The 54,089-nt window shown below is 73.0% G+C and carries 57 protein-coding genes (1 of these 57 running past the window's edge); 27 read left to right on the top strand and 30 right to left on the bottom strand.

Annotated features, from left to right (window positions below; all coding sequences use genetic code 11):
- The 3 genes from FKN01_RS21170 to FKN01_RS21160 all read left to right on the top strand — a co-directional run.
- Positions 1–162, top strand: the 3' portion of a protein-coding gene (locus tag FKN01_RS21170) for a ScbA/BarX family gamma-butyrolactone biosynthesis protein (protein ID WP_143622944.1). The gene continues 801 nt to the left of window position 1, outside the view; only the last 162 of its 963 coding nucleotides appear in the window; its start codon lies beyond the left edge, outside the window; the stop codon is at positions 160–162.
- Between the two features lie 131 nt (positions 163–293).
- Positions 294–1,610, top strand: a complete 1,317-nt coding sequence (locus tag FKN01_RS21165) for a phage/plasmid primase, P4 family (RefSeq protein WP_143622942.1) — start codon at positions 294–296, stop codon at positions 1,608–1,610.
- 112 nt (positions 1,611–1,722) lie between these two features.
- Positions 1,723–3,177 (top strand): DHA2 family efflux MFS transporter permease subunit, encoded by a 1,455-nt coding sequence (locus FKN01_RS21160; protein ID WP_143622940.1) that lies wholly within the window; start codon positions 1,723–1,725, stop codon positions 3,175–3,177.
- A gap of 66 nt (positions 3,178–3,243) precedes the next feature.
- Here FKN01_RS21160 and FKN01_RS21155 read toward each other — a convergent pair whose 3' ends face one another.
- Together FKN01_RS21155 and FKN01_RS21150 are read right to left on the bottom strand one after the other, a co-directional pair.
- Positions 3,244–3,666: a helix-turn-helix domain-containing protein gene (locus tag FKN01_RS21155; RefSeq protein WP_143623027.1), complete on the bottom strand. Its 423-nt coding sequence runs from the start codon at positions 3,664–3,666 to the stop codon at positions 3,244–3,246.
- Between the two features lie 54 nt (positions 3,667–3,720).
- Positions 3,721–4,665, bottom strand: coding sequence for an AraC family transcriptional regulator (locus tag FKN01_RS21150; RefSeq protein WP_260696965.1), 945 nt, complete (start codon positions 4,663–4,665; stop codon positions 3,721–3,723).
- An 84-nt stretch (positions 4,666–4,749) separates the two neighbouring features.
- Here FKN01_RS21150 and FKN01_RS21145 point away from each other — a divergent pair, with 84 nt between their 5' ends.
- The gene (locus tag FKN01_RS21145) at positions 4,750–5,574 is read left to right on the top strand and encodes an alpha/beta fold hydrolase (RefSeq protein WP_143622938.1); all 825 of its coding nucleotides are present in this window, start codon (positions 4,750–4,752) and stop codon (positions 5,572–5,574) included.
- 89 nt (positions 5,575–5,663) lie between these two features.
- On the opposite strand, the gene FKN01_RS21140 is transcribed toward FKN01_RS21145, so the two are convergent.
- A complete protein-coding gene (locus tag FKN01_RS21140; RefSeq protein WP_143622936.1) occupies positions 5,664–6,059 on the bottom strand; it encodes an SRPBCC domain-containing protein in 396 nt (131 codons plus the stop codon).
- Between the two features lie 3 nt (positions 6,060–6,062).
- Complete coding sequence (locus FKN01_RS21135; protein ID WP_143622934.1) at positions 6,063–6,662, bottom strand: ABATE domain-containing protein; 600 nt, start codon at positions 6,660–6,662, stop codon at positions 6,063–6,065.
- A gap of 112 nt (positions 6,663–6,774) precedes the next feature.
- Between FKN01_RS21135 and FKN01_RS21130 the strand changes: the two genes are divergently transcribed.
- The 3 genes from FKN01_RS21130 to FKN01_RS21120 are packed head-to-tail and all read left to right on the top strand — an operon-like array spanning position 6,775 to position 9,301.
- Positions 6,775–7,992: an NAD(P)/FAD-dependent oxidoreductase gene (locus FKN01_RS21130; RefSeq protein ID WP_143622932.1), complete on the top strand. Its 1,218-nt coding sequence runs from the start codon at positions 6,775–6,777 to the stop codon at positions 7,990–7,992.
- Positions 7,989–8,939 carry an RNA polymerase sigma-70 factor gene (locus tag FKN01_RS21125; protein ID WP_143622929.1) on the top strand — a complete coding sequence of 317 codons (951 nt, stop codon included), beginning with the start codon at positions 7,989–7,991 and terminating at the stop codon, positions 8,937–8,939. Before FKN01_RS21130 ends, FKN01_RS21125 begins: the two co-directional genes overlap by 4 nt.
- 47 nt (positions 8,940–8,986) lie before the next feature.
- On the top strand, positions 8,987–9,301 hold the full coding sequence (locus FKN01_RS21120; protein ID WP_143622927.1) for a beta/gamma crystallin domain-containing protein: 315 nt from the start codon (positions 8,987–8,989) through the stop codon (positions 9,299–9,301).
- Positions 9,302–9,355: 54 nt separating this feature from the next.
- Here the strand turns inward: FKN01_RS21120 and FKN01_RS21115 are convergent, their stop codons facing one another.
- Positions 9,356–9,817 (bottom strand): VOC family protein, encoded by a 462-nt coding sequence (locus FKN01_RS21115; protein ID WP_143622925.1) that lies wholly within the window; start codon positions 9,815–9,817, stop codon positions 9,356–9,358.
- Between the two features lie 81 nt (positions 9,818–9,898).
- On the opposite strand from FKN01_RS21115, the gene FKN01_RS21110 reads away from it, so the two are divergent.
- From FKN01_RS21110 to FKN01_RS21090, 5 genes are all read left to right on the top strand, one after another.
- Complete coding sequence (locus FKN01_RS21110) at positions 9,899–10,375, top strand: nuclear transport factor 2 family protein (protein WP_143622923.1); 477 nt, start codon at positions 9,899–9,901, stop codon at positions 10,373–10,375.
- A 95-nt stretch (positions 10,376–10,470) separates the two neighbouring features.
- Entirely contained in the window at positions 10,471–11,103 is a 633-nt protein-coding gene (locus FKN01_RS21105) for an RNA polymerase sigma factor (RefSeq protein ID WP_143622921.1), read from the top strand.
- A complete protein-coding gene (locus FKN01_RS21100; RefSeq protein WP_143622919.1) occupies positions 11,100–12,164 on the top strand; it encodes a CU044_5270 family protein in 1,065 nt (354 codons plus the stop codon). Before FKN01_RS21105 ends, FKN01_RS21100 begins: the two co-directional genes overlap by 4 nt.
- Positions 12,165–12,185: 21 nt before the next feature.
- Positions 12,186–12,953, top strand: coding sequence for a histidine phosphatase family protein (locus tag FKN01_RS21095; protein WP_143622917.1), 768 nt, complete (start codon positions 12,186–12,188; stop codon positions 12,951–12,953).
- Positions 12,943–13,434, top strand: coding sequence for a nucleotidyltransferase domain-containing protein (locus FKN01_RS21090; protein WP_143622914.1), 492 nt, complete (start codon positions 12,943–12,945; stop codon positions 13,432–13,434). Before FKN01_RS21095 ends, FKN01_RS21090 begins: the two co-directional genes overlap by 11 nt.
- 147 nt (positions 13,435–13,581) lie before the next feature.
- On the opposite strand, the gene FKN01_RS21085 is transcribed toward FKN01_RS21090, so the two are convergent.
- Complete coding sequence (locus FKN01_RS21085; protein ID WP_143622912.1) at positions 13,582–14,778, bottom strand: alpha/beta hydrolase; 1,197 nt, start codon at positions 14,776–14,778, stop codon at positions 13,582–13,584.
- A 420-nt stretch (positions 14,779–15,198) separates the two neighbouring features.
- On the opposite strand from FKN01_RS21085, the gene FKN01_RS21080 reads away from it, so the two are divergent.
- Positions 15,199–16,038 (top strand): class I SAM-dependent methyltransferase, encoded by an 840-nt coding sequence (locus tag FKN01_RS21080; protein WP_143623023.1) that lies wholly within the window; start codon positions 15,199–15,201, stop codon positions 16,036–16,038.
- A gap of 3 nt (positions 16,039–16,041) precedes the next feature.
- Here FKN01_RS21080 and FKN01_RS21075 read toward each other — a convergent pair whose 3' ends face one another.
- Positions 16,042–16,641, bottom strand: coding sequence for a hypothetical protein (locus tag FKN01_RS21075; protein WP_143622910.1), 600 nt, complete (start codon positions 16,639–16,641; stop codon positions 16,042–16,044).
- A 201-nt stretch (positions 16,642–16,842) separates the two neighbouring features.
- On the opposite strand from FKN01_RS21075, the gene FKN01_RS21070 reads away from it, so the two are divergent.
- Entirely contained in the window at positions 16,843–17,886 is a 1,044-nt protein-coding gene (locus FKN01_RS21070; protein ID WP_143622908.1) for an SGNH/GDSL hydrolase family protein, read from the top strand.
- A 175-nt stretch (positions 17,887–18,061) separates the two neighbouring features.
- On the opposite strand, the gene FKN01_RS21065 is transcribed toward FKN01_RS21070, so the two are convergent.
- Positions 18,062–18,994: a LysR family transcriptional regulator gene (locus FKN01_RS21065; RefSeq protein WP_143622906.1), complete on the bottom strand. Its 933-nt coding sequence runs from the start codon at positions 18,992–18,994 to the stop codon at positions 18,062–18,064.
- 122 nt (positions 18,995–19,116) lie between these two features.
- Between FKN01_RS21065 and FKN01_RS21060 the strand changes: the two genes are divergently transcribed.
- Positions 19,117–20,400: an MFS transporter gene (locus FKN01_RS21060; protein WP_260696964.1), complete on the top strand. Its 1,284-nt coding sequence runs from the start codon at positions 19,117–19,119 to the stop codon at positions 20,398–20,400.
- 33 nt (positions 20,401–20,433) lie between these two features.
- Here FKN01_RS21060 and FKN01_RS21055 read toward each other — a convergent pair whose 3' ends face one another.
- From FKN01_RS21055 to FKN01_RS21045, 3 genes are all read right to left on the bottom strand, one after another.
- Entirely contained in the window at positions 20,434–21,219 is a 786-nt protein-coding gene (locus FKN01_RS21055) for a VOC family protein (protein WP_143623021.1), read from the bottom strand.
- A 100-nt stretch (positions 21,220–21,319) separates the two neighbouring features.
- Positions 21,320–22,372 (bottom strand): phosphotransferase, encoded by a 1,053-nt coding sequence (locus FKN01_RS21050; protein WP_143622904.1) that lies wholly within the window; start codon positions 22,370–22,372, stop codon positions 21,320–21,322.
- Positions 22,373–22,393: 21 nt separating this feature from the next.
- Positions 22,394–23,305 (bottom strand): TetR/AcrR family transcriptional regulator C-terminal domain-containing protein, encoded by a 912-nt coding sequence (locus tag FKN01_RS21045; RefSeq protein WP_143622902.1) that lies wholly within the window; start codon positions 23,303–23,305, stop codon positions 22,394–22,396.
- 115 nt (positions 23,306–23,420) lie between these two features.
- On the opposite strand from FKN01_RS21045, the gene FKN01_RS21040 reads away from it, so the two are divergent.
- Positions 23,421–24,968, top strand: a complete 1,548-nt coding sequence (locus FKN01_RS21040; protein ID WP_143622900.1) for an MFS transporter — start codon at positions 23,421–23,423, stop codon at positions 24,966–24,968.
- 190 nt (positions 24,969–25,158) lie between these two features.
- Positions 25,159–25,653: a DUF1772 domain-containing protein gene (locus FKN01_RS21035; protein ID WP_143622898.1), complete on the top strand. Its 495-nt coding sequence runs from the start codon at positions 25,159–25,161 to the stop codon at positions 25,651–25,653.
- Positions 25,654–25,713: 60 nt separating this feature from the next.
- On the opposite strand, the gene FKN01_RS21030 is transcribed toward FKN01_RS21035, so the two are convergent.
- Positions 25,714–26,340, bottom strand: coding sequence for a DUF1772 domain-containing protein (locus FKN01_RS21030; RefSeq protein WP_143622895.1), 627 nt, complete (start codon positions 26,338–26,340; stop codon positions 25,714–25,716).
- 175 nt (positions 26,341–26,515) lie between these two features.
- On the bottom strand, positions 26,516–27,982 hold the full coding sequence (locus tag FKN01_RS21025; protein ID WP_143622893.1) for a multicopper oxidase family protein: 1,467 nt from the start codon (positions 27,980–27,982) through the stop codon (positions 26,516–26,518).
- A 227-nt stretch (positions 27,983–28,209) separates the two neighbouring features.
- Between FKN01_RS21025 and FKN01_RS21020 the strand changes: the two genes are divergently transcribed.
- The 3 genes from FKN01_RS21020 to FKN01_RS21010 are packed head-to-tail and all read left to right on the top strand — an operon-like array spanning position 28,210 to position 30,904.
- Positions 28,210–29,631 carry an aminotransferase class V-fold PLP-dependent enzyme gene (locus FKN01_RS21020; protein ID WP_185992925.1) on the top strand — a complete coding sequence of 474 codons (1,422 nt, stop codon included), beginning with the start codon at positions 28,210–28,212 and terminating at the stop codon, positions 29,629–29,631.
- Entirely contained in the window at positions 29,628–30,272 is a 645-nt protein-coding gene (locus FKN01_RS21015) for a hypothetical protein (RefSeq protein ID WP_143622891.1), read from the top strand. The genes FKN01_RS21020 and FKN01_RS21015 overlap by 4 nt, the downstream gene beginning before the upstream one ends.
- Positions 30,269–30,904, top strand: a complete 636-nt coding sequence (locus tag FKN01_RS21010; RefSeq protein ID WP_143622889.1) for a DUF6875 domain-containing protein — start codon at positions 30,269–30,271, stop codon at positions 30,902–30,904. The genes FKN01_RS21015 and FKN01_RS21010 overlap by 4 nt, the downstream gene beginning before the upstream one ends.
- Positions 30,905–30,962: 58 nt before the next feature.
- On the opposite strand, the gene FKN01_RS21005 is transcribed toward FKN01_RS21010, so the two are convergent.
- Genes FKN01_RS21005 through FKN01_RS20995 form a run of 3 tightly spaced genes read right to left on the bottom strand, consistent with a single transcriptional unit; the run spans position 30,963 to position 33,573 of the window.
- Complete coding sequence (locus tag FKN01_RS21005) at positions 30,963–31,679, bottom strand: indole-3-glycerol-phosphate synthase (protein ID WP_143622887.1); 717 nt, start codon at positions 31,677–31,679, stop codon at positions 30,963–30,965.
- The gene (locus FKN01_RS21000; RefSeq protein WP_143622885.1) at positions 31,676–32,431 is read right to left on the bottom strand and encodes an N-(5'-phosphoribosyl)anthranilate isomerase; all 756 of its coding nucleotides are present in this window, start codon (positions 32,429–32,431) and stop codon (positions 31,676–31,678) included. The genes FKN01_RS21005 and FKN01_RS21000 overlap by 4 nt, the downstream gene beginning before the upstream one ends.
- Positions 32,428–33,573 carry an acyl-CoA dehydrogenase family protein gene (locus tag FKN01_RS20995; RefSeq protein WP_143622883.1) on the bottom strand — a complete coding sequence of 382 codons (1,146 nt, stop codon included), beginning with the start codon at positions 33,571–33,573 and terminating at the stop codon, positions 32,428–32,430. Before FKN01_RS20995 ends, FKN01_RS21000 begins: the two co-directional genes overlap by 4 nt.
- A gap of 281 nt (positions 33,574–33,854) precedes the next feature.
- Here FKN01_RS20995 and FKN01_RS20990 point away from each other — a divergent pair, with 281 nt between their 5' ends.
- Complete coding sequence (locus FKN01_RS20990; protein ID WP_143622881.1) at positions 33,855–34,964, top strand: RNA-guided endonuclease TnpB family protein; 1,110 nt, start codon at positions 33,855–33,857, stop codon at positions 34,962–34,964.
- A 52-nt stretch (positions 34,965–35,016) separates the two neighbouring features.
- Here the strand turns inward: FKN01_RS20990 and FKN01_RS20985 are convergent, their stop codons facing one another.
- From FKN01_RS20985 to FKN01_RS20950, 8 genes are all read right to left on the bottom strand, one after another.
- The gene (locus FKN01_RS20985) at positions 35,017–35,391 is read right to left on the bottom strand and encodes an ectoine synthase (protein WP_143622879.1); all 375 of its coding nucleotides are present in this window, start codon (positions 35,389–35,391) and stop codon (positions 35,017–35,019) included.
- Positions 35,392–35,393: 2 nt separating this feature from the next.
- Positions 35,394–36,230: a tryptophan synthase subunit alpha gene (gene trpA / locus FKN01_RS20980; protein ID WP_143622877.1), complete on the bottom strand. Its 837-nt coding sequence runs from the start codon at positions 36,228–36,230 to the stop codon at positions 35,394–35,396.
- Complete coding sequence (locus FKN01_RS20975) at positions 36,223–37,275, bottom strand: hypothetical protein (protein WP_143622876.1); 1,053 nt, start codon at positions 37,273–37,275, stop codon at positions 36,223–36,225. Before FKN01_RS20975 ends, trpA begins: the two co-directional genes overlap by 8 nt.
- A 221-nt stretch (positions 37,276–37,496) precedes the next feature.
- Positions 37,497–37,754 carry a phosphopantetheine-binding protein gene (locus tag FKN01_RS20970; protein ID WP_143622874.1) on the bottom strand — a complete coding sequence of 86 codons (258 nt, stop codon included), beginning with the start codon at positions 37,752–37,754 and terminating at the stop codon, positions 37,497–37,499.
- Entirely contained in the window at positions 37,751–39,292 is a 1,542-nt protein-coding gene (locus FKN01_RS20965) for an AMP-binding protein (RefSeq protein ID WP_143622872.1), read from the bottom strand. Before FKN01_RS20965 ends, FKN01_RS20970 begins: the two co-directional genes overlap by 4 nt.
- Positions 39,289–40,179: a MaoC/PaaZ C-terminal domain-containing protein gene (locus FKN01_RS20960; protein WP_143622870.1), complete on the bottom strand. Its 891-nt coding sequence runs from the start codon at positions 40,177–40,179 to the stop codon at positions 39,289–39,291. The genes FKN01_RS20965 and FKN01_RS20960 overlap by 4 nt, the downstream gene beginning before the upstream one ends.
- Complete coding sequence (locus FKN01_RS20955) at positions 40,176–41,426, bottom strand: beta-ketoacyl synthase (protein ID WP_143622869.1); 1,251 nt, start codon at positions 41,424–41,426, stop codon at positions 40,176–40,178. The genes FKN01_RS20960 and FKN01_RS20955 overlap by 4 nt, the downstream gene beginning before the upstream one ends.
- 46 nt (positions 41,427–41,472) lie before the next feature.
- The gene (locus FKN01_RS20950) at positions 41,473–42,690 is read right to left on the bottom strand and encodes an aminotransferase class I/II-fold pyridoxal phosphate-dependent enzyme (RefSeq protein ID WP_143622867.1); all 1,218 of its coding nucleotides are present in this window, start codon (positions 42,688–42,690) and stop codon (positions 41,473–41,475) included.
- A gap of 376 nt (positions 42,691–43,066) precedes the next feature.
- Between FKN01_RS20950 and FKN01_RS20945 the strand changes: the two genes are divergently transcribed.
- Entirely contained in the window at positions 43,067–43,924 is an 858-nt protein-coding gene (locus tag FKN01_RS20945) for a bacterial transcriptional activator domain-containing protein (protein WP_143622865.1), read from the top strand.
- Positions 43,925–44,105: 181 nt separating this feature from the next.
- Here the strand turns inward: FKN01_RS20945 and FKN01_RS20940 are convergent, their stop codons facing one another.
- Genes FKN01_RS20940 through FKN01_RS20930 form a run of 3 tightly spaced genes read right to left on the bottom strand, consistent with a single transcriptional unit; the run spans position 44,106 to position 46,109 of the window.
- Positions 44,106–44,861 carry an SDR family NAD(P)-dependent oxidoreductase gene (locus FKN01_RS20940; RefSeq protein WP_143622863.1) on the bottom strand — a complete coding sequence of 252 codons (756 nt, stop codon included), beginning with the start codon at positions 44,859–44,861 and terminating at the stop codon, positions 44,106–44,108.
- On the bottom strand, positions 44,858–45,844 hold the full coding sequence (locus FKN01_RS20935; RefSeq protein ID WP_143622861.1) for a 3-oxoacyl-ACP synthase III family protein: 987 nt from the start codon (positions 45,842–45,844) through the stop codon (positions 44,858–44,860). Before FKN01_RS20935 ends, FKN01_RS20940 begins: the two co-directional genes overlap by 4 nt.
- Before the next feature lie 10 nt (positions 45,845–45,854).
- On the bottom strand, positions 45,855–46,109 hold the full coding sequence (locus tag FKN01_RS20930; protein ID WP_018105947.1) for a hypothetical protein: 255 nt from the start codon (positions 46,107–46,109) through the stop codon (positions 45,855–45,857).
- A 193-nt stretch (positions 46,110–46,302) separates the two neighbouring features.
- Between FKN01_RS20930 and FKN01_RS20925 the strand changes: the two genes are divergently transcribed.
- The 5 genes from FKN01_RS20925 to FKN01_RS20905 all read left to right on the top strand — a co-directional run bounded on the left by FKN01_RS20925 (position 46,303) and on the right by FKN01_RS20905 (position 51,697).
- A complete protein-coding gene (locus FKN01_RS20925) occupies positions 46,303–47,181 on the top strand; it encodes a class I SAM-dependent methyltransferase (RefSeq protein ID WP_143622859.1) in 879 nt (292 codons plus the stop codon).
- A gap of 9 nt (positions 47,182–47,190) precedes the next feature.
- Positions 47,191–48,744: an NAD(P)/FAD-dependent oxidoreductase gene (locus FKN01_RS20920; protein WP_143622857.1), complete on the top strand. Its 1,554-nt coding sequence runs from the start codon at positions 47,191–47,193 to the stop codon at positions 48,742–48,744.
- Positions 48,745–48,811: 67 nt separating this feature from the next.
- Positions 48,812–50,257, top strand: coding sequence for an FAD-binding protein (locus tag FKN01_RS20915; RefSeq protein ID WP_260696963.1), 1,446 nt, complete (start codon positions 48,812–48,814; stop codon positions 50,255–50,257).
- A gap of 64 nt (positions 50,258–50,321) precedes the next feature.
- Complete coding sequence (locus FKN01_RS20910; RefSeq protein ID WP_260696962.1) at positions 50,322–50,852, top strand: SRPBCC family protein; 531 nt, start codon at positions 50,322–50,324, stop codon at positions 50,850–50,852.
- On the top strand, positions 50,849–51,697 hold the full coding sequence (locus tag FKN01_RS20905; RefSeq protein ID WP_143622852.1) for an alpha/beta fold hydrolase: 849 nt from the start codon (positions 50,849–50,851) through the stop codon (positions 51,695–51,697). Before FKN01_RS20910 ends, FKN01_RS20905 begins: the two co-directional genes overlap by 4 nt.
- Before the next feature lie 69 nt (positions 51,698–51,766).
- On the opposite strand, the gene FKN01_RS20900 is transcribed toward FKN01_RS20905, so the two are convergent.
- The 3 genes from FKN01_RS20900 to FKN01_RS20890 all read right to left on the bottom strand — a co-directional run bounded on the left by FKN01_RS20900 (position 51,767) and on the right by FKN01_RS20890 (position 53,864).
- Complete coding sequence (locus FKN01_RS20900; protein WP_143622850.1) at positions 51,767–52,300, bottom strand: DUF1772 domain-containing protein; 534 nt, start codon at positions 52,298–52,300, stop codon at positions 51,767–51,769.
- Positions 52,297–52,965, bottom strand: coding sequence for a hemerythrin domain-containing protein (locus FKN01_RS20895; protein WP_143622848.1), 669 nt, complete (start codon positions 52,963–52,965; stop codon positions 52,297–52,299). The genes FKN01_RS20900 and FKN01_RS20895 overlap by 4 nt, the downstream gene beginning before the upstream one ends.
- A gap of 89 nt (positions 52,966–53,054) precedes the next feature.
- Positions 53,055–53,864: an NmrA family NAD(P)-binding protein gene (locus FKN01_RS20890; protein WP_185992924.1), complete on the bottom strand. Its 810-nt coding sequence runs from the start codon at positions 53,862–53,864 to the stop codon at positions 53,055–53,057.
- Positions 53,865–54,089 lie beyond the last annotated feature (225 nt).

The raw sequence follows: 54,089 nt of genomic DNA, 5'->3' as shown, positions 1-54,089 counted from the left end.
TACATCGAGTTCAACTCGCCCTGTCACCTGCACAGTTCCACGGGGGCGACCACCGATCAGGCGACTACGAGGGTCTCGGTCGAGGCCCGCCAGGACGCGCACGCCGCGTTCACGGCGGTGGCCGACGTCGTGCCGCTGCCCGTCGACCACCGGCGCGACTGACCGCCCCCCGTAGACAGGCCCGGCCGGCGAGCGCGGCCTCGTCGGCCGGGCCCACGCATGCCCGCATCTCACCGATCACGGCACCTGCCTCCTGACTCACAGGCCGGCAACCGCACTCCCAAGGAAGCCACATGAACGAAATCGGCCATGCGGGTGCCGCAGGCCGGCTGCTGCCGGAGTCGCTGACCGACTGCGGCAACGCCCGGCTCTTCGTCGACGTCCACCGCCACCGCCTCCGGTACGTACGCGGCCTGGGCTGGTACTCCTGGCAGGGTCACCGCTGGAGCCCCGCCCGGAGCGAGGAGGCCCTGCTGTGGGCGGCGGGCGACATGGCCGAGCAGCTGGCCGAGAGCGACCCGAGCGGCTCCTTCGCGGCCGAGGACCTCGTCGCGCACAAGCGCCGCACCCTGTCCACGCCGGGCATGAAGGCGCTGCTCACTCAGGTCAGGACGCTGCCCGGGCTGGCGGTCGAGGCCAATGACCTGGACAGCGACCCTTACGCGCTGTGCACCCCGTCAGGCGTCGTCGATCTGCGCACCGGGCACCTTGAACCACCCGACCCCGCACGCCACTTGCACTCCCGCGCCACCGCCGTGACGCCGCGGCCCGAGGCGACGCCCCGGTGGCACCGCTTCCTCACGGAGACGTTCGGATCCGACCCCGAGGGCCGTCGGATGATCGACTATCTGCAGCTGCTGCTCGGTTACTCCATCACCGGCGACGTCGGCACGCAGATCCTGCCGTTCCTGTGGGGCACCGGCCGGAACGGCAAGTCCGTACTGCTCAGCGTCGTCATGCACGTGCTGGGCGGATACGCGGATTCCGCGCCCCCCGGCATCCTGACGGACCGCGGCCCGTCCGGACCGCACCCCGCCGAACTCGTCGAGCTGCACGGACGCCGGCTCGTCGTGTGCCACGAGCCGAGGGCCGACGACACCTTCGACGAGGCCCGCGTGCGGCGGCTGACCGGCGGGGAACACATCCGCGCCCACCGGATGCGCCAGGACGTCATCTCGTTCGCCCCGACGCATCACCTGTGGCTGATCGGCAACAGCCGCCCCCAGGTCTCCGCCGGCGGCCTGACCTTCTGGCGCCGGATCCGCCTGCTGCCCTTCGAGCGCACCGTCCCGGCCGAACGCGTGATCAGCAATCTCGCCTCCCAGATAGCCGACGCCGAGGGGCCCGGCGTCCTGCAGTGGCTGATGGACGGCGCACGGCGTCATCTGGCCTCCCCCACCGGGCTGTTCGGCCCGGAACGGGTGCGCCACGCCACCGCCGGATACGCGGCGACCGAGGACCACATCGGCCGCTTCCTCCAGGAGCGGCACCTGCCGCAGCGCCGCCCCTACGCCCACTACAAGGCCTGGTGCACCGAGGAGGGTTTCCGCCCCGCTCCCGCGCGAGTCTTCCACCATCGGGCGAGGGACAGGACGCCGGCCGCGGCGTAACCGGCCCGGACGTTCCCGGCACGGCACCGGCCCAAGAATGCATCATTATTGATACATCGAATAAGATGCATTACGGTGAGGGCCCGGCAGACGGCGTGAGAGGAGCGGACGCATGCGGAAGTGGGCCGGGAACCCCTGGGCGGTGCTGGCGGCCATGTCGCTGGGGTTCTTCATGACCTTGCTGGACCTGACGATCGTGAACATCGCGATCCCCGAGATGATCGACGGACTGGGGGCGACCCTCGACCAGACCCTCTGGGTGGTCAGCGGCTACGCCCTCGTGCTGGCGGTGCTGCTGATCACCGCAGGGCGGCTCGGCGACGTCTGGGGACCGCGCAACCTCTTCATCGCGGGTGTCGCGGTGTTCACCGCCGCCAGCATCGCCTGCGGTCTGGCCACCGGCCCGGTGATGCTGATCGCCGCCCGCGGGGTGCAGGGTCTCGGTGCCGCGCTGCTCACACCGCAGACGATGACGCTGATCATGTCGGTCTTCCCGGCGCAGCGGCGCGGCACCGCGATGGGCGTCTGGGGCATGGTGGCGGGGCTGGCCACGCTGTCGGGCCCGACCGTGGGCGGGGTCCTGGTCTCCGCCCTGGGATGGCGCTGGATCTTCCTGGTGAACGTGCCGGTCGGGATCGCCGCACTGGCTCTGGCGTTCCTGGTGGTGCCCGATCTGCGGACAGGGCGGACCAGGACCTTCGACATCGCCGGAGTTCTCCTGGCCACCGGCGCGCTGTTCTGCCTGACCTTCGCCCTCCAGGAGGGTGAGCACTACCACTGGGGTCCGAGGATCTGGGGCCTGCTCGGCGCGGGCGCCGTGCTGACCGCCGGGTTCCTCGTCCACCAGCGCGGCCGTCAGGACCGGGAACCGCTCGTGCCGTTCGCCCTGTTCAAGGACCGCAACTTCTCCGTGCTGACGGTGCTGGTCGCGCTGGTCTCGATGGCGATGATCGGGCTGGTCCTCCCCTTCAACCTCTACCTGCAGTCCGTCCTCGGCCTGAGCGCGGTCAAGGCGGGCCTGGTACTCGCCCCGTCCTCGCTGGTGTCGATGACCGTGGGGCCCTTCGCGGGCCGGCTGTCGGACCGGGTCGGCGGCAAGTACCTGCTGATGGCGGGTCTCGCCCTCTACGCCGTGGGGATGGCGGCGATCGCGCTGCTCGCCGGCCCGGCTTCCTCCTGGTACGCCTTCGTGCCGGCCACCCTGATCACCGGTCTCGGCATCGGCTGCGTGATCGCGCCCATGTCCGCGGAAGCGATGCGCGACGTCGACCCGCGGCTCGCGGGAGCGGCCTCCGGGGTCAACAACACGATCCGTCAGACCGGTTCGGTCATCGGGGCGGCCTCGGTGGGTGCCCTCCTCCAGGGCCGGCTCGCTGCGGAACTGGCCGGCGGGAAGGCGTACGCGGACGCCTTCGTCGCGGCCCTGCAGGTGACCGCGGTGCTGCCGGTCACCGTGGTACTGGCCGGGGCGCTGGCCTGCTCGCTGATCCGCGGCCGGGCCGGGGAGGCGGCGGGGGCACCCGCCGGAGCGGGCCCCGGGAAGGCGGCCGTGGCGACAGGTGTGTGAACGGCTTCAGCCGGAAGGCTGACCGCGTCCGCGCCGAGCACCCGGGCGGCTCCGGTGTGCCGCGGGTCAGGCCGGACCGGGCGTCAGCCGGGCCAGGGCCTCCGGCGACAGCCGTCGGGCCAGGGCCTCCAGCAGGGCGAGCACCTCGGTCACCTCCACGGGGTCCTCGGTGCCCAGCGCTGCGGCCAGGGCATCGTCCACCCGTGTCGCGGCAACCTCCGCACGGCGGTCGGTCACCTCGGGGTTCTGGCGGACCAGGGTCCGGCGGCGGTCCCGGTCGTCGGTCCGGGTGACCACCGAGCCGGTCTCCCGCAACCGGGCCACGCACGCGGACACCGCACTCTGCGGCAGACCGGAGCGGGTGGCGATCTCGCCGACCGTGGTGTCCGGGTGCGCGTAGATGTCGAGCATCACGATCAGCACCGACCGGGTGCTCATCTGCCGCTTGCCGAGACCTTCGGTGGGAATGGCCTCCTCACCGATCTTCATCAGTGTGCGCCCCAGCAGGAACAGCTGTACTCCATTCACACGGACGACCTTACATCAGGATCGATGTATCGGATCGAATGGACAGCGCCCGCTCCGCGCACCGGATGACCGCGCCGTCGGGGCCGGTGGACCGAAGGAGGCGTTCGCCCCGGAACCGGCCCCGGCCGGGTGGACCGGCCAGGCGATGTCGTCCACGGCGAGGAACGGTTCACCGGCCAGTGCCGCCGGGGTGGCCCCGGTGAACGCCATGACGTCGCGGTGCAGGTGGGACTGGTCGGCGTACCCCGTGTCGGCGGCCACCCGGGCCGGGCCCTCGCCCGCGACCAGGCGGTGGGCGGCGTGGTCGAAGCGGAGCAGGGTCGCCGCGCGCTTGGGCGGCAGGCCGAGCTGCGAGCGGAAGCGGGACCACAGCCGCTTGCGGCTCCAGCCGACATCGGCGGCGAGCTCCTCGACCCGGGGCCGGCCGTGCCCGTCGGTGAGCCGCCGCCAGGCCCACGCCACCTCCGGGTCGACCGGTGCGCCGCCGGCCGCGTACCGGCGGGTGATCAGGGCGTCCGTGAGCGCGAAGCGGGCCTGCCAGGACGGGGCTTCGCCGAGCTGTTCGCGGATGCGGGACGCCTCGCGGCCCCACAGGGCGTCCAGCGGGACGACGGCACCGTCGAGCTCGCAGGGCGGCACACCGAGGACCGCGCGGGCGATCACCGGGGACAGCCGCACCTGCACGCACTCCACGTCCTGTCCGTGCACCCGCACCGCTCCCCCGGAACCGAGCCCGGGCCCGGCGACGAGGCAGCCGCGCTGCTGCTCACCGGCGGCCCGGTCGAGGACGGGCGTGCCGGCGCCGAATTCGAGGAGCAGTGTGACCGCCGGGTGCGGGACCATGCCCAGCACGTCCAGGTCGTGCACGCCGAATCCGGCCATGGCCACGCCGGCCACCCGGCTCGGCCGCTGCGGACGGGCGACATCCCACACAGCCGTACCGTGCGTGAACGTTGGCACCCCTCCATGCTACGAGGGGAACCGCGCCCTCCGGCCGGAACATTCGTTCAATACCCGGGCGTGGGCGGTCGCGACGGTAGAGGCATGACTGCTTCGAGAATCACCGGGTCGTCGCTCCTCACGCTGGACGACGGCGACACCCTCCATGTGTGCGAGGACGGGCCGCGTGAGGCCCCCGTGCTCCTGCTGATCCACGGTTCGGCGTCCTCGGCGCGCTCGTGGGACGCGCTGGTGCCGCTGCTGACGGCACCCGGGACCCACCGCGTCGTACGCGTCGATCTGCTCGGGCACGGCGGGTCGGACAAGCCGGACGACGGCCGTTACGCCATCCCCGACCAGGCGCGGCGGGTCGGCGAGGTGCTGGACCGGCTCGGTGCCGGGCGGGCCGTGGTGGCGGGGCACTCCAGCGGCGGGGTGACCGCGACGGCCCTCGCCGAGCAGCGCCCCGGGCTGGTGTCCGCGCTGGTGCTCGTCAACACCGGCCCGCATATGGGCGCGTTCACGGCCACCGGCTCCGGCGCCACCGGTCCCACCCGGTGGCCGCCGAGCGACGAGCAGATCCGGCAGCTCGCGAGCACGGGCTTCAGCCGTCCCGGCTACCGGGTGCCGGACTCGCTGCTGGACGAGGTGCGCGCCATGACCGCGCACTCCTTCGCGGCCACCATGCGGGCCACCGTCGCCTACATGGAGGAGCGGGCGCTGCCGGAGCGGCTGGCGGTGCTCGGGAAGCCGCTGCTGGTGCTCTTCGGCGAGGACGACCGCCGCTGGCGCTCCTCGTCCGCCGCCGACTACCGCGCCGTCCCGGGCGCCCGGGTGGAGCTGCTGCCGGGGCTGGGGCACTCGCCGATCCTGGAGGACCCGCCCCGGGTCGCCGGGCCCCTGCTGGACTTCGCCGCGCTGCACGGCTGAGGCGGTCGGCGGAGCACCACGCCGGCGGGAGCACCACACCGGCGGTGGCCGGCGGTTGCGTCCTGCCGACGACGGTCACCGGACACGGCCTACAGCCGGTCCAGTGCGGCCTCCACCTCGTCCATCACGTGCTGCCAGCGGGTCCGGGCGCGCTCGCGGTCCGCCGCGCTCGCCAGGTGCTCCTGGTGGAAGCGGAGCATCGTGCGGGCGCCGTCGGCGGCCGGGGTCATGGCCACCTGGAGGGTGGTGGTGCCGTGGGTGACGCGGATGCGGTCCGCCGGGCGGTAGCCGCGTACTTCACCGGTCACCCCCGCAGCCGTCCGGTACGGCGCGCCGCGCTCCGGGGTCAGCGCCGCTTCCGGGCCGAGCCAGAGGGCGAGCCCTTCGGGGCCGCTGATGAAGTCCCAGACGACGGACGGGGGGTGGGGCAGCGTGCGGGACACGCCGATCTGCCAGCCCGCGTCCCTGGTGAGTCCGGTGGGCATCGGTCATCCTTCCTCGAAGTGGCGGGCGCGCAGCGCCCTGACCTTGTGACGGTTGCCGCAGTGCTCCATCGAGCACCAGCGGCGGCGGCCGGGGCGCGAGGTGTCGACGTAGACGAGGTGGCAGTCCTCGGCGGCGCAGGTGCGGATGCGGTGCGCGTGGGCGCCGGTCAGCAGCTCGACGGCGTCGCGCGCGACGGTGGCGGCCAGCGCCGTTCCGCCGGGGGTGCCGGCCCACCGGCGGCTGCCGTCCGGGGCGATGGCGGGCGCGAGGGCGGGGCGCGCGGCGGCCTCGTTGATGACCGCCAGGTCGCCGGGCGGGTGCGGTTCGCCGCGGATGTGGGCGATGACGACCCGGAACAGCGCGTCGCGCAGCATCCGTACGGCCGCGACCTCCGCCGCGGAGACGGCCAGCTCGGGGGTCGGGGTCAGCCGGGAACGTTCCGCCCAGGCGCGTACGTCGGCGGGCTCGCGCAGGACCTCGTACCGCTGGTAGGGACCGGGTCCGCCGGTCGTCAGCAGCTCCAGGCACAGGGCCCCCGGGTCGAACCGGTAGGCGGCACCGGATGTGGACCGCAGGATGAGCCCCGAGGGCGCGGACGTCATGTAACCACTATAACCAGTTACGTATGACGCGCGCCACAGTCGCGTCATGTCACATCCGGGGCGCCCGCCCCCATCCCCTGGTCGTCAGCAGCCGATGGAGGAAGGACCGATCATGAGCGCGCAGCGGGAGACCAGGACGGACGGCACGCACCACGTGGTGGTTCTGGGGGCCGGGTACGCGGGCATGGCCGCCGCCGTGCAGCTGGCGGCCCGGACCGGGAAGCGGCGCGACGCGGTGCGGGTGACCGTGGTGAACGCGGGGGAACGGTTCACCGAGCGGATGCGGCTGCACATGACCGCCGCGGGCCGCCCCCTCGACGCGATGAGCATCCCGGAGATGCTGGAGGGCACGGGCGCGCGGTTCACGCGGGGCTGGGTGACGGCGGTGCACGCCGGGACCAGGACCGTGCGCGTCGACGACGAGCGCGTCCTGCCCTACGACACGCTGGTGTACGCGCTGGGCGGGGTCGCCGACACCTCGGCGGTGCCGGGCGCCGACGACTACGCGTACACCCTGAGCAGCGCCCAGGACGCGCACCTGCTCGCCGACCGGCTGAGAACCCTCGGTGACGCCGGCGGCGGCACCGTGGCCGTCGTCGGCACCGGCCTCACCGGCGTCGAGTCGGCGGCGGAGATCGCCGAGCGGCACCCCGGCCTCGATGTCGTCCTGCTCGGCGGCGAGGAGCCCGGCGCGGCCATGAACGGCAAGGCGGCGGCGCATGTGCGGGCCGCCCTCGAACGGCTCGGCGTGCGGGTGCGCGGCGGTGTCCGCGTGGCGAAGGTGCTCGCCGGTTCGGTGGAGCTGGAGGGCGGCGAGAGCATCGCGGCCGACGCGGTCCTGTGGACGGGCGGCACCCGGGTGGCACCGCTGGCGGCCGCCGCCGGCCTGGAGGTGGACGAGCGCGGACGCATCGTCACCGACCGGGCGCTGCGCTCCGTTTCGCACCCGGAGGTGTACGCGGTCGGCGACGCGGCGGCGATCCGCCAGGGCTACGGGGTCATGCACGGGACGTGCCAGGGCGGCATGCCGACCGGGGTGCACGCGGCGCTGTCGATCGACCGGGCCCTCAGGGGCAGGGCGCCCAGGCCCTTCCGGTTCGGCTACTACCACACACCGGTGAGCCTGGGCCGGGGCGACGCGGTCGTGCAGTTCACCCGGCCCGACGGCAGCCCGCGCCGAATCTGCCTGGTGGGGGCGGCGGCCGTCCGGTACAAGGAGACCGTGACAGCCTCGCCCTGGCCGACGTACGGCCGTATGAAGAAGATGCCCGCCTCCGGCGCGTTCTGGCCGCGCGGAGGCCGCTTCACCCGCGTCCGGGGTGACAGGTGACCGGCGCCGACGACCACTTCGACCACCCCGGCCAGCAGGTCTTCCTCGAGCACCGGCGGCTGCTGTTCTCCGTGGCGTACCGCGTCCTCGGCACCGCCGCAGATGCCGAGGACGCCGTGCAGGACGCCTGGCTCAAGTGGTCCGCCGCGGACCGTTCGCGGGTGGCCGACCCCAAGGCGTACCTGACCCGGATCGTGACCAACCTGGCGCTGGAGCGGCTGCGGTCCGCCCGGTACAAGCGGGAGACGTACGTCGGGCCGTGGCTGCCGGAGCCCATCCTGACCGGCGGGGGCGCTCCCGAGGCCGTCCCGGACGCCGAATCGGCCGCGCTGGGCGCCGAGTCGGTGTCGATGGCCATGCTGGTGGTGCTCGAAACGCTCAGTCCGCTGGAGCGCGCGGTGTTCGTGCTGAAGGAGGTGTTCGCCTTCAGCCACGCCGAGATCGCCGAGGCGGTGGAGCGTTCCGAGGCGGCGGTACGGCAGGCCGCGCACCGCGCCCGTGAGCACGTGCGGGCCCGGCGCCCGCGCTTCGAGGCGGACCGGGCGCGGCAGCGCGAGGCGGCGGAACGTTTCCACGCCGCCGCGACGGGCGGTGACGTCAACGCGCTCCTCGAACTCCTCTCCCCCGACGTCACCCTGTGGACCGACGGCGGCGGCAGGGTCCGCCAGGCGCTGCGCCCGGTGACCGGAGCGGCCACGGTGGCCGGCTGGTTCTCCGCGATCGGCACGGTCGCCTACCAGGGCGTGGAGCCCGCCGACATGAAGGCCGGGCTCGCGGAGATCAACGGCGGGCCGGGGCTCGTGTTCAGCGGCCCGGACCGCGTGATCGCCACGGTGACCTTCGACTTCGACGCTCGGGGGCGCATCACCGCGATCCACAACGTGGCCAACCCGGACAAGCTGCGGGCGGTCTCCGAGGGGGTCGCTTACGACATCGGGGCCCGGTAGTCGCCGCCCTCGCCCGAGCGGGCAAGCGGATTCTCGCCTACCTGGCCATGGCATTCGCCGCCGCGGCCTCGCTGACCGTCGCCGTACCCGCAGGGTCCGCCCACGCCATCGACCATGTGGAGTGCGACGGCGGCGCGGACTTCCTGAAGATCTACTCGCACCTCGACGGCCGTCGGAGCGTCGACTGCTACGCCAACGCGGGCAGGACCGACTTCGGCGGCTGGTGGGCCGACCGGATCGTCACCGGCAACAACGACCTCATCTACTACGACGTCAACGGGGACTCGGTCCGGATCAACCGCTGGACGGACATCACGTTCCCGAACAACCCGCCCCGGATCAAGAGCATCCAGATCCTCTGAGCGCCCGGATGCGGACCGGTCACCGCCGTGGACGAACGGCGGTGACCGTCACCGTCACACCACGTCGAACTCGTTGCCCTCCGGGTCCAGCATGGCGGTGGCGTAGAAGTCCATGTCCGGCAGTTCCCTGACCTGCGCCACCGTGGCACCGGCCTCGACCAGCCGCGCCACCGTGGCGTCGACCCGCTGCCTGCGGGCCTCCAGCGGGACGGCACGCCCCCCGCCCACCTTGAGGTCGAAGTGCCACCGGTTCTTGACCGCCTTGGCCTCCGGAACCTTCTGGAACCACACCCGCGGCCCGTGCCCGGCGGGATCGACGATCGACTCCGGCACGTCCCCGACGCCCGGCGGCAGCTCCTCCTCCGGCACCCCCATGTCCTGCCAGTAGGCGCGCCAGCTGGCATGCCCCTCCGGCGGCGGCTCGGGGACGTACCCCAGCGCCCCGGCCCAGAAGGCCACCATCCGCTGCGGATCGGAACAGTCGATCACCAGCTGCATCGTCATCTCGGTATCCATGGCCGGAGCATCGCAGACGGGTCTGACATCGCGGCGGGTACGCCTTGACCTCAAGTCCGCTTGAGGGCTGAGGCTTGCGCCATGCATACCGAAGAGGTGCAGCGGCAGCTGCGACACCTGACCGACCGTGCCGAGATCACCGACCTCCTGAACCGCTACCTCCGTTCCCTGGACCACGGGGTCCTCGACGACGAGTGGGCCCGCGCGTTCCACACCGAGGACGTCACCGCCGAGATGCCCGTCGGCACCGTCCACGGCCGCGATGCCGTGCTGGATCGCGTGCGGCGGGGCATGGCACTGTTCGACCGGACCGTGCATTTCGGTACGAACGACGTCATCGACATCGACGGCGACCGGGCTGCGGTCCGTGGCGCCCAGCTGAGCACCCACGTCCTCGCGGACGGCTCGGACGATGTCTTCGTCTCCGCCGGGCACACCGAAACCGAGCTGGTCAGGACGGCCGACGGCTGGCGGATCTCCGCCACCGCGCTGCGGATCGTGTGGACCCGGGGGAATCCCCCGCGCCTGCCGGCGGAGTTCGCACCGGCCGCCGTCTGACGCGCACCCCCGGTGTGGTGGGGGTCACGGGAACCGGCCGGGCCGGCCGGAGAGACAGAGGTGTGAGATGTGATGATCAGGAAGACCGGGAGCGTATGCGCACACGCATCAGGGCGGGCGACCGCCAGGCGTTCGCCGCGCTCTACGAGGAGTACGCGCGGCCCGTCTACAACCACGCCTACCGGCTGACGGGCGACTGGTCGACGGCCGAGGAGGTCATGTCCGAAACCTTCCTCGCCGCCTGGCGCACCCGGCAGGCCGTCGAACCGGAGGGCGAAGCGCTGCTGCCGTGGCTGCTCGGCATCGCCACGAACAAGGCGCGCAACGCCAACCGGGGCGCCGGCCGGCGCCTCGCCTTCCTGGCCCGCCGCCCCGCCCCCGAGCCCGTCGCGGACATCGCGGAGGCCGCGGCCGGGCAGGTGGACGACACCCGGCGGCTCGCCGCGGTCCGGCAGGTGCTGGACGGACTGCGCCGCCAGGACCGCGAGGTGCTGGCCCTGTGCGTCTGGTCCGGCCTCGACTACGCGGAGGCCGCCGAGGCGCTCGGCGTCCCCGTGGGCACGGTGCGGTCGCGGCTGTCCCGCGCCCGCGAGCGGCTGAGGCGGCTCACGGACGAGCGGCTGGCCCGGGAACGGAAAGACAACGCCGCGGAACCCCGCCCCCGTCGCGGAGAGGTACAGGGCAGGGCCGCGTACGTGGCCCTGCCCATCCAGGAGGAAGCCCGATGAACGACCGCACCTCTGGCCCCACCGGGGCCGAACGCGAGGAGCTGGCCCGGCTGCTGCCGGCCCCGGCCGAACGGGACCTGCCCCCGGGGCGCCATCTCCACCACAAGGAAACCCTGATGCAGCTGATCGACCAGGACGGCGACCGCGCGACCGTCCGGCCCCGGCCCCGCCGCCTCCCGCGCCCCGCCGTCCTGCTGCCCGCCGCCGGGCTGGCCCTGGGCGGGGTCCTGTTCACCACCCTCGCCGTCACCGGCCGGGACGAGGCCCCCCGCACCGCCGCCGCGGCCACGGCCCCGCGCGGCGCGACCGTGCTGCTGGACCGGATCGCCACGGTCGCCTCGAAGAGCGAAGCGATCGAGGTCACCGACGCCCAGTACGTGTACGTCAGGACGTTGCAGACCGAGAACGAGGGCGCGTTCGGCGGTCCGGTGAAGCTGGGCGAGCCGGGCGAGCGCGAGGTCTGGATGACCCAGAAGTCCGGACCGGTGATCGACGAAGGGCTGATCCACCAGGACGGCGCGTACTACCCGATCAGGGTCGGCGTCCCGGACGGCGAGAAGCCCGTCGGCTACCCGGCGGGCCTCAACCGGCCGACGTACACCTGGCTCGCCTCCCTGCCCACCGATCCCGACGCCCTGCTCCGCAGGCTCGCCGCCGAGATCACCGCGGACCAGGACGCGCGCCACACCCCGGCCGACGAGCGGGACCCGGACCAGGACGCCTTCGAGGCCATCGGCGAGCTGCTGCGGGAGACCGTGATGCCGCCGAGGACCGCCGCCGCCCTGTACAAGGCCGCGGCGAGGATTCCCGGCGTGAGCGTGGACACCGACGCGGTGGACGCGGCCGGCCGGCACGGCGTCGGCGTGGCCCGCGACAACGAGCGCGCGGGCCGGCGGACCGCCTGGATCTTCGACGCGAAGACCCTGGCGTACCTGGGCGAGCGGACGTACCTCATCCGGGACACCGCCATGGGCAGGAAGGGGACCGTCACGAACACCTCGGCGGTCCTGGAACGCGCGGTGGTCGACGCCCTCCGGGAAAAGCCGTCGCCCACGGCCTGACGCGGCCCCTAGCCTGACGGCATGACAGACGCGGTACGGGGAAGCGGCGAGCCGGCGCCCTGGCGGCCCGAAGCGGGGCCGGGCGGGGCGCCCCTCGCCGTGCCGAACGCACTCGGCGCGCTGTGGGCGGTCCGGCACGGGCAGAGCACCGCCAACGCCGCCTTCGCCGAGGCGGGCGCGGCACGCCTGGCGGGCCGCGACCGCGACGTACCGCTGTCCGCACTCGGGCAGGCACAGGCACGGGCGCTCGGGCGGTGGCTCGTGGAGTGCGCCGGCGAGCTGGATCTCGTCGTCTGCTCGCCGTACGTACGGGCCCGGCAGACCTGGCAGGCGATGGCCGGGTACGCGGCCGGTGAGGGCGTCGCTCCGCTTCCGCTCCTGACGGACGAGCGGTTGCGGGACCGGGAGATGGGCGTCTTCGAGCTGTACCCGCCGGCCGCACTGGCGGCGCGGGACCCGGAGGAGGCCGCCCGCCGGGACCGCCTGGGCGAGTGGTTCTACCGCCCGCCGGGCGGGAAATCGCTCGCCGATGTCGCCCTGCGGGTGCGCGGTTTCCTCGCCGATCTGGAACGGGCCGCGCCCGGTCGGCGCGTGCTGCTCGTCGCCCATGACGCGGCGGTCGTCGCCGTCCGCTTCGCCCTGGCGGGCCTCGGCGCGGCGCCTCCCGAGGCCGTGCCGCCGGTACCCAACGCCTCGCTGTCCCACTGGCGGGGCGACGGCCACCGACTGGACCTGCGGCTCTGGGGCGGGACCGCACACCTGGAAAGCGACGGACCACATGACCGGTGACGATGTGCTGGAGATCCTGGGCCTGCTGCGGGAGGCCGGCGCGGAGGTCTGGATCGGCGGGGGCTGGGGCATCGACGCCCTGGTGGGGCGGCAGACCCGGGAGCACGAGGATCTGGACCTGATGCACCGCCTGGAGCAGGAGCCGGCCGTCGTCGCCGCTCTTGCCGCGGCCGGGTTCGCCGAAACGCTCGACTGGCGGCCCGCGCGGTTCGTCGTCACGGACCGGACGGGGCGTCAGATCGACCTGCACCCGCTGGCGTTCCAGCCCGACGGGAGCGCCCGCCAGGAGTCGCTGGAACCCGGGAAGCCGTTCGTCTATCCGGCCGACTGCTTCGTCACGGGCAGCGTCGGGGGCCGTGACGTGCCCTGCCTGTCCGCCGCGCAGCAGGTCCGCTTCCACCAGGGTTACGAGCCCCGGGACCGGGATCTCCATGACATGGCCCGGCTCCGCGAGGCATTCGGGATCAGTACGCACTTCTGATCCCGGGTCGGGGCACGACCGGCGACCCGGCCGCGTCCCGACCGCGTCCCGACCTCGGAAACCGCTGGCGCCGCCTGACCCCGCTTCTGCGGAGGCCTCGATTATTACGGCGTAATAATCGAGGCCCGCGGATCGCGCAACCGCGCGCTACCGCGCGGGCGCCTGGAACGTCACCTCCGGATTCCCCGGCGTCGGCCCGGCGAGCAGAGGCTGCGGCAGGCCCTTGAGGTGGAGGTCGAAGAAGGCGGCGACGTAGTCGCGGGTGATGTCGCCGGAGCGGTCGGCGGGCAGCGGGGCCGAAGGGTCGGCGATGCCCAGCTGTGCTGCGAGGAGCGGCAGGTCGGTGAAGGTGAAGTGGCCGGCGCCGGCGACCGTGAGCCACCTCTTCCAGCCGTCCAGGCGCGCCCAGTCGCGGTCCCACGTGGTGTCGAAGGTGCCGCCGGAGGCGTGGTCGGCCTCGGTGCCGAGCATCATGAACGGCCGGCCCCCGAGCCCTGCGGCGGGGACCGGGTCGAAGAAGGTCCCGTCCATGTTCACGCCCGCGCGCACGCGCCGGTCGGCGGCCATCGCGGACGCGGCGGAGTCGCCGCCGATGGAGTGTCCGGCCATGCCGACGTGCCGCCGGTCGATCATCGAGGCGTACCGCCGGACGGGGTGACCGCCCGTCAGCCGGTCCAGCAGGAACGAGACGTCCCTCGCCCTGTTCCGGGCGACCTCCGCGAGCCCCGCGTCACCGGCCCGCTCCACGTAGTCGCAGGCGGCGCACGGCAGGACGCGCCCGCCCGGGAAGACGGTCGCGACGGACTCGTGGGCGTGGTCCACCGCCGCGACGACGTACCCCCGGGACGCCAGGTCCGTCGCGAGGGCGGTGAGCGTGAAGCGGCTCTGCCCGAACCCGGGCGACAGCACGACGAGCGGAAACCGCCCGCGCGCGGGCACGGCGCCGGTGCGGGCGTACGTCTCGGTCGCGCCGACCGCCTCGGGCGCGACGAGGCCGCCCAACCCCCGTGACTCCAGCAGCAGTTCCGCCTCCCGTGTGCTCATGTAAGGGGCGCGCTCGCCGGTCCCGGCCCGCCCGGGGTGGAACACGGACACCAGCAGCTCGCGTGCGCCCGCCTGCGGTACGTACGGGTCGGTGCGCCCGGTGTCCCGCAGATGCAGGGTGCTCTCGCCGACGGCGTACGGCCCGGAGGGTGCGGGGAGTCGCAGCTGCGGGGCGGGGGCGTCGGTCACGGAGGTGCCGGGGGCGGGCCGCGGCGGGGCGGCGACGGCCGGGGTGGCGGCCGTCGCGCCCAGGGCGAGGACGAGGAGCGCGGCGGCCACGGCGCGGTGACGAGTTCTCATGCTCCGAACGCTAGGCGGGGGCCTGGTGCGCCGACGTCCACCCTCGGGACGCGATCCGGTAGCTCTGGGGTCGCATGGACGGGGCGCGTGTCGTACTACGGTCCCACGGGACGCGGACCGCGCTCGGTCCCTGCCTGCTCCGGCCTCGCCCCGTCGCTCGCCCTGCCCGCCGGGGCCACGTTCGCCGTCGTCGCCGCCGGGACGGGCGCGCTCCGCCCCGCCCTGAGCGCGGCCCGCTCCCGTACCGCCGACGCGCTGGCCGACTCCGCGCGGTCCCCCGTGCGGCGCCCGCGCCTCCACGCGATGACGGCATACCTGCCGACCCCGCTGCTCGCACGCCGGCCCGGACGCGCCGTGCTGGGAGGCGGAGGCGGCCTGACGGGTCCTCAGGGGGTGCCCGTATCGCCTACGCTGCGCCGCATGCCCGAGATCACCACACCCGCCCCGCGCGACGACACCCCCGAGGACGCCCGGCGGCAGCGGCTGCGGCGGACGTTCGACGAGGACGCGGAGCTGTACGACCGGGCCAGGCCCGGTTACCCGGCGGCGCTCTACGACGACCTCGCGGAGCTCGCCGGGGCCCGGGCCGGCAGCCGCGTCCTGGAGGTGGGATGCGGGACCGGGCAGGCCACGGTCCCGCTGGCCCGGCGCGGGTGCCGGATCACCGCCGTCGAGGCGGGCCCGAGCATGGCCGCGGTCGCCCGGCGCAATCTGGCCGGGATGCCGGACGTGGAGGTGGTGACGGCCGCGTTCGAGGACTGGCCGCTGCCTGCGGAGCCGTACGACACCGTGCTCGTGGTCACCGCGTTCCACTGGATCGACCCGGCGGTGCGCGTGCCCAAGGCGGCCGACGCCCTGCGTACGGGCGGGGCGCTCGCGGTGGTGCGCACCCAGCATGTGCGGGGCGGCACCGAGGAGTTCTTCGTGGAGGTCCAGCGGTGTTACGAGCGCTTCGACCCTGAGACGAAGCCCGGGACGCGGCCTCCCACCGCCGCCGAGGTCGGCAACGCGGACCACGCGCAGGAGGTGGCGCGCGGTGGCCGCTTCGGCCCGACGGTCTTCCGGCGTTACGAGCACGACGTCACGTACACCACCCCGCAGTACCTGGACGTGCTGCGCACCTACTCCGGCCACCGGGCGCTCCCGGAGGCCGCCCGGCGCGGGCTGCTGGACTCCATCGCGGAGCTGATCGACGGGCGGTACGGGGGCCGGGTGACGAAGCGTTACCTGGTCGAACTGGGGGTCTCCCGCAGGCGGTGACCGCTACCCGTTGACGCCCGCGATCCCCCAGCCCCGGCGGGCGGCTTCGGCCAGGACTTCGCCCCAGTCGGTCAGGAGGCGCACGAAGGCGTCGAAGTCGCTGAACCGGGACGCTACGGCGGGCTCCCCGAAGGGCGCGCGGAGCTCGTCGAGCCGGGGCCGTACGCGCTCCCAGGTCGCGAGCAGTTCCCGTACGCCCTGCGGGGACGCGGCGACCAGCAGACCGGAGCTGCCGGAGAAGAAGTCGTAGCCCTCGTCCGGCTCCTCGTCGTCGAAGTCCGGCCCGTTCCAGATCAGCCCGCCGAGCAGCGCGTCCAGCTCCGCCCGCAGGCCCGCGTCGACGTGGTCGCGGGCCTTCTCCCACGCCTCCCCCGCCCAGAAGTGCGGCTTGTACGAGCCGAGGGTGCCCGGGAACTCGTACACCCCGAACAACGCGCTGTGCGGCCCGCGCGGCCACTCCCACCCGTACGTCACCGACATGGCGTCCCACAGCCCGGTCGCCTCGTCGTACCAGGCGTTCCGCAGCCGCTCCAGCCGCTGCTCGGGCGGGACCCCGGCCAGCCACGACCAGTCGGCGATCAGTGTGGTGAGGTCGACGCCCATGGTGGTCAGCCTATCGACCGGTACGGATCGCCAGGCGCCCTCCGGCAGCGGGGAGTATCCGATGGCCTACCCCGATCGGGGCACGTTCGCCCGATGTACCGGAGTGTCGGCCGGGCGCCGTGAATGATCTTGGGCGACTTGCCCTCCGCCCCCGGCGGGGCCGGCCGGCCCCGGGGCGCCCGTCCCCCCACTGGAGAAACCATGCGACACCGTGTGTCCCGCCTGCGCACGCGCGCCCTGGCCGTCGGGCTCGCGCTCGCGGCGTCCGCGCTGCTGCCCTCCGGCTCCGCCGGTGCGGCCGACTCGTACGAATGGGCCGCGCTGGGCGACTCGTACACCTCCGGCGTCTTCGTCGGGGCCCCGAAGCCGCCGCTCGGCGACGCGTCGCGCGACGGCTGCGCCCGCACCGCGAACGCGTACCCGGACGTCGTGGACCGGGAGCTCGCCGAGTTCCCGCCCGGCAAGCCCGTCAGCCTGACCGATGTCAGCTGCGGCGGTGCCACGATCTCCGACATCACCACGACCCGGCAGACCCCGATCGGCCCGGTTCAGCCGCCCGCCGCCGGCTGGCCTCCGGTGGACCCGCAGGCCGTGCGGGCCGGGCTCGGCGAGGGCACGGACGTCGTCACCATCGGCGTCGGCGGCAACAGCCTGCCCTTCTTCGAGATCCTGAGCACGTGCTTCGAAACGGGTGCGGCCGGTCAGTCCTGCCGCGGCCACTACACCAACCCGCCCGAGGGCGAGGAGAGCCTTCAGGACAGGCTCGCCCGGGTCCAGGACGAGTACATCGCGATGCTGGCCCACGTCCACCGGGCAGCCCCCGACGCCGAGGTCATCACGGTCGGCTACCCGGCCGCCCTCCCCGAGGACAGCGGCGACTGCGACCGCCTGTCCCTCACCGAGCTGAGCCTGATCGGCCACGACGACGTCGACTGGCTCCGTGACGAAGTCCTCAAGCCGCTGAACAGGATGATCCAGCGGGTGAGCGGTTTCTTCGGCGACCGCTACGTGGACGTCTACTCCTCCAGCGTGGGCCACGACGTCTGCCAGCCGGCGGGCACCAAGTGGGTCGAAGGCATCTGCGGCGACGCCGAGGACTTCTGGCCCGCCGCACTCCCCGGCACCCCGCTGGACTGCGGCACCATCGACAAGCGGGCCACCCTGGTCCACCCCAACGCCGAGGGCCACGCCAACACGGCGGCCCACGTCGAACGAGCCATCCGCATCGTCCTCCTCCAACGCTGACCTGTGCGGACGAGGATGCCCGGTCACGACCTGCTCCGGGGCGGGCACGGCCGCCGGAGGCCACCGTTGTCCCGGAGGGTGAGACGACGTTGCGGCGCGAGGGGTGGACGGCGGTGTCTTGGGCGGGGGCCACCCGGGTGCGGCTGTCGTTCGCGTGCGACGCATCACCTCTCGTTCACTGCCCGGTCGCCCACCCCGGCACCCAGGACCCCTCCGCCCCGTAATCCCCCGCCGCCCCCACGTGCGTACGCAGCGCCGCCAGCCCCGGGTGCGGGTTGTCGCGGTGCCAGAGGAGGGAGTGGGGGTAGACCGGGGTCGGACCGGTGACCGGGATGAGGCGCAGGTCGTGGTCCCTGGGCCAGATGCGGCGGGAGTGTGCACCCATGAACGTGGCCAGGGCCGGGGTGTCCGCGATGGTGTCCAGCAGGACGTCCGAGCCGAAGTTCGGGCCCGTCGCCTCGATGGTCAGGGCGAACTCCGCGACCAGGTCGTCGTAGTACGCGCCCCACTCGGTGCCGGGGGCGATGCCCGGCATCCAGATGCGGTGGCCGACCAGATCGGTGAGGGTCACCGAGGGGGCGTCGGCCAGGGTGTGGGCGGGGCCGGTGAGGAGTTGGAGGGGTTCGTCCAGGACGCGGGCGGACGCGATGTCGTCGGGGAGGGGGTGGCCGGGGGCGCCCACCGCGCGGAACGTCGCGTCGAGTTCGCCGGTGCGGAGCGCGGCGACGGCCGTGTCCATGCTGACCAGCATCATCATGTCGAGGGCGATCCCGGGGTGGGCGCGGTGGAAGGCGCGCATCAGGCTCGACTGGGCGGTGCGGGACGCGATCACGTCGACGCGCAGCGGGCGGTTGCCGGGGCGTACGGACGCGCTCGCGCGCTCGGCCGCGCGCAGCAGTTCGCGCGCGTGGGGCAGGAACGCCCGGCCGTCGATGGTCAGCTCGGCGCCGCGCGGGGCGCGGGTGAAGAGGCGTACGCCGAGGGCCTGCTCCAGCGCGGCGACGCGCTTGGAGACGGCCTGCTGGGTGACCGACAGATCGGCCGCGGCCTTGTGGAACCCGCCCGCTTCCGTGACGGCGACGAACGTGCGCACTGCTTGGAGGTCCATGGCAGGGCAGCCTAGTGAACAACTCCTGGTTGTCCCTCAACCGGTCATCGGTTGTTTGACCTGCGGCTCTGCCAGGCGATTAGCTCTCATTCGGCAATTTCGGGTTGTGTGGGTGAGGCGGCGTGGGCAGAAGAGCGTTGGGGCGGCCGTTCGGCTGGCTGTGGGCCGCGTACGCGGTGAGCGCGTACGGGTCGGGGCTGGGATTCGGGGCCCTGCCGCTGCTCGCCGTGCTGGTGCTGGACGCCGGGCCCGCCGAGGTGTCCGCGCTGTCGGCGGTCGGGCCCGCGGTGGGGGCGCTGATCGCGGTGCCGCTCGCGCCGTGGGTGGAGTTCCGGCGCAAGCGGCCCGTCATGATCGGGATGGACCTGGTCCGGTTCGCGGCCATGGCGTCGGTCCCGGTCGCGTACGCCTTCGGGCTGCTCGGGTTCGTCCAGCTGCTGGCCGTGTCGGCCGTGGTCGCCGCGGCGAAGATCGCGTTCGGCGCGGCGAGCGGCGCGTATCTGAAGGCGCTCGTCCGCCGGGAGGACCTGCTCGTCGCCAACGCGCGGTTCGAGTCCACGAACTGGAGCTCCATCGCGGTCGGCCCGCCCCTCGGCGGCGCGGCGATCGGGGTCTTCGGGCCGGTCACCACCGTGGTGGCCGACGCGCTCAGCTATCTGCTCTCCGCGCTCGGCATCACCGCGATCCGGGGGAAGGAGGACCCGCCGGGCACGGCGGACAGGGCTCCGCTGCGGGCCGGCGCGCTGCTCGCCGGGTGGCGGCACATCTTCGGCCACCCCGTGCTGCGGGCGCTCTACCTCAACCAGATCCTCGTCGGCGGCCTGATCATGGCCACCGAACCATTGCTGGCCGTCCTCCTGCTGCGCGGGCTCGGCTTTCCGCCCTGGCAGTACGGGCTCGCCTTCGCCGCTCCGTGTCTCGGCGGCCTCATCGGCTCCCGGCTGGCCCGCCGGGTCGTCGCCCGCTACGGCCGCGACCGGGTCTTCCGGACCGTCGGCACCCTGCGCGCGGTCTGGCTCATCGGGCTGGTGTTCGTACGGCCGGGCGTCGTCGGGCTCGTCACGGTGATGGCCGTCGAACTGGCCATCATCGTCAACATGAGCCTGTACGGGCCGGTGCTCTCCACGTACCGGCTGGAACACACGCCGAAGCACCTCGTCGCCCGTACGCTCACCGCCTGGTCGATCGGGCAGCAGGCGTCCATCGCCGTGCTCACCGCGCTCGCCGGACTGCTCGCCGGCGTCACCGGGCCGCGCACCGCCCTCGCGGTCGCCGGGGTGCTCATCCTGGGCACCCCGTTCCTGCTCCCCCGGCGGGAGCGGGCGCCCCGGCAGCGGCTCCGGCGCACCGCCCGGCTGCGGTGCGCCCCCTCGCGGCCGGCCACCCGGCGGCCGACCCCGAGGTAGTCGCCGGCCCGAGCCGGCGCCCCGTGCCGGGGGCTACGACGTCTTCGGCGCGATGACCGAGAACGCCCCGCCCTGCGGGTCGGCCAGGACCGCCATGCGGCCGGCGACCATGTCGAAGGCGGGGGCCAGGACCGTCGCACCGGCGCGCACGGCGGCCGACTGGATGTCGTCCACGCTGTCCACGGCGAAGTACGGCTGCCAGTGCGGCGAGACGCCGGGCGGCACCTTGCTCATGTCCATCATCCCGCCCACCGCCCGCCCGTCGACCTGGAACTCGACGTAGCCGTCGGCGCCCTCCATCTCGGAGGGGGTCGCCGTCACCGGCAGGGCGGCGGAGTAGAACGCGGAGGCCGCGTCCGGGTCGGGGGTGGTCAGCTCGCTCCAGACCAGCGCCCCGTGCTCGTTGACGATGCCCGCGCCGCCGAAGGTGCCGGGCTGCCACAGGCCGAAGACGGCACCCGCCGGGTCGGCGAACACGGCCATGCGGCCGAGGTCCATGACGTCCATCGGGGGGACGACGACCGTGCCGCCGGCGTCGGTGACGGACGTGACGGTGGAGTCGATGGCGTCGGTCGACAGATACGTCGTCCACTCCGCCGGCGGCATCGGGTCCGGCACCGAACCGTCCGGGTTCATGGCCTTCATGATTCCGGCGACCGGCTTGCCCTTGAGGGTGCAGACGGCGTAGCCGCCGTGTTCCGCCGGGCCCACCTCGCCCTGCCAGCCGAAGAGGTCGCTGTAGAAGTCGATGGCCGCCTGCTGGTCGGGGACCATCAGGTCGATCCAGCAGGGGGTGCCGGGCCGGTAGGGATCGTTCATTTCGGGCACGGGTGCCTCCGGGAGGCTGCTCGGGGACGGACGGGCCGTCCTTACCCGGACCCCGCGCGAGCGGAATCGACCCGTACGGGTGACAGCCCGTTCAGTACCAGGGCCGCTCGTCCGGCGTGGGCAGCGGGCGCAGGGCCGGCCAGTGTTCCAGCAGGCGGGTGGCGAGGGCGGAGGCCAGGCCGCCGAGTGCGTGGAGGTGGTCGTGGTCGCGGGTCAGGTCCGCGACGACGCCCAGGCGGTGCACGAGGCGTTCGCGGGCGGAGACGTCTCCCCACGCGAAGTCCTCGACGGCCACCCGGGCGAACTGGTCGGCCGTCCCCCGCCGCGCCCGTTCGACCAGCGCGTCGCCCTGGATGAGCCAGCCCGCGCACGCGTCGGCGAGGTCGCCCGGCACGTCCTTCCCCGTGAGGCCGCGCCAGGTGCTCCGGTAGACGGCCTCCACCTCCGTGAGCGGCGCGGCGGTGACCGACAGGGCGCACCAGCAGGTGGGGAAGCCGATGCGGAAGTACGCGAGCTCGACGAGGCCGTTGCCGAGGGCGGCCCCCTCGAAGTCCACGAAGCGGACGCCGCCCGGGGTGCGCAGGTCGTTGCCGGGGCAGGGGTCGCCGTGGAGCAGGGCGTGGTGCCCGGTGGGGTCGAGCCGTTCCAGGAGTCCGGCGAGTTCGTCCGGGACGGCGGCCGGCACAAGCACGTCGAGCGCCCGGGCGAGAGCCAGGAAGGACTCCGCGTCGGCGGCCCTGGGGCCCGACCAGGCCGGGAGCGCGCCCGCGTCGGCGGGCCCGGTCAGGGCGTGCAGCCGGGCGAGCGCGTCGGCGTACCCGGGCATCCAGTCATCGGTCCGGCCGAGGTCGTCCACGTATTCGAGGAGCATGACCCGCGCGGCCGGGTCCGTGGCGAGCAGCGCGGGCGCCACGGAGCCGCGCCCCGCGAGGCGCAGCCCGGCGGTCTCCCGGGCGAAGCGGGCGTCCGCGTCGGCGCCGGTGTCCCCGTCGTCGGTGATCTGCTTGACGATCGCGGGCCGCCCGTCCTTCGCACGCACCCGCCACACCCGGGACCGGGGGCTGCTGTCCAGGGGCTCGGCCTGTGCGGGGGTGCCGCCCAGGGCGGAGAGCAGGGGGGCGGTCAGCGGAAGGGAGTTCGGCATGGGGAGGAGAGTACGGCCCGCTCAGCCGCCCGTGGGCCGCTCGACGAGCGCGGCGACGCCGTCCAGCAGGCGTTCGAGGCCGAAGGAGAAGAGTGTGTCGAGTTCGAGGCCGAACCCCTCGTCGCCGAAGTGCGTGGCCAGGGTGGGGTAGGAGCCGGTGATCTGGATCGTCTCCATCCGGGTCTGGTGGGTGGCCATCCACTCCTCGGACGTCATCCCGGTCTCCTGCCACGCCTGGGACTCCAGCTCGACGGCCGCCGCGATGCCCTGCGCGTACCCGAGGAGGGCCAGGTGGACGTGGATCATCTGGACCGGTGACAGGCCCAGGCCCTTCAGGGCGCTGAGGGTCCGCTCGGTGTAGCGCATCGCGTGCGGCGAGGCCGTGGGGCGGGTCAGGGCGGACAGGACGCGCGCCATCCACGGGTGGCGCAGGTACAGGCTCCACAGCCAGCGCACCTCCCGCTCCAGCCGGGCGCGCCAGCCCGCCGGACGGGGGCCCGGCGGCTCACTCTCGAACACCGTCTCCGACATCAGGCGTACGAGTTCGCCCTTGCTCGGGACGTGGCGGTAGAGCGCCATGGTGGACACCCCGAAGTCGGTGGCGATCCGGCGCATGGAGAGGGCGGGGAGCCCTTCGACGTCGGCGAGGGCGATCGCGGCGCGCACGATGCGGTCGCGGGTGAGGCCGTGCGCCGGGGGCGCGGGCCGGGCGCGTCCGGCGTCGGCGACCACGGTGCCGACGCCGGGGACCGCGCGCACCAGGCCCTCCTGGTTCAGGACGGTGAGCGCCTTCGTCGCCGTCGCCATGGCGACCCCCCACTCCTGGGTGATGCGCCGGGTGGAGGGGACGCGGTCGCCGGGCGCGAGCTCGCCGGAGGCGATGCGGCGTCGGATGTCCCCGGCGATGCGGAGGTAGGGCGGTTCCTCGGGCATCACCGCACTGTACTAGTGCGCCTGTGCGCCGTACAGGCCATTGCACAAGGCACGGGAGCGGGTGCACTAGGCAGCCGCTTGCGATGTACGCGGCCGTCTCGCTTCTCTGCGCGTCATGGAGAACAACACACCCCGCGCCGGGCGCAAGGAGTGGACCGCCCTCGGCGTCCTGATGCTCCCGCTGGCCCTCGTCTCGATGGACGTCTCGGTCCTGTACTTCGCGATCCCCTACATCAGCCAGGACCTGGAACCCAGCGCCACGCAGCAGTTGTGGGTCCTCGACATGTACGGTTTCGTGCTCGCCGGGCTGCTCGTCCCGATGGGCGCGCTCGGCGACCGGCTGGGCCGGCGCAGGCTGGTCCTCGCGGGGGCGGCCGTCTTCGCGGTGGCCTCGGCCGCCGCCGCGTACGCGCACACCGCCGAACTGCTCATCGCCGCACGGGCGCTGCTGGGGGTGGGCGGCGCCGCGCTGATGCCGTCGACCCTCGGCGTGATCCGCAACCTCTTCCACGACGAACGGCAGCGCGGCCGGGCGGTGGGTCTGTGGACCGCCGTCATGACGACGGGCATCTCCCTCGGCCCCGTCGTCAGCGGTCTGCTGCTGGAGCACTTCTGGTGGGGCTCGGTCTTCCTGATCAACGTGCCGGCGATGGCCCTGCTGCTCGTGCTGGTGCCGTTCCTGGTGCCGGAGTCCCGGCCGGCGCGGAACGCGCGCTTCGACCCGATGAGCGCGGCGCTGTCCCTCGCGGCCGTGCTCCTGGTCGTCCACGGCATCAAGGAGTGGGCCCGGCACGGCTACGAGCCGCTGCCCGCGCTCGCCGTCGCCGCAGGGCTGGTGCTCGGTGCGGTGTTCCTACGCCGGCAGGGGCGCATCCCGCATCCGATGGTCGACCTCGGCCTGCTCGGCCGGCGGTCCTTCGGCGGGCCGGTGCTCGCCAACCTCCTCGCGATGTTCGCCACGGTCGGGATGGCCGTCTTCCTCACCCAGTACCTGCAGTCGGTCCTCGGTCTGAGCCCGTTCCGCGCCGCGCTGTGGAGCCTGGTGCCGGCCGCCGGGGTGTCGGTCGCCGCTCCGGTCGGCGCGGTGCTCGCGCAGCGGGTCGACCGGGCGTACGTGATGGGCGGCGGGTTCCTCGTCTCCGCGTGCGGGTTCCTGTGGCTGTCCCAGGTCCGGACGGACTCGGCGCTGTGGTTCACCCTCGCCGGCGCCTCCCTGTACGCGGGCGGCCTGGTGGCCGCGATGACGCTGGCCAACGAACTCGCCCTGGGGGCGGCCCCGCCGGAGCGCGCGGGGTCGGCGGCGGCCGTGCTGGAGTCGGGCCAGGAGCTGGGCGGGGCGCTGGGCATGGCGATCCTGGGGTCGGTCGGGGCGGCGGCCTACACCGGTGACATGGCGGACGCGCTGCCCTCCGGTGTGCCGCAGGCCGATGCCGTGCGCGAGACGCTGGGCGGGGCGATGGCCGTCGCGGCGCAGCTGCCGCGCGCGTCCGCCGACGCCGTGCTGACGGCCGCGCGCGAGGCTTTCACGCACGGGATGAACGTCGCGGCCTTCGGCGCTGCCGCCGTCATGGCGGGGGCCGGTCTGCTGTCGCTGACCCGGCTGCGGGGCGCGGGCAGGACGGCGGACGCCGGGAAGGAGCGGGAGGCGGCGGTGGCGGAGTAGGGGGCGCGGCCGGTCGCGGGGGAACGGCTCGGGTTGCCCCCGCGCGGGCTGTCACAAATGGCGCCCCGCCCTCGCGGGGCCCCCGTAGTCTGGTCTCCGGCACTTGACCTTCCTGTTGCATTCCCTTTGCGCAGAGGAGAGTTGACTTGAGCAAGCACCGCCGCACCGGCAGAAGCTGAAGGGTCAGGCAATGGAGATCGCACAAACGCTCGCGCTCATCGCGGCCACCGTGACGACGGGGCTGGTCAGCGGGCTGTTCTACGGCTTCGCCATCTCCGTGATGCCGGCGTTGCGCGGTGCGGGGGACCGTACGTTCATCGATGTGATGCAGCGGGTCAACGTGGCCATCCTCAACGGGTGGTTCGTGCTCGGCTACATCGGGGCCCTCGTGTTCACGGGGCTCGCGGTCGGGCTCCAGTTCGGTGGCGGGGACCGGGACGCGGTGGTGCCGACCGTCGCGGCGCTCGTCTGCTACATCGCGTCGATGGGGGTCACCAGCCGCCTGAACATCCCGCTCAACAACGCGCTGGAGGCCGCGGGCCCGGTGGACGGGATCGCGCGGCCCGAGTCGGTGCGGGCGGCGTTCGAGGGGGCCTGGGCGCGGGGAAACGTGCTGCGGACGCTGCTGTGCACCGCCGCCACCGGGCTGCTGTGCTGGGCCCTCGTCCTGAACGGCGGCAGCTGAACGCGCGGGAGGGCGGGTACGGGGTTCGCGCCCGTACCCGCCCTCACCCGGGGCGCCGGCTCAGCGGCCGGCGGACAGCAGCGCCTCCGCGCGGCCGTGCAGCTTGGCGGCGTACGCCGCGCAGGCCAGGGCGGCCGTGTTGAAGAGCGTCCGGAAGATGTTGACGGTCTCCCAGGTGCCCTTGAACTTGTCGACCAGCGCGAAGTCGTGGACCTTCGCCGGGTCGCCGAGGTCGGCGAGCTGGTTGTTGAGGGGGATCTCGACGCCCATCGTGAGCATCAGGACGACGAGGTAGAGGACGGCGGCGAGGCCCGCCCACAGGGCGATGGTCCTGCGGCCCCGGCGGAACTCCAGGAACGCGGCGAGGCCCGCGGCGACGATGGCCCCCATGAAGACGAGCCCGAACAGGCCGTTGCCGTCGATCTCCGCGTTGAACTGCTGCATCGCGGTCACATAGGTGCGGTCGTCGACGTTGGCGAGACCGGGCATGACCGAGACGTCGTAGGCGAAGAACAGCCCGGCCATGAGCCCGAGCGTGACGACCGAGATCATGTGCAGCCAGCCCGCGGCCTTGTTCGGACGGTCCTCCCTCGGCGGCACGGGGGCGGCGGGCTGCCCCCACGGCTGCTGGTACGGCGCCTGCGCGCCGGCGGGGCCCTGCTGCTGCGGATACGGATTGGGTGTCATCGGTACGTCCTCGCTCTTGTCCGGTTCGTAAGTGGGGTGCCGAGGCGCGCTGTTGACGAGAATAGAGGCGCTTCTCCTCCTGCCGCGGGCCTGCGGGCCGCCCTGGACAGGATCACGAGCGTTCCTCCAGCGAACGTCGAGCGATACTAGAACGGGCGTGCCCGGGTGCGACGGGTCAGCGGATGCGCATCTGCGCCATCATGCCCATCGCCGAGTGGTCGAGCAGGTGGCAGTGGTAGACGTAGGTGCCCCGGTAGGAGTCGAAGGTCGCCTGGAGTCTGACGGTCTCGCCGGGCAGCAGGCACACGGTGTCCTTCAGGCCCGCCTCGGCGCCGGTCGGCGACTTGCCGTTGCGTTCCAGGACGCGGAACTGCACCAGGTGCATGTGGAAGTTGTGCGGCACGTCGGTGTTGCTGTTGGTGACGGTCCAGATTTCGCTCGCGCCGTACGGGATCTCGGTGTCGACGCGCGCCGGATCGTAGACGCGGCCGTTGATGGTGCCCTGTGGTTCGCCGCCGACGAGGGCGACGTTCAGGTCGAAGGAGCGCCGTCCGGTCACCGGCGGCAGCGGCGGCAGTGTACGCAGTACGGACGGCACCCGGCTGGGGTCGGCGGCCTTGCGCACCACGTCGAAGCGCATGACCTTGCCCGTCCGGTCCGGGTCGCCGGGGCCGAGGGTGTTCTCCAGGACGAGCCGGGTGCCGACCGGGTAGCGGGAGAAGTCGATGACGATGTCCGCGCGCTCGGCCGGTGACAGGAGCAGCGAGTCGGTGGTGTAGGGGCGCGGGAGCAGGCCGCCGTCGGAGCCGATCTGGGTGAAGGGCGAGCCGTCGGCCAGGCGCAGCGCGAAGAACCGCAGGTTGGACGAGTTCAGCAGCCGGAAGCGGTACTTGCGGGCGGCGACCCGGAGATGCGGGTACGGCTTGCCGTTCGCGAGGATCGTGGAGCGGCCCGCCGCGTCGTCCAGGAGGTAGAGCAGCTGCCCGTCGTCGTCGAAGTGGGCGTCGCGCAGCGCGACGGTGATGTCGTAGCGCCCGGCCGGCAGCGGCAGCGCCTCCTCCACGTCGTCGGTGAGCAGATAGCTGCCCGACAGGCCCCGGTAGCAGTTCTCGGACTCCGAGTGGTGGGCGTGGTCGTGGTACCAGAGCGAGGCGTGCGGCTGCTGGTTGGGGTAGGTGTAGGTGCGGCTCGTCCCGGAGGCGAAGGTGTTCATCGGGCCGCCGTCGCTGTCCACGGGCACCGAGGCGCCGTGCAGGTGCACCGAGGTGTCGACGCCCAGCTGGTTGTGCTGGCGCATCACCACGGGGCGCCCGGAGCGGGCCCGGACGATGCCGCCGGGGAAGTGCCCGTCGTAGGTGAGGACGTCGGTGCTCAGGCCCGGCAGGATCTCGGCGCGGCTCCGGCGCATCGTGAGGTCGTAGACGTCGGCGCCGCCGCGCGTCGCGGCGGGGGTGAGCACCGGCAGCAGGGGCAGCGGCACCCGGAACGGCTGGACGGCGGGGCCCACGGGGACGGCCGCGCCGGCCGGGGCGGCCTCGCGCGGGGCGGCGCCCGCCGTCATCAGCGGGGTGAGGGCCGCGCCGGTGAACAGCCCGGCGCCGGTGACGCTCAGGGCGGTCATCAGGGTGCGTCTGGTCACCATCACGGAACTCCTGCTGCTGGATTCGGCGGACGCGCCGAGTGCAGCAAGGGCGGCTCGCACGCGTCTCGGGAGCCGCTAGGGCGGGCGCGGGGGCGCCCGTTGTGTCACCCGGCGCCCGTTATGGCGCTTGAGAACGGGGCCAGAGCCGGCCCAGAACCGCTTGCGGTCGGCTTGCGCTTCGCTCCGTATACCTGAGCCGTCCGCTGCCCCCCACCGGAAGGCCGACCGTGGATCTTCGTTACTGGCTGCCGCGTGCCGTAGACGTGGCCGAACACTGGGGAGAGCGCTTCGGCCCGTACCGGGAGCATCCGTCGCACCTGGTCGGGGACGAGGAGTTCGGTGCCGCGTTCGCCGCGTTCTCGAAGCGGCTGGACGACAACTATCCGTTCTTCCATCCGAGCTACGCGGGTCAGATGGTCAAGCCGCCCCATCCGGCGGCGGTCGTCGGCTACGTCACCGCGATGCTGTTCAACCCGAACAACCACGCCGCCGAGGGCGGCCCGGCCACCACCGAGATGGAACGCGAGTGCGTGGACCTGCTCGCCGGGATGTTCGGCTTCCGGGGCACGCACCTGGGCCATCTGACGACGAGCGGCACCATGGCCAACCTGGAGGCGCTGTACGTGGCGCGCCAGACGCATCCCGGGCGCGGCATCGCCTACAGCGCCGAGTGCCACTACACGCACGCCCGCATGTGCGGGGTGCTCGGCGTCGAGGGCCACCGGGTGCCCGCCGACGGCCTGGGCCGCATCGACCTGGACGCCCTGGAGAAGCTGCTCGCGGCCGGCCGGGTCGGCACGGTGGTGGTGACCACGGGGACGACGGGGCTGGGGGCGGTCGACCCGGTGCACGAGGTGGTGCCGCTGGCCCGGCGTTACGGCGTACGGGTGCATGTGGACGCCGCGTACGGCGGGTTCTACGCGCTCCTCGGGCGCTCGGACCGGCCCGAGGGCATCGACCCACGCCCGTGGCGGGCGATCGCGGACTGCGACTCGGTCGTCGTGGACCCGCACAAGCACGGCCTCCAGCCCTACGGGTGCGGGGCGGTGCTGTTCAACGACGCCGCCGCCCGGGCCCACCTCGCGCACGACTCGCCCTACACCTACTTCACCGAAGCCGCACTGCACCTGGGCGAGATCAGCCTGGAGTGCTCGCGGGCCGGGGCGGCGGCAGCCGCGCTCTGGCTGACGCTGCGGCTGCTGCCGCTGACCCGGGACGGCTTCGGCGAGATCCTGGCCGGCAGCCGCCGGGCGGCCGTCGGATGGGCGGAGCGCATCGCGGCGTCCGAGGAGCTGGAGACGTACCAGGCACCACAGCTGGACATCGTCAGCTACTTCCCCGCGACCCGGCCGCTGTCGCTGTCCGCCGTCGACGCCGCGTCCGGCCGGCTGCTCACGGACGGCATGCACGCGGAGCGGGACCCCGTGTTCCTCAGCGTGCTGCGGACCGACGCGGCGGACTTCGCGCGGCGCAGACCCGACGTGGTGGCCGACGCCGCCACGGCCCGGGTGATGCGCAGCGTCCTGATCAAGCCCGAAGCCGAACTGCACCTGGACCAGCTGCACGCCCGGGTGGAGCAACTGGCCGCGACCGGGCGCGCCCGACCACCGCGCCCGGCCCATCCATCGAACGGGAGGAGAACTCCGTGACCCACCTGTCCACGTTCCCGCCGCCGCCCTTGCCGGCGGCACCCCGGCCGGCCCTGCGGCGCGCCCGGCGGGCCGAGGCCGGCGCCCTCGCGGCGCTGCTGGCGGACGCGTTCCACGACGACCCGCTCACCCGCTGGATCACCCCGGACCCCGGGCGCAGGGCGCGGGTGCTGCCCGCCCTGTTCGGGGTGTTCCTCGACATGTCGTTCGCGTACGACGCGGTGACCTGCACCCCGGACCTGGACGCCGTGCTGCTGTGGACGCCGCCGGGCGCCCAGGCCGAGCTGGAGGCGCGGGGCGAGGAGTTCGCCGTGCGCTTCGAGGACGTCCTCGGTGTCCGCGAGGCCGCGTCACTGGCGCTGATCGCCGAGCTCCAGGCGTCCCGGCACCCGGCCCGGCCGCACTACTACGCGTCGTTCGGCGCGGTGCGCGGCGGCGCGCGCGGCCGGGGGCTGCTCGGCGCCCTCATCTCCGGCATGCTGCGGGAGGCCGACGCGGCGGGGTGCGGGGCCTATGCGGAGGCCAGCTCGCCCGGCGGCGAGGCGTCGGCGCGGGGGCAGGGCTTCGTCCGGTCGGGCGAGGACATCGTGCTGCCGGACGGCGGGCCGCGCCTGCGGCCGATGTGGCGGGAGCCGCGATGAGGGGCGACAGCCGGCTGCAGATCTACACGCCGGGTCAGGTGGACCGGGGCCTGGTGCCGGACGGGCAGCTCCGGCCGCTGCGCGAGGTGCTGGAGTGGAGCCGGACCTTCCTGGTGTCGGGCCATCCCGAGCTGGGCCGCAGCGGCCCGGTGTGCCCGTACACCCAGCCCTCGCTGCGCGCCGGCCGGTTCCTGCTCGCCGTGCCCGCGCAGAGCACCCCGGCCGCGCTGCCCGGTGCCGTGGAGGCGCTGCGCACCTGGTACGAACGGCTCGCGTCGGAGCTGGCGGAGGACGAGCGGGAACTCCTCACCGTGCTGATGGTGCTTCCGGACCTGGACCACGCGGACCCGGCGGACCTGGACCTGCTGCAGGCGGACGCGAAGGACGACTTCGTGGCCCAGGGGCTGATGATCGGCCAGTTCCATCCGCTGTGCGCCGAGCCGGGGCTGTGGAACGAGGACTTCGCGCCGCTGCGCTCGCCGGTGCCGCTGCTCGCGGTGCGGCGGCTGCTGGTCTTCGACCTGCCGTTCCTGGTCGGCGCGGACCGGCACATCGACCACTATCTGCGCCGGTTCGCCCCCGGCATCCCGGCGCGGGTGCGCGACCAGCTGGTCAACCGCGTCGTGTCCTGAGGGCGGACAAGGCGAAGGGGCTCCGTGGCCACGGAGCCCCTTCGTGCGGTGCGGACCCTCACGACGGATGGAGGGCCGGCCGCGGGGAGCGCCGGCTGCTCTCCAGCGTACGCAGCCACTCGCCGGGGTCGCCGCTGCGCAGCAGGGCGGTGCCGACGAGGAGGCCCTTGAAGCCGGCGTCGAGCAGCCGGGCCGCCGTCTGCGGGCTGTCGATGGCGCTGGCGCTCACCGGGCAGGGGGTGCCGCTCGCGTGCAGGGCGGGCAGCAGCTCGAAGCTGCGGGCCAGGTCGCCCCGGTCGCGCTCGCGGGTCTTGATGTCCTTGTTGTTGACGGCGATGACGCACTCGTCGGCGTGCGGCACGGCCTCGATCTCGGCCTCGGTGGTGGCCTCGACGAAGGGGGTCAGGCCCGCGCTGAGCGCCGCGACGGTGAGACCGCGCAGCGCGGACGCGGACAGCAGGCCCGCGGTGAGCAGGACGGCCGAGGCGCCGAGCTCCCGGGCGGTCTCCAGCTGGTCCTTGCGGGTGATGAAGTCCTTCTGGAGGAGGGGGAGTTCGGTCAGCCGGGCGACATCGCGGAGCAGTTCGCGGGTGCCGCCGAACCAGCGTCCCGTGACGACCGAGATGCAGGGCGCCCCGGCCTTCTCGTAGGCGGTGACGATCTCTGCGGGGGTGTGGCCGGAGATGAGGTCGAAGCCGAACGCGTCGCGCCGCTTGACCTCCATCACCAGGGGCTGCGGGGCCGACAGCAGGGACTCGATGAAGGGAAGGCTCATGGCTGCTCCGTAGGCCGTGTGGTCGGGGTGTCCGTGGCGGAAGGAGTGCGGGGGTCCGGCCGGCCGGGCCCGGTGTCCCAGGCGTGGGCCAGTCCGGCCACCTCAGGTGCGCCGAAGCGGCCGTCGCCGCCGCGGGCCGCGGTGTCGACGTCGATGCCGCGCAGCCGGGGGTGGCGCAGGACCCGTTCGTACGCGGACCGGTTGGTCCGGGTGAGTCCGCCGGCGAGCCAGAACGGCAGGGTGAACCGTTCGGCGAGCCGGAGGACGGTGTCCTCGTCCAGGCGCTGCCCGGTGGAGCCGACGCGGCCGTCGGCGGTGGTGGCGTCGATGAGGAAGAGGTCGGTGCCGGCCCGTTCGTACGCGCCGATCAGGGGGCGTTCCGGGCAGCTGCCGTCCGCGACGTGCAGCACCTTGACGATGACGGCGTCGGGCAGTGCCGTGCGCAGGGCGCGGACGGTGGCGGGCGGCTGGTAGGCGTGGAGCTGGACGGTGCGGATGCCGGTGCGGCGCATCACACCGGCGACCGCGTCCGGGTCGCCGAGGAAGGTGACCAGGACGGGGTGCAGGGTGCCGGTGGCACGGACGGCCGCCGCGAGGGCGGCCACCTCGTGCTCGGGCAGGTCCGCCGGGCCGCCGGGGACGCCGTGCCACAGGCCGACGAGTCCGGCTCCGGCACCGGCCAGCACCTCGATGTCCCGGGTGCTGGTGGCGCCGCAGACCTTGAGGGTGAGCGGTGGGGTGAGGGTGGTCATCGGCCCAGGCCCAGCTTGGACGCGATGCGGTTGTACTGGATCTCGTTGCTGCCCGAGTAGATCGTGCCGCCCACGGCGTTGCGGACGTCGATCTCCAGCCCGTACTCGCTCATGTAGCCGTGGCCGCCGAAGACCTGGACGGCGGTCAGCGAGCCGGCGAGGTTGGCCTCGCTGGTGATCAGCTTGGCGATGGCCAGGTCCTCGGTGACGTCCTCGCCGTCCTCCAGGCGCTCGGCGGTGTCGTACAGCCACTTCCTGGCCGACTCCAGACCGATCTTGGCGTCGACGATCTTGTTGGCGACGGACTGGTAGGAGCCGATCGTCTTGCCGAACGACCGGCGGGTGCGGGCGTATTCGACGCAGCGGTCGAACCGGTGCTGCATCTCCCCCACGTTCACGATGAACGAGAGCAGGATCTCCCGCTTCATGACGTGGTCGAGGACGATGAAGCCGCCGCCCACCCGGCCGAGGACCCGGTCGCGCGGGACGCGGCAGTCGTCGAAGTACAGCTCGCTGAGCGGGGAGGTGCGCAGGCCCATCTTCTTGACGGGCCTGCCGACGGTCAGGCCCGGGGTGTCCCGGTCCACGAGGAACGCGGTCACGCCCAGGGCGCCGCCGTCGGGGTGGGTGCGCGCGTACACGACGAACACGTCGGCGACGGGGCCGTTGCTGACGAAGCACTTGCTGCCGTTCAGCACGAAGTCGTCGCCGTCGCGCTCCGCGCGCGTGGTCATCGCCATCGCGTCGCTGCCGGACTCCGATTCGGTGATCGCGTGGGCGCCGATCGCCTCGCCGGAGCTGATCCGGGGGAGGTAGGCCTCCTTCTGCGCGGGTGTGCCGAAGCGCATGAGGGGGACGCCGGTGCTGGCGAGCGTGGTGGTGACGCAGAAGTTCAGACCCGCGTCACGGCAGTGCTCGCCGAGCCCTTCCAGGACGTACATGGTGGTGAGGAGGGACTGGCCCAGGCCGCCGTGCTCCTCGGCGAAGGGCAGGGCGAGGATGCCGGACCGGCGCACCAGTTTCCACTTCTCCCAGGAGAACTCCGCTCGTTCGTCCTGGGCGATGTGGTCGGCGCTGAGAGCCTCGCCCCACCGGGCCAGGCCGGCCCGGAGGTCGGCCTGGTCGGTGTTCCAGCGGATCACCTTGATTCTCCCAGGAGGCTCCGTGCTTCAGGGCGGGGAGGAATGGGGCCTTGGGGCGGAGCCGCGAAACGGCGGAGTTCGCTGCGCATTGGTTCTTACCTGCACTCTCTTTCGTTGTCAGTGGGGGTTGGTAGGTTGCGGATCATGGCGACGAAGGCAGCGGTCGAGCGGGGGTCCGGGCCTGCCCGGTACACCTATCGGCTGCGTGTGTCGGCGTCCGCGCGGGCGGGTCTTGAGGCGGATGGGCGCGGTGTCGGTGGGTGTGGAACGAGTGCGTGGCGATGTCCCGCAAGGTCCACGCCGCGAACCGGGACGCGGCTGAGAAGACCACGTGCGGACCGGGCCGGCTCGACAGGTTACTGACGGAGGCGCGGCAGTCGATGTCCTGGCTGCGCGCGGGTGCTTCGGTGCCGCAGCAGCAGACCATCCGTGACTTCGCGAAGTCCCGTGCCAAGGCGGTCAAGGACATTAAGGCGAAGGTGCCGGCCAGGCGGCGGGCTGGTATGCCCCGCATCAAGCGCAAGCGGGACACGCTGCCCACGCTGAACTACACCCAGCGCGGCTTCCGTCTCAAGGACGGCCGCCTGCACCTTGCGGGAGGCATCGTTCTGACGGTCGTGTGGTCCCGCGAGCTGCCGTCCGCTCCTTCCTCGGTGCGGGTGTACCGGGACGGTCTGGGGCACTGGTACGCGTCGTTCGTCGTCGCCACCGAACCCGAGCCGCTCCCCGCCACAGGGCGTGTGCTGGGTGTGGATTGGGGCGTCAAGGAGACCGCCACCACCACATCCGACCAACACGACCTGCCCCACCCCGGACACGGGAAGAGCGCGGCGCGGAAGCTGGGCCGTTATCAGCGGATGATGGCCCGCCGCCGCCCCGCCAAGGGCATGGCTGCGTCCAAGGGCTACCGCACCGCCCGGCGGCAGGCTGCGAAAGTACACAAGAAGGTGGCCCGGCAGCGGCAGGACACGGCCCGTAAGTGGGCCAAGGCGGTGGTCCGTGACCACGACGCGATCGCCGTGGAGGATTTCCGTCCGAAGTTCCTGGCGAAGACCAGCATGGCCCGCAAGGCCGCCGACGCCGCGATCGGCGCCACCAAAGCCGCCCTGATCGAGATGGGCCGCAAGCACGCACGGGACATGCGTCTCGTGCATCCCGCGCACACCACCATGGACTGCGCGTCGTGCGGAGCGAGAACCAAGCACGCACTTCCCCTTTCGGAACGTACCTACACCTGCACCGCGTGCGGAGCCGTGTCTCCCAGGGACAAGAACTCCGCGCGCGTGATGCTGGTCCGGGCTGGTCTCAACCCGGCTGGTGCCGATCGTGTAAGAGCCGGCGGACCGCAGGTCCCCAGCCAACGTGAGCCAGGAATCCCCGCCCTCTTGTAGGGAGGGGAGGACGTCAATGGGACCCCTTTCAGAGGTGCGGGTGCCGTGCGGATCAGTAGGCGGAGGAGGTGTGCGCGTCGAGGCTGTGCACCTCGTCGCCCTGGAGCGCCGGGGTGAAGACGCAGACGAGCCGCAGGTCCTCGTGCGGGGAGGCGACGAGGTAGTGCGCGTCGTGCTCGTTCAGGGAGTACAGCCGGCCCGGCGTGATGGGGTGCACGGTGCCGTCGAGCTCGACCACCTCGCCGGAGCCCTCGATGCAGTAGCAGGACTCCAGGTGGTTGCGGTACTCCAGGCGGGACTTGGTGCCGGCGCGCACCGTGGTGTCGGTGATCGAGTAGCCGACGCCGTCGGACTTGGTGAGGAAGCGACGGCTGAGCCCGTTGCCCCAGTCGACGCACTTGACGGTCTCCAGGTCACGGATGATCATGGTCAACTCCTTGTTCGGATGGGCGTGTTGGACGTACTGGTCTCGTCCGGTCCGGGGTGGAGCGACCGGACGAAGTCGCGCAGTGCCGTGGTGGCGGAGCCCTCCTCTTCGAGGGCCCGCTCCACGCGGGCCACGCCCGCGGAGCCGACGATCGCTGCGTCGGCCCCGCTCGCGGCGACCGCCGCGACGTGGCTGCGCGTACTGACCCCGAAGCCGACGGCGATCGGGGAGTTCGTGTGGGCCCGCAGCCCGGTGACGACCGGGGCGAGCGCGGCGTGCCCGGCGGGCGGCGCGGTGCCGCTGCGGCCGTAGTGCGCCACCAGATAGACGTACGCGGAGGACTCGCGGGCCGCCCGGGCCCGGGTCTCCTCCGGGCTGGTCGGGTAGCAGGTGGTGACGACGGCGGTGCCGGCCGCCCCGGTCGCCTCGCGGTAGGCGTCACGCAGCCGGGGCGGCAGGCCGTGCACCAGGAGGCCGTCGGCGCCGGACGCGGTGATGTCCTTGACGGCCGCGCCCAGGTCCCGGTGCTTGAGGGAGTGGCTCCAGTCGGCGAGCAGCGCGATCCGCAGCCGCCGCAGTCCCGGCCGGACGCGGGCGACGAAGCGGAGGACGTCGTCCAGGCCGGTGCCCCGGTCCAGGGCGCGGCGGGCGGAGCGGCGTACGACCGGCCCGTCGGTGAAGGAGTCCGGGAAGGGCACCGCCAGTTCGAGGCAGTCGACGCCCTCCTCGTCGAGCATGTGCACGACCTCGGCGAGCTCGGCCAGCGGCGGGTCGCCCGCGTTGAGGAACAGCGTGAGCCCGGGCCGGCCGGGTCCGCGCCCGGTGAAGAAGTCAGCCACGGCGGACCGCCCCCGCCGTCGCCCCCGCCGTCGCCGCGGTCCGCCGGGAGCGCAGCCGCTCGACCAGGGCCACGGCGGCCCCGCTGGTGACGGCGTCGTCCGTCGCGTCGAGCGCGTCGTGCCAGGTGGTGTGGTGGCCGGCCGCGAGGGCGAGCGCGGCGGCGTTGAGCCGGACGGTGCCGGTGGCCGCCGGGTGGGCGCGCCCGGCGAGCACGGCCAGGAAGTGGTCGGTGGCCGCGTCCTTGGGCGCGGGGGCCAGCGCCTCGAAGCCGCCGTCGGCCGGGATCAGCGCGCCGGGCTCCAGGACCTGGTCCTCGCCCCGCGCGATGTGGACGGTGTTGCGGGCGAAGCCGAGGAGTTCGTCGGCGCCCCGGTCGTTGCTGGTCAGCCACACCGTACGGCCGGTGACCGTGGCGGCGAGGCGGCGCAGGTCGTCCAGGGGCATGGTGTGCGAGACGCCGGTGACCTGGGCGGTGACCGGCAGATCGGCGAGGAGCGGGCCGAGCGCGTTGAGGAACCGCCCGAACGGCTTCATGCCGACCGGCGCGATCAGCCGGGCGAGCCGGGCGAGCTCGACCGGGTAGACGAACGGCCCGGTGAAGGCGATCCCGTCCCGCTCCAGGTGCTCCTCGGTCTGCTCGTACGAGGACGTCAGGCGCACCCCGAGGCGTTCGAGGAGGTCGACGGAGCCGAGGCTGGAGGTGTAGGCCCGGGAGCCGGACTTGACGACACGCACCCCGGCGGCGGCGGCGACGAAGGCCGCCGCGGTGGAGACGTTGAAGGTGGCGGGCCCGCCCCCGGTGCCCACGACGTTGACGGTCGCGGGCCAGGCGGGCCCGGGGCGCGCGGGGCGCCGTTCCAGGAGGGTGCCGTGCAGGGCGGCGAGCGTCGCGGGGTCGGGCAGCCGGGTGGTCAGCGAGGCCAGCAGGGCGACGGCCTGCTCCCTGGGGAGCGTGCCGTCGCCGAGCCGGTCCCACAGAGACCGCCAGGTCTCGTGCTCGGCCACCGTGCGCCGCGCCAGCAGGCCGGTGAGCGCGTCGTGCATGGTAGGGCCTTTCGTTCGGGTCAGGCCGGATCGGGGAGCGGGCTCTGGTGCCGTGCGTCGCAAAGCGGAGGATCGAGACGGGTGGGGTCTCCCCTGTTCGAGCGCGGCCCAGGACTCGGGGAAGGGGCGTTGGTGAGGGACGACAACGCCGCGAGGCGCGGTGCAAGGGCCCGCGAGCCCGGCATGGCCCGAACGAAAGGCCCCTGGTGCGAAGACCGGCCCTAGCCGCTCACCCCCTGGCGCGCGGTCGCGACGAAGGTGTCGATGGCGGTGACGCTGCGGAAGTTGTTGGGGTCGAGGTCCGTGTCGTCCACGGCGAGCCCGAAGCGGTCCTCCACCCAGGCGATCAGCTTGAGCAGGCCGAGCGAGTCGATGGCTCCGCTCGACAGCAGGTCCTGGTCGTCGGCGAGTTGGTCCTGGGTGAGGTCCGGCAGGAACTCCTCGATCAGGAACTGCTTGATGGTGGCGGTGTTGCTCATGACGTCCTTCCTTCTACGGTGGTCAGCCGGCGGGAGTGGTCCGGCGCCGGGGACGGCGGCCGGGACGGCCCGCTCAGCCGGTCGAGCGCGGTGCGGTCGACCTTTCCGGTGGCGGTCTTGGGCAGTGGTTCGTCGGTGATGCGCAGGACGCCGGGGACGGCCGCCCTGGGCAGGGCGCGGGCGCAGTGCTCCTTCAGGAGCAGGCTGTTGAGGCCGCTGCCGGGTGCGCGCCGCACCCCGGCGACGAGCCGTTTGCCGGTGAGCGGGTCGGGCTCGGCCGCGACACCGGCCTCCAGGACGTCGGGGTGGCTCAGCAGCACCTGCTCGATCTCGGCGGTGTTGACGGCGACGCCGCGCACCTTGACCTGGAAGTCGCTGCGCCCGGTCAGATACAGCAGCCCGTCGGCGTCGCGCCGTACGAGGTCGCCGGTGCGGAACCAGGTGCCGTCGTCGTGGCCGAGCGGGTGGCCGGTGAACCGGTCCCGGCTGCGGGCCGGGTCGAGGTAGCCGGCGGTCTGGAAGGGGGTCCGCACGTGCAGCTCGCCGGCGCCGGGGCCGGTGACCTCGTGGCCGTCGGCGTCCAGGACGAGCACGGAGACCCCGGGGAGCGGGGTGCCGATGGGCAGCGGGCCGAAGACGGTGGCCGTGGTGTCGACGTCGTACGTGAAGCTGTCGTTGGTCTCCGTGCAGCCGTAGATGTTGGTGAGGCGGGCGGCGGGCAGCAGCTCGCGCAGCTCGGCCAGGGCGCGTTCGGGCAGGACGTCGCCGGTGAAGGCGGCCCGGCGCACCGACGGCAGCAGCACCCCGGCCCGGCGGGCGGCGTCCAGCACGAGCCGGTAGAACATCGGCACGGCCTGGACGATCTCGACGTCGTGGCGCAGCAGCAGGTCGAGCAGGTGGCGTCCGTCGACGGCCTTGTCCGGGTCCACGAGGACGACCCGGCCGCCGTGCGCGAGGGTCGTCCACACGTCGAGGAAGCACAGGTCGAAGTTGAGCGGCGCGTAGTTGAGGACGGTGGTCCCGGGCGCGATGGTGAACGCGGGCCCGGCCCAGGTGACGAACCGGTCCACCGCCCCCTCGTCCAGCGGGACGGTCTTGGGCAGCCCGGTGGAGCCGGACGTGGTGAGCATGAAGGCGGTACGCGGCGGCACCGGGTACGCCGCCGAGCGGGCCGGGACCGGCACACTCCGCGGTTCGCCGCCCGGGGCCAGCACGTGCCGGCAGCCGGCCTGGGCGAACAGCCGGTCCAGCAGCTGCTCGCCGAGGTGCGGGGAGGGCAGCAGGAACGGGCGGTGGGCGAGCAGGCAGCCGAGGACGAGCGCGATGGCGTCGGGCGACTTCTCGGCGAGGATGCCGACGGGTTCACCGGCCGGCAGCCCGAGCAGGGCGAGGCGCTCGCGTTCGCGGCCGGCGCTCTCGTACAGCTCGCGGTAGCTGGTCTCCTCGCCGTGCCAGACCAGGGCGGGCGCGTCGGGGCGCTCGCGGACCTGGGTGAGGAAGCCGGGGAGCAGCCCGGTGGCGGGGCCGGGGGCGGTCATGGCCGCCGTCCCGCCAGCTGGGCCCAGCCGCTCTTCACGGCGATGCCTGAGGGGGTGCGGCAGGTGAAGCGGACGAGGGTGCGGTCGGCGTCCGGGGCGAGTTCGACGGCGAGCGGCACGTCCGGGACCACGGGGGCGGAGAACCGCCCGCTGACGGCGGTGACGCGGGTGACGTCGCCGTCCGCGTACCGGTCGGCGATCTCCTCGACGGCCAGGGCGAGCACGCTCATCCCGTGTGCGATGACGCCGGGGAACCCGGCGTCCTTGGCGGCCCGGTCGTCCAGGTGGATCGGGTTGAGGTCGCCGGAGGCGTGCGCGTAGCCGCGTATCCAGGCGGGGGTGAGCCGGTGCTCGGCGGCGGACGGCTCCCCGGCCCCGCCGGACGGGGCGGGCGCGGCCGGTGCCGGGATCTGGCCGAAGGGCACGATGGCGGCGGCGCCCATGAGCAGCGCGCTGGTGAGGAGTTCGGCGCGCGGGGTGCCGTCGGCGCCGGTGAGGCGGGCCCGGACGGCGACCCGGGTGCCCCTCGGTTCGCGGCGGGCGCCGGCCACGTCGAGGGCGACGGTGATCCGCTCGCCGGGCAGCAGGGGCTGCTCGATCCGGATGTCCTGGCCGAGGTGGACGACGGAGACGGGCTCGGGCTCGGCCGCCGCCAGGTCGCGTACGGTCGCGTCGGCGAGGGTGTGCGCGAGGACGAAGGCGTGCACGGGTGAGGCGCCGGATGCCTCGGCCGCGGGCAGGTCCGCGCGGACGGCGGCCCGGAAGGCGGCCACCTCGTCGGCGGTGAGGGTGCGGATCGCGGTGCGGGGCTGGACGGCGGCCTGGGGGGTGGCCTGGGGGGTGGCCCCGGCAGCGGCCTGGGCGGTGGTCTGGGGGGTGGTCGTCATACCGGCGCCACCACCATGCTCGCGTTGTGGCCGCCGAAGCCGAAGGAGTTCGACAGCGCGGGTCCCAGGGCGACGGGCCGTGGACTGGTGTGCACCACGTCGATCTCCATTCCTGGCTCCAGGTGTTCGTGGTTGGCGGTGGGCGGCACCTCTTGGGCGCGCATCGCCTGGACGGCGGCGATGATCTCGACGGCGCCGGCCGCTCCGATGAGGTGGCCGATGACGCCCTTGGGGGCGGTGACGGGCGGCCCGTCGGCGCCGAAGACCTTGGCGAGGGCCGTGGCCTCGGCGCGGTCGTTGTGCGGGGTCGAGGTGCCGTGCGCGTTGATGTGGGCGATCTCGTCGGGGGCGAGCCCGGCGGCGGTGAGCGCGCCGGTCATCGCGGCGACCGCGCCGGCCCCGTCGGCCAGCGGCATCGACAGGTGGTACGCGTCCGAGGTGGCCGCGTATCCGGCGATCCGGGCGTAGGCGCGGGCGCCCCGGGCCAGCGCGTCGTCGAGGCGTTCCAGGACGACGAAGCCGGCCCCCTCCCCCATGACGAACCCGTCACGGTCCCGGTCGAAGGGGCGGGAGGCGTGCGCCGGGTCGTCGTTGCGCCCGGAGACCGCGTTCAGGTTGCCGAAGGCGGCGAGGGTGACCGGGGTCAGGGTGGACTCGCAGCCGCCCGCGATCGCCACGTCCGCCTGGTGCGAGCGAAGGAGCGCGGTGGCGTGCCCGATCGCGTCGACACCGCTGGCGCAGGTGGTGGCGATGGTGGTCGCGGGGCCGGTCCAGCCGAGCCGCATGGCGATCTGGGCGGCCGCCGCGTTCGGCATGGTCAGCAGCGGCATCAGCGGGTTGACCCGGTGCGGGCCCGCCTCGCTGTAGTGCGCGGACTCGCGGTCGCTGGTGGCGCGCCCGCCCACCGCGTTGCCGACGACGATCGCGGTGCGCCCGGGCTCGGGCACGGGGGCGCCGGCGTCGCGGTGGGCGGCCAGCGCCGCCGTGGTGCCGTACAGCGCGAAGGGGTCCATGCGCCGGGCGTCCTTGGCGGACACCGGGGCGTCGGGGCCCTGGGTGTCGAGTCCGCTGACCCGGCAGCCGATCCGGACCCGGTGGCGGGAGAGGTCCAGGTGGTCGAGCGGGGCTGCGGTGGAACGGCCGGCGCGGAGCGCGGCCCACAGGGCCTCGGGGGTGCACCCCGCCGGGGTGACCACACCGATCCCGGTGATCACCACGGGGGTGCGGTGGGAGGCTGCGGCTGTCATCTTCGGTCTCGTCTCCGTCCGGTGTCCCGGGGCGTGGACCGGCCGGTCAGGCCGGGATGATGCCGCACTCGCGGGCGGACTTGATGAACGCGTCGGCGGCGAAGTCGATGTCCTCGGGCGTGTGCCGCGCGGTCACCGCGATCCGCAGCCGGGCCAGGTCGTTGGGGACGGCCGGGGTGACCACGGGGATGCCGATGACGCCGTTGCGGCGGCAGGCGGTGGCCAGGTCGTACGCCTTCTCGTCGGAGCCGGCGATCAGCGGCAGCACCGCGGTCACGCTGTCCTGGGTACGCAGCCCCTGGGCGTTGACCAGGGCGCGCAGGCGGGCGGACTCGCGCTGGATGTGGGTGACCCGCTCCGGTTCGCGCCGCAGGATGCGCAGGCTCTCCAGGGCGGCCGCGGCCTGGGCCGGGGCGAGGGCGGCGGAGAACAGGAACGGCCGGGCGGCGTAGCGCAGGTGGCCGATCAGTTCGGCGGGGCCGGTGACCCAGCCGCCCATGGACGGGATGCCCTTGGACAGGGTGCCGAGCTTGACGTCGGCCTTCACCCGGTGGTCGAAGTGCTCCTCGATGCCGCGCCCGGTGGCGCCGATGACGCCGAGCGCGTGGGCCTCGTCCACCATGAGCAGCGCGTTGTGCTCGTCGCACACCTTGCGCAGTTCGGGCAGCGGGGCGATGTCGCCGTCCATGGAGTAGACGCTGTCGACGATGACGAGCCGCACCCCGTCGGGCGAGGCGGCGGCCAGACGCCGGTCGAGGTGGTCGACGTCGTTGTGCCGGAACCGGGTGACGGTGGCGCCGGAGAGCCGGCAGCCGTCCACGATGGAGGCGTGGTCGTACTTGTCGATGAAGACGGTGTCGCCGGCGCCGACGAGACCGCCGACGGTGCCCACGTTCGCCGCGTAGCCCGAGCTGAAGACCATCGACGCCTCGCGGTCCGCGAAGCTCGCGACCTCGGCCTCCAGCTCCTCGTGCAGCGGGATGGTCCCGGCCAGGGCGCGCACACCGTGGTTGCCGCTGCCGTACAGGTCGACGGCGGCCTTGGCGGCGGCGACGACGCGTTCGTCGCCGCCCAGGCCCAGGTAGCTGTAGCCGGACATCATCAGCAGCCGTTGGCCGTCGAGATCGGCGTAGGCGCTGTCCCGCTCGACCGTGTAGGAGACGAAACTGTTGCGGCGCTCCGGCTCGGACTCCAGTGCCGCCACACGCCTGTTCGTGGCGGCCAGCTTCGGCGCCAGCCGTTCCCAACCTCCGGTTGCGTTCACGTGGGTCTCCTCAGGCTGATTCAGTCGGCCGGCGAACGGCCTATTCATGACAGGATTTCTACGCCGCGCTCCGCAACGCCGCCGCAACAAGAGGGCCGGAGCCCTTCTCGAATTACGCTCGAATCCGCTCGTGATTCACTAGAAATCCCCTGGTGAATGCGTGGAGAGGCGGGGAATCATGGAGCATCGATTCAGCGGAACTTGGGCTTCCACTCATTCTCCCCGGTATGTTCCCGGGCTCAATTGACACGGCCTGAACGCCCCTGCGAAGGTCACGTCGACATCACGGGGAATGGCGAGAACTGAACGGCGCAAAGCGAAAGCAACGGCCGTGTTCCCCGCTCGGTTCCTGATCTGCCGCAGGGGGAGTGTCGACGTGTTGATCCGGCTCGTAGGACTTGTCAGCATCGAGCACGAGGCGGAACCGCCCCGGCACCTGTCGAGCGCACAGGCCCAAATCGCCTTCGCCCGGCTCGTCCTGGAGCGTTCCGCGGGCACCAGCCGCGACCAGCTCGCGGACACGCTGTGGCCGCAGGGCCTGCCCGACACCTGGGCGTCCGCGCTGCGCAGTGTCGTCAGCCGGGTGCGGTCCTTCGTCACCAGCGCACACCAGAAGCCCGGCGAGACGCCGCTGGTCGCCCAGAGCGGGCGCTACCTGCTGCATCTGCCGAGCGACGCGCTCACCGATGTGGAGACGGCCGAGGCGTCGGTCTCCGAGGCCCGGCAGGCGTGCCGGGAGGGCGCGCACGCGGTGGCCCTGCAACTCGCCTCCGGCGCGGTCGCCAATCTGCGCGGCGCGTTCCTGCCCGCCCACGAGGGCGAGTGGGTGAACACCACCCGCGAGCGCATCGAGGCGGTACGCCTGAGCGCCCTGGAGCTGTCCAGCGCCTCGGCCGCCGCCCTCGGCAACAGCCACCACGCCCTGCGGTACGCCGACGAGGCGGTGCGCAGGGCGCCGTTCCGGGAGAGCGCGCACCGCTGCCGGATGACGGCGCACGCCGCCGCCGGCAACCGGGCCGACGCGCTGCGCGTCTACCAGCAGCTGCGCGAGCTCCTGTCGGACGAGCTGGGCATAGAGCCCGCCCCGTCCACCCAGACGCTCTATCTGGGCCTGCTCCGCGAGCCCGACCCGGCCCGCGAGGCGGCCCGTGCGGTGTCCCCGTACGGGGGCCCGGCCGGCATCGACCCGCTCCTGATGAGCGCGTACGAGCCCCTGCTCCCGCCGGCCGCGTAGGCCCTGGCCGGGCAGGGAAACGTCCGCGGAATGCTCCTGCGAACCGGATTTCGCAGGAGCATTCCGCGGACGTTTCGTGCGGAACCTTTTCCCAGGGGTCTTCCCCCAGGGGGTTTTCCCAGGGGGCCTTCCCAGGGGACTTCCCCAGGGGGCCTTCCGAGGAAAGCCCCCTGGGTGGATATCAGGTGATGGTGACGCCGCTGTCGATACTGATGACCTGGCCGGTCATACAGTCCTGGTCGAGGAAGAGGGCGGAGCTGCGCGCGACTTCCTCCACGGTCACGAAGCGGGGCACCGGCGCCTTCTTCTCCATCGACTCCACCACGTGCTCGGGGAGGGTCTGGGTCATACCGGTGATCATGAATCCGGGCGAGAGCGCGTTGACCGTGACGCCCCGCCGCCCGCACTCGGCGGCCAGGGTCCGGGTGAAGCCGATCAGGCCGGCCTTCGACGCGGAGTACGCGGTCTGTCCGGCCGTCGCGATCAGACCCGACGGCGAGACCACGTTGATCACCCGGCCCCACCGCTTGCGCAGCATGTGCGGGACGCACACCCGGGCCGTGTGGAAGGAGCCGATGAGGTTGGTCTGGATCACCGCCGCCCAGTCCTCGGGCTTCTGCATCGCCATGACCTGGTCACGGCGGATCGCGCCGTTGTTGACGAGGACGTCGACCGGGCCCAGCTGCTCGGCGATCCGCTCGTGCATCGCCGTGACGGCCTCGTAGGAGCCGACGTCGCCGGTGACGAGGACGGAGTCGTTGGTGAGCTTCTCCTGCACCGCGAGCGCGGCGTCCTTCGCGCTGTTGTAGTGGACGGCCACCTTGCAGCCGAGCGCGTCCAGTTCGATCGCCAGCGCCTGGCCGAGGCCGCCGGAGGCGCCCGTCACCAGGGCGACGGGGTGCTCGGGCCGGGTACCGGCGGGCTTCTGCGTACTCATCGTGTCCCTCCGCGCCATTCGAGGAGCATGGAGCCCCAGGTCATGCCTGCGCCGAAGCCGGCCAACAGGACCAGGTCGCCGTTCTGGACGCGGCCCTCGTCCAGCGCCTCGGCGAGGGCGATCGGGATGGAGGCGGAGGCCGTGTTCCCGTACTTGTGCAGGTTGGCGACCAGGGCCTCGGGCCGCAGCCCGGTGTGGCTGAGGATCGAGTTGATGATGCGGATGTTGGCCTGGTGCGGGATGACGTGGCGCACGTCGGCCGCCTCGACCTTGGCGTTCTTCAGCGTCTCCCGGACCGTGCGGACGGTGTACCGCACGGCGTTCAGGTAGATCTCGTTCCCGTTGATCTGCGCGTAGTGCAGACCCTGGCGCACCGTTTCCTCGGTGGTGGGCATACGGCTGCCGCCCGCGAGGACCTTGAGGCTGCCGGTGCAGCTGCCGTCCGCGCCCAGGTTCCAGGCCAGGACGTTGCTGTCGGCCGCGGGGACGAGCACGACGGCTCCCGCGCCGTCCCCGACCAGGATCGACAGGTCCCGGTCGGCGGGGTTCGCGGTCAGCGTGTGGGTGTCGGAGCCGATGAGCAGGATCGGCCGGGGGTCGATCGCGATGAGGGCCATCGCGGAGACGAGCCCGTAGACGAAGCCCGCGCACTCGGAGTTGACGTCGTGCGCGCTGCCGGCGATGCCCAGTTCGTGGTGGACGAACGCGGACGTCGCCGGCGAGGGCTGCTCGGGCGTGGCGGTGGCGACGATCAGATGAGCGATGTCGCCGCCGCTCAGGCCCGCCTTGGCGAGGGCGCGCCGGCCGGCCTCGACGGCCAGCGAGGCTGTCGTCTGGCCGGGCCCGACGGCGCGCCGTTCACTGATCCCGCACCGGCTGGTGATCCAGTGCTCGTCGACGCCGAAGCGCTCGGCGAGCTCCGCACTGGTGACCACCTTCTCAGGGACGGAGATGCCCCATCCGGTGATGTCGAAGCCGTTCATGCGCGCCCGCTCAGGCCTGCGCCGGCACGAGCGCCAGGATGCGGTCGTAGACGTGGCGCAGCGTCGTGGTGTCGTCCAGGTCGGCGAAGAGGGACTCGTCGGCCGGGATGTCCGGGTAGGTGTTCTGGAACCCGTACAGCCACTCCATGAGGTCCAGCGAGTCCACGTCCGGGATGTGCTGGAGCGGGTGGTCCGGGTCGACCTTCTGGGCGCCGGACACGGCCTCGAGCTGGCTCGCCAGTTCTTCGATGGTGGGCAGAGACATGGGGTGAGGTCCTTCCTCCGCAGGGCTTGGCCTTGTCGAAACGCATGGAACCCGTACGCACGCAACCGGCGCGCAACAGCCGGCGCCCCCGCCGTGTTGCACGTCTCTTGCGACGCGGGGGTTTTCTTCGTCTCGCGATGACATCGCAGGCACCACGCCATGAGCATGAGCCGGACGGGAGTTGAGGACGAAGATGACCACGGTCGCAAACCAGTCGGTCCCCGAGGTCGACGCGATCAGGCACCACTACGAGGTGAGCAACGACTTCTACCGCCTCCTGCTGGGCCCGACGATGATGTACTCCGGCGGTTACTGGGAGGACGGCGAGGGTCTCACCGAGGCCCTCGACGAGGCCCAGGAGCGCAAGCTGGACAAGTTCGTCGAGCTGGCGGGAGCGGCCGGCGTCGGCCGTGTCCTGGACGTGGGCTGCGGGTGGGGCACCATGCTCAACCGCGTCACCACGGTGCACGGCGTCGAGCAGGCGGTCGGGCTGACGCTCAGCCGCACGCAGGAGCAGTTCATCGCCGGCCTGGACAACCCGCGCATCACCACGCGGGTGGAGTCCTGGGAGGACCACACCACCGACGACCCGTACGACGCGGCGTTCTGCATCAACGCCCTGGAGCACTTCGTCTCCTCGACGCTGCCGCCGCGCGAGCGCACCAAGAAGTACCGGGTGTTCTTCCAGAAGGTCGGTGCCGCCCTCAAGCCGGGCGCCCGCTTCGTGCTGCACACCATGACGGCCGAGGCGCTGCCCATGAACCGGCAGCTGCTGGACGACCTGAAGTTCCTGCAGCGCTCGGAGTTCGAGAACTGCCACATCCCGCACCTGCACGAGCTGACGCAGGCCGCCGAGGGCCTGTTCGACGTGGTCGAGATCGTCAACGAGCGCGAGTCCTTCGCGGTGGCCTGCCGTGCCTGGCTGAAGCTGCTCGCCGAGCGCCGGGACGAGGCCGTCGCCATGGAGGGCGAGGAGGTCGTGGCCCGCTTCGAGCGCTACCTCGACATCTTCGCGTACACGCTCGAGGACAAGTTCTTCAACAACTTCCGCGTCACCATCGCGCGCCGCTAGGAGGCTGACGTGACGAGCACTCTAGAGCCGCCGCGCAGCGACGAGGACACCCGCCCCGGCGGTGGCGGACCGCAGCGGCATCTGCGCGTCGCCGTCGTCGGCAGCGGGTTCTCCGGCCTCGGCATGGCGATCCGGCTGCTGCAGCGGGGCGTGGACGACTTCCTCGTCTTCGAGCGCGCCGACGAGGTGGGCGGCACCTGGCGGGACAACTCCTACCCGGGCGCGGCCTGCGACGTGATGTCCCACCTGTACTCGTTCTCGTTCGCGCAGAACCCGGAGTGGAAGTCCACGTTCGGCAAGCGCGACGAGCTGTACGCGTACCTGCGGGACACCGCCGACCGGTTCGGGGTGCGTCCGCACATCCGCTTCGGCCACGAACTGCTCGGGGCCCGCTGGGACGAGACGACCCGGCGCTGGCACATCGAGACCTCGCAGGGCGACTACACCGCGCAGGTCCTGGTGAGCGGCACCGGCTATCTCAGCGAGGCGGCGGTCCCCGACATCCCGGGCCTCTCCGACTTCGAGGGCACCGTCTTCCACTCCTCCCGCTGGCGCCACGACCACGACCTGAGCGGGCGCAACGTCGCCGTGATCGGCACCGGCGCCTCCGCGATCCAGTTCGTGCCGAAGATCCAGCCCGAGGTGGGGCGCCTCGACCTCTACCAGCGCACCCCGCCGTGGATCGGCCCGAAGAACGACAAGGTGACGAGCCCCCTCCAGACCAAGCTGCTGCGCGGGGTCCCCGGCTACCAGAACTTCCGGCGGAACTTCAACATGTGGGGCCGGGAGATCCTGGCCTTCGTGATGAAGCGGCCCAAGGTCGCCGGGAAGATGCAGAAGATGGCCAGCGACCATCTGAAGAAGTCGGTCGCCGACGAGACGCTGCGCGCGAAGCTCACCCCGGACTACGTGATGGCGTGCAAGCGCCTGCTCTTCTCCAACACGTGGTACCCGGCGATCCAGCAGCCCAACGTGGACCTGGTCACCGACGGCATCGCGAAGGTCACCGCCCATTCGATCGTCACCGCCGACGGGGCCGAGCGGGAGGTCGACACGATCATCCTGGGCACCGGCTTCAAGGCCACGGACCGCCCGGTCGCCGGGCGGATCACCGGGCGCGAGGGCAGGTCGCTGCGCGAGGTGTGGCAGGAGCACGGCATGGCCGCGCACCGCGGCACCACCGTCGCCGGCTTCCCGAACCTGTTCCTGCTGCTCGGCCCGAACACCACCCTGGGGCACTCCTCGCAGGTCGTGATGATCGAGGCGCAGATCGGCTACGTGCTGGACGCGCTGAAGGTCATGGACCAGAAGGGCCTGGCCTCGGTGGAGGTTCGAAAGACAGTCCAGGACGACTGGAACGAGCGGCTGCAGGCCCGCCTCGATGGCACCGTGTGGAACGCAGGCAACTGCAAGAGCTGGTACCTCGACGCACACGGGCGCAACCCGTCGATCTGGCCGACGTACACCTGGCGCTTCCGCCGCCAGACCAAGCGCTTCACCCCTTCCGAGTACCAGCTCGCCACCCTCGCGGGCGCCGGCCTGCCGGCCCTGAACCACACGTAATGGACGGGAGACAGACCGAATGAGAAGCAGCAGCACCCCCATCACGCGGCGCAGCATCCTCGGGGGCATGGCAGCCGCCACGGTCATCGGCTGGAGCACTTCGCACCAGGCGTGGGCACGTGAGTCGGACTCCTTCGCCCATACGGCGGCGAGCCTGCCGTCGCTCGACGGCACGCTGGAGACCTCGGCGGGTGTCACCTCCACGTTCAACCACGACTTCGGCCACATGGTGACCGGCGCGTGCTGGGCGGTGCTGCGTCCCGGCTCGGTGCGGGACATCGTCAAGATGGTCGACTACGCCCGGGCCAACGGGCTGAAGATCGCGATGAACGGCCGCGGCGGGCAGGACGGCGACGAGGAGTCGCACTCCTGCTACGGGCAGGCGCAGGTGCCGCAGGGCGGCATCGCGATCGACGCGCGCGGTCTGACGAAGATCGTCCGCATCGGCTCGTCGTCCGCCGTGGTCGAGGCCGGGGTCACCTGGGCCCAGCTCACCGACGCCGCCCTCGCCCGCGGCCTGACCCCGCCGGCGCTCACCGACTACCTGCACCTGTCGATAGGCGGCACGCTCAGCGTCGGCGGCATCGGCTCCACCGTGGCGCGGTACGGGCTGCAGATCGACACCGTGAAGTCGATCGACATCGTCACCGGCAACGGCGACCTGGTCACCGCCAGCCCGCACTGCCACGCCGATCTGTTCAACACGGCGCTCGGCGGCGGCGGCCAGGTCGGCATCATCGTGCGGGCCGAGGTCGCCCTGATCCCGGCACCGCCGAAGATGACCGTCTTCACCCTCTACTACAACGACGTGACCGCGTTCCTCGCGGACTCCGAGAAGCTCATGGCCGAGAAGCGGTTCGAGGGCCAGGTCGGCGAGATCGCCCGCACCCCGGACAACTCCGGCTGGTGGTACAAGCTGGAGGGCCAGGCGTACTGGAAGGGCGGCACCGCCCCCGACCGCACCGCGCTGCTCACCGGTCTGCACGACGAGCGGGCGTCCGCGACGATCGAGGACCTGTCCTTCCGCGAGGCGGTGTTCCGCACCGACGGCGACGAGGCGTGGCTCAAGGAGAACGACTTCTGGGGCCAGCCCAAGCCGTGGCTGAGCCTGTTCGTCCCGGCCTCCAAGGCGAAGGCGTTCGCGGACCTGCTGACCGCCGAGCTGAACGGCGACGACCTGGGCGCCGGCTTCCTGCTCTACTACCCGTACCCGACGTCGAAGCTGACCCGCCCGCTGACGGTGCAGCCCTCCGAGCCGACCGCGTACCTGTGCGACGTGCTCCGCTTCCCCGCCCCGGGCGCGGACATCGCACGGATGCTCGACCAGAACCGCCGCCTGTACGACAAGGCGGTCGCGCTGGGTGCCAAGCGGTACCTGGTGGGCGCGATCCCGAACATGACCGGGGCGGACTGGCGGGCCCACTTCGGCAGCCGCTGGAAGGTCCTCGTCGCGGCGAAGCGGCGCTACGACCCGGCGGGCATCCTCACCCCCGGTCAGGGCTTCTTCGGCTGATCCGGGACACCCCGGCCGGCGAGACCCGGACCGCCATCCGGAACACCCCGACAGGAGAATCGGCATGACAGTTTACGACTTGATCGACGAGGCGATCGTGGACGCTCCGCCGGAGGCGGTGTGGGAGGCGCTGATCGCCGAGTTCCGCGGCGCGGGCCGCTGGTGGGTGCCGGCCAACACCTTCGCCACCGTGTCCGGTTCACCGGACGAGGTGGGTGGCGAGGTCGCGGTCACGGTGCACACCAAGGGTGTCGACAAGGGCGGCCCGAAGCTGCGGTTCACCGCGCGCACCCGGGCCGTCGAGCCCCATCGGCTGCTGTCGGTCGATTACGTGGCCGGGGTGTTCCGGGGCACCAGCGACTTCTACGTCGAACCGCTCGACGGGGGCCGCACCAAGGTCGGCATGCACTTCGTGGGCCGGCCGAACGGCTTCCTGAAGCTCCTCGCGAAGGTCGCCGACATCGGCGCGGAGCACTCCACCGCCACCCGGGAGGCCTTCGTCCGGCTCGGGCAGATCCTCGCGGCGGAGCGCGCTTCGGCCGTACGGACCGGCGAGGCGGCGGAGCCCCGGAAGCTGGAGGGCAGTACCCGATGACGACGGTGGCCGCCGCCCCGGCGACCGAGACACAGGTGCGCACCGACGACGGGGCCCGCCTCGCGGTGTCCGTCCTGCCGCCGCTCACGCCCCCGACCGGGGTGACCGTGGCCCTGGTGCACGGCTGGGGCGCGTCGCGGCGGGTGTGGAGCACGGTGGCCGACCGGCTGATCCGCCTCGGTCACCGCGTCGTCTCCTACGACCTGCGGGGCCACGGCGCCTCCTCGCAGGGCGCCGAGCCCTTCGGGATCACCCGGCTCGGGGCGGACCTGGGCGCGGTCCTGGCCCATGTGGAGGCGCCGGACGCGGTCGTCGTCGGGCACTCCGGGGGCGGGTTCGCCGCCCTGTCGTACGCCGCGTCGAAGGACCGGAACGCCGGGGCGCTGAACGGCCTGGTGCTGCTGGCCACGGCGGCGCACGACCAGGAGACGCCGGACAGCGAGGTCCGCATGATGGGCAGCGCGCTGTTCCAGCGGGCCGTCTCACGGCCGGCCCTGGGCCGCAAGCTCCTCGGGCAGAACATGCTGGGCCCGAAGGCGGACCGGCAGCTGAGCGAGGTGAACCGGCAGATGTTCGCGGCGGCCGGGCCCGCGGTGCGCGCGGAGGCGTTCCGTTCCTCGCGGGGCATGGACCTGCGCGAGGCGCTGGTGTCGGTGACCGTGCCGGCGGTGGTCCTGGCGGGCACCCGCGACAAGGTGATCGCGCCGGAGCTCGGCCGGGTCGTCGCCGAGGCCCTGCCCCGGGCGCGCTTCGAGGAGGTGCCGGACGCGGGGCACATGCTGCCCCTGGAGGCGCCGCAGACGGTGGTGGGCGCGGTCAGCGAGCTGACGCGGGACCACGGATAGCGCGGCGCGCACGGAAGGGCGGCCGGCCCCGGGCGGGGGCCGGCCGCCCTTCGGCGTGGTGCGCCCCGGTCAGGCGCGGGCCCGCAGCGTGAGGGCCCGGCCCAGGCAGGCGAGGGCCGCCGTGCAGGCCAGGGTGCGGGCGGCGTTCGCCGGCGTCCAGGTGCCCCGGAAGCGGTCGCGGACCAGGGCGAGCTCGGCTCCCGACGCCTCCGCGGTGAGCCGGGCGAGCCGGCGGTTGAGGGGGATGTTGACCTTCATCGTGACGGCGACGGCCGCCGAGTAGAGGGCGAGGGCCGCCCAGGTCCAGCGGGCGGCGCGGGTGTGGCCGAGCCGGCGCAGCGAGACGCCCGAGACCCCGGTGGCCAGGAACGCCCCGAAGAAGACGAGCCCGAAGAAGCCGTTCTCGATGGCGTCGTTGATGTGGCCCATGGCGCTCGCGAAGGCCGCGTCGTCGGTGCGGTCGAGCCCCGGCATGACGGACACGTCGAACGCGAAGTACAGCCCGGCGCTCAGCCCCATGGCGATGGTGGCCGCGTACAGCGAGGCTTCGGTGCGTCCGCCCTGCCCGGCCGGGAGGGAGGTGGTCGGCGCGGTGGCGGTCATGGCTTCTCCTCGGCAGGGCGCAGTACGGGGGCGAGCAGGCGTTCGTAGCGACGGCGCAGCACCGTCCGGCCGAGCAGCCGTACCGGTGGCGGGATGGTGGCGGCGACCTGGGCCGCGGCGGCGGGGTCGGCCCCGTCGAACATCCAGGGCTGGAGGCGGCCGAGCACGCCGGGCGGCGCGGTCCGCAGCAACCGCCGTTCCAGGGACGCGTAGCGCGCGGCGCCGAGCGCGGTGAAGGCGGGGAAGGCGATGCGCTCCTCCGCGGCGAGGTGGTCGCGCAGGACGGCGGCGAAGGCGTCGGCCGCGGGGCGCAGCGCCCCGGGGCCGGCGCCCGGCCGGAGCGCGGCGCCGACGGCGTCCATCGCCGCGTCGAGGCGCTGGTGGTCGCCGTCGATGGCGTCGGCGGCCCGGTCGAAGCCGGGGACGGCGCGCCGCAGTTCGGGCCAGAGGACGGCGTCCTCGCTGTGGTGGTGCCAGTCGATCACCTCGCGCAGGCTGTGCCACCAGGTGACCGCCCCGCCGGTGCGGGCGCCGGGCCCGGAGCGTGCGACGGCCACGAGCCGGGCGGCGTCGCGGCGCATCGCGATGTGCATCAGCGCGAACCCGTGGAAGTGCCCGGGCAGCGACGGGAGGTGTTGGCTCGTCATCGGTTCGGTACCGGTCATGGGTGCCTCCTCACGCGAGGGGGGTGGGTGGGGCCGGGAACGGGCGGCCGCCGTGCGCGGCCGCCCGTTCCCCCGGGTCCCGGTGTCGGTCAGGCGTCCCAGACACCGCTGGCCGCGGCGTCCCGGGCGAAGTCGGCGAAGTCCTTCGGCTTGCGGCCGGTGGCCTCCTCGACCCCGTGCACGAGGTGGGCGTTGCGGCCGTCGAGGATCAGCCCGAACAGGTCGGCGAACTCGACGGGCAGCCCGTTCTCCTCAAGGGCCTGGCGGTACTCGTCCACGCTCACGGGGATGTACGTGATGGTGCGGCCGGTCGCCTTGCCCAGCTCCTGGGCGATGTCGCCGAAGCTGAGCAGCCGCGGGCCGGACAGCTCGTACGTCTTGCCGATGTGCTTGTCGTCGGTGAGCGCGGCGACGGCGACGTCCGCGATGTCGTCGGCGTCCACGAAGGGCTCCACCGCGTCCCCGGTCGGCAGGACGATCTCGCCGGCCATGACCAGGTCGTGGAAGAAGCTCTCGCTGAAGTTCTGGTTGAACCAGCTGGCGCGGACGACGGTCCAGTCCGCGCCGGACTCCTTGACCTTGTCCTCGCTGATGACCGCGCCCTCCTCGCCGCGCCCGGACAGCAGCACCAGGCGGCGCGCCCCCTTGGCGACGGCGGCCTTGGCGAACGCGCCGACGGTCTCGGCGGCCCCCGGGAAGGCGAGGTCGGGGTAGTAGGTGATGTAGACGGCGCTCACCCCGTCGAGGGCGGCGTCCCAGGTCGCGGGGTCCTCCCAGATGAAGGGGGGTGTGCCGGAGCGCGATCCGATGCGTACGGGGAGCCCTTTGGCGGACAGCCGCTCGGCGACCCGCCGCCCGGTCTTGCCCGTGCCGCCGATCACAAGGGTCGTGTTCGTCATGTTCGTCCCGTCTGTCGTGGCGTGCGTGGTGGTGTGGTGATCTGCTCGTCGTTGCCGTCATGAGGGAGCGTAGGCAGCCCTTCGCCGCCCGAGCCACGGAACCGGGTCCGGTCTCTAGCGGTTCTCCAGGGGGTCTCTGGGCGCCCGCCTCGTACGGTGGCGGGTTCAGTAGCGGTAGTGGTCGGGCTTGTACGGGCCGTCGACCTCGACACCGATGTACGCGGC

Source organism: Streptomyces sp. 130, assembly GCF_007096885.1.
GTDB lineage: Bacteria > Actinomycetota > Actinomycetes > Streptomycetales > Streptomycetaceae > Streptomyces.
This window is presented reverse-complemented; position numbering and strand designations above follow the sequence as displayed.

Coding starts and splice junctions, on each gene's coding strand:
- FKN01_RS20955 (WP_143622869.1), bottom strand. CDS start 41,426: ATGACAGCCGCAGCCTCCCACCGCACCCCCGTGGTGATCACCGGGATC.
- FKN01_RS20900 (WP_143622850.1), bottom strand. CDS start 52,300: ATGACCGCCACCGCGCCGACCACCTCCCTCCCGGCCGGGCAGGGCGGA.
- FKN01_RS20930 (WP_018105947.1), bottom strand. CDS start 46,109: ATGTCTCTGCCCACCATCGAAGAACTGGCGAGCCAGCTCGAGGCCGTG.
- FKN01_RS21035 (WP_143622898.1), top strand. CDS start 25,159: ATGGAGATCGCACAAACGCTCGCGCTCATCGCGGCCACCGTGACGACG.
- FKN01_RS21165 (WP_143622942.1), top strand. CDS start 294: ATGAACGAAATCGGCCATGCGGGTGCCGCAGGCCGGCTGCTGCCGGAG.
- FKN01_RS21135 (WP_143622934.1), bottom strand. CDS start 6,662: ATGACGTCCGCGCCCTCGGGGCTCATCCTGCGGTCCACATCCGGTGCC.
- FKN01_RS21105 (WP_143622921.1), top strand. CDS start 10,471: ATGCGCACACGCATCAGGGCGGGCGACCGCCAGGCGTTCGCCGCGCTC.
- FKN01_RS21115 (WP_143622925.1), bottom strand. CDS start 9,817: ATGGATACCGAGATGACGATGCAGCTGGTGATCGACTGTTCCGATCCG.
- FKN01_RS21120 (WP_143622927.1), top strand. CDS start 8,987: ATGGCATTCGCCGCCGCGGCCTCGCTGACCGTCGCCGTACCCGCAGGG.
- FKN01_RS21160 (WP_143622940.1), top strand. CDS start 1,723: ATGCGGAAGTGGGCCGGGAACCCCTGGGCGGTGCTGGCGGCCATGTCG.
- FKN01_RS21025 (WP_143622893.1), bottom strand. CDS start 27,982: ATGGTGACCAGACGCACCCTGATGACCGCCCTGAGCGTCACCGGCGCC.
- FKN01_RS21100 (WP_143622919.1), top strand. CDS start 11,100: ATGAACGACCGCACCTCTGGCCCCACCGGGGCCGAACGCGAGGAGCTG.
- FKN01_RS20895 (WP_143622848.1), bottom strand. CDS start 52,965: ATGACCGGTACCGAACCGATGACGAGCCAACACCTCCCGTCGCTGCCC.
- FKN01_RS21155 (WP_143623027.1), bottom strand. CDS start 3,666: ATGAAGATCGGTGAGGAGGCCATTCCCACCGAAGGTCTCGGCAAGCGG.
- FKN01_RS20965 (WP_143622872.1), bottom strand. CDS start 39,292: ATGACCGCCCCCGGCCCCGCCACCGGGCTGCTCCCCGGCTTCCTCACC.
- FKN01_RS21075 (WP_143622910.1), bottom strand. CDS start 16,641: ATGGGCGTCGACCTCACCACACTGATCGCCGACTGGTCGTGGCTGGCC.
- FKN01_RS20925 (WP_143622859.1), top strand. CDS start 46,303: ATGACCACGGTCGCAAACCAGTCGGTCCCCGAGGTCGACGCGATCAGG.
- FKN01_RS20970 (WP_143622874.1), bottom strand. CDS start 37,754: ATGAGCAACACCGCCACCATCAAGCAGTTCCTGATCGAGGAGTTCCTG.
- FKN01_RS21130 (WP_143622932.1), top strand. CDS start 6,775: ATGAGCGCGCAGCGGGAGACCAGGACGGACGGCACGCACCACGTGGTG.
- FKN01_RS21090 (WP_143622914.1), top strand. CDS start 12,943: ATGACCGGTGACGATGTGCTGGAGATCCTGGGCCTGCTGCGGGAGGCC.
- FKN01_RS20935 (WP_143622861.1), bottom strand. CDS start 45,844: ATGAACGGCTTCGACATCACCGGATGGGGCATCTCCGTCCCTGAGAAG.
- FKN01_RS21000 (WP_143622885.1), bottom strand. CDS start 32,431: ATGACCACCCTCACCCCACCGCTCACCCTCAAGGTCTGCGGCGCCACC.
- FKN01_RS20985 (WP_143622879.1), bottom strand. CDS start 35,391: ATGATCATCCGTGACCTGGAGACCGTCAAGTGCGTCGACTGGGGCAAC.
- FKN01_RS21110 (WP_143622923.1), top strand. CDS start 9,899: ATGCATACCGAAGAGGTGCAGCGGCAGCTGCGACACCTGACCGACCGT.
- FKN01_RS21010 (WP_143622889.1), top strand. CDS start 30,269: ATGAGGGGCGACAGCCGGCTGCAGATCTACACGCCGGGTCAGGTGGAC.
- FKN01_RS21040 (WP_143622900.1), top strand. CDS start 23,421: ATGGAGAACAACACACCCCGCGCCGGGCGCAAGGAGTGGACCGCCCTC.
- FKN01_RS20905 (WP_143622852.1), top strand. CDS start 50,849: ATGACGACGGTGGCCGCCGCCCCGGCGACCGAGACACAGGTGCGCACC.
- FKN01_RS21045 (WP_143622902.1), bottom strand. CDS start 23,305: ATGCCCGAGGAACCGCCCTACCTCCGCATCGCCGGGGACATCCGACGC.
- FKN01_RS20975 (WP_143622876.1), bottom strand. CDS start 37,275: ATGCACGACGCGCTCACCGGCCTGCTGGCGCGGCGCACGGTGGCCGAG.
- FKN01_RS21055 (WP_143623021.1), bottom strand. CDS start 21,219: ATGAACGATCCCTACCGGCCCGGCACCCCCTGCTGGATCGACCTGATG.
- FKN01_RS21050 (WP_143622904.1), bottom strand. CDS start 22,372: ATGCCGAACTCCCTTCCGCTGACCGCCCCCCTGCTCTCCGCCCTGGGC.
- FKN01_RS20960 (WP_143622870.1), bottom strand. CDS start 40,179: ATGACGACCACCCCCCAGACCACCGCCCAGGCCGCTGCCGGGGCCACC.
- FKN01_RS21070 (WP_143622908.1), top strand. CDS start 16,843: ATGCGACACCGTGTGTCCCGCCTGCGCACGCGCGCCCTGGCCGTCGGG.
- FKN01_RS21140 (WP_143622936.1), bottom strand. CDS start 6,059: ATGCCCACCGGACTCACCAGGGACGCGGGCTGGCAGATCGGCGTGTCC.
- FKN01_RS20990 (WP_143622881.1), top strand. CDS start 33,855: ATGTCCCGCAAGGTCCACGCCGCGAACCGGGACGCGGCTGAGAAGACC.
- FKN01_RS20910 (WP_260696962.1), top strand. CDS start 50,322: ATGACAGTTTACGACTTGATCGACGAGGCGATCGTGGACGCTCCGCCG.
- FKN01_RS20940 (WP_143622863.1), bottom strand. CDS start 44,861: ATGAGTACGCAGAAGCCCGCCGGTACCCGGCCCGAGCACCCCGTCGCC.
- FKN01_RS21080 (WP_143623023.1), top strand. CDS start 15,199: ATGCCCGAGATCACCACACCCGCCCCGCGCGACGACACCCCCGAGGAC.
- FKN01_RS21005 (WP_143622887.1), bottom strand. CDS start 31,679: ATGAGCCTTCCCTTCATCGAGTCCCTGCTGTCGGCCCCGCAGCCCCTG.
- FKN01_RS21095 (WP_143622917.1), top strand. CDS start 12,186: ATGACAGACGCGGTACGGGGAAGCGGCGAGCCGGCGCCCTGGCGGCCC.
- FKN01_RS21030 (WP_143622895.1), bottom strand. CDS start 26,340: ATGACACCCAATCCGTATCCGCAGCAGCAGGGCCCCGCCGGCGCGCAG.
- FKN01_RS20915 (WP_260696963.1), top strand. CDS start 48,812: ATGGCAGCCGCCACGGTCATCGGCTGGAGCACTTCGCACCAGGCGTGG.
- FKN01_RS20890 (WP_185992924.1), bottom strand. CDS start 53,864: ATGACGAACACGACCCTTGTGATCGGCGGCACGGGCAAGACCGGGCGG.
- FKN01_RS21145 (WP_143622938.1), top strand. CDS start 4,750: ATGACTGCTTCGAGAATCACCGGGTCGTCGCTCCTCACGCTGGACGAC.
- FKN01_RS21065 (WP_143622906.1), bottom strand. CDS start 18,994: ATGGACCTCCAAGCAGTGCGCACGTTCGTCGCCGTCACGGAAGCGGGC.
- FKN01_RS21085 (WP_143622912.1), bottom strand. CDS start 14,778: ATGAGAACTCGTCACCGCGCCGTGGCCGCCGCGCTCCTCGTCCTCGCC.